Below are 56790 nucleotides of genomic sequence, written 5' to 3'. Positions count from 1 at the left end.
CGAGGGCTTCAGCGCCTCGACCAGGCGCTCGAAGGGCAGTTCCTGATGCGCCAGCGCGTCGAGCGCCGTCCCCCGCATCTGCGCGAACAGCTGGGCCAGCGTCATCCGCGACGACACGGCGCTCTGCAGCACCACGGTGTTGACGAAGAAGCCGACGACGCCGGCGACTTCGGGCCGGTTCCGGTTCGCGACCGGCAGGCCGGTGCGGATGGCCGGCTGGCCGGTGTAGCGGAACAGCAGCGCGTGGCAGGCGGCCGCCAGCGCCATGAACAGCGTGCCGCCCTGACGGCGCGCGGCGTCGCGCAGGCCGGTGGCGAGCGTCGACGGCAGTTCCAGCAGGACCGCGGCCGGGCGGCCTTCCGGTCCGCCGCGCGGATGGTCGGTGGGCAGCAGCAGCGGCTCGACGTCCTCGCCGAGGCGCTCGCGCCACCAGGCGAGCTCGCGCTGCCCGTCGGGTCCGTCCAGCCAGGCGCGCTGCCAGTTCGCGAAGTCCAGGAAACGGATCTCCGGCAGCGGCCGGTTCGCCGCGCTTCCGCGCAGCGCCGCGGCGTAGAGCGCCGGAAGCTCCGCCAGGATCAGCTCCACCGACCAGGCGTCCGAGACCGCGTGATGCAGGCAGAGCAGCAGCTCGTGCGCTTCGGGCGAATGCTTCACCAGCACCGCGCGCAGCAGCGGCCCGCGCTGGAGGTCGAAGGCCGCGGCGCAGGCGTCATGAACAGCTTGCTGGCGGCGCGCCTCGCGCGCCTCGCGTCTCTCGCGCGCCTCATGTGCCTCATGTGCCTCATGTGCCTCGTGTTCCTCGTGCGCCTCTTGCTCCTCGTACCTGTCACGTCTTTCGCCGGTTTCGACCGTCGCAAGCTCCGTCGTCGAAAGGTCCACGCACGGCAGGTGGACCGGCGCCGTCGGCAGCACCCGTTGGGACAAGGCGCCATCGTCGGCCGTCTCGAAGACGGTCCGCAGCGCCTCGTGACGCGCGATGACCTGCTCGATCGCGACGCGCAGCGCCGACGCGTCGAGCGCGCCGGTCAGCTTCAGCCCGCCGCCCACGTGATACGCGGTGCTGTCGGGATTCATGCGCCACAGGAACCACTGGCCGCGCTGCGCTGCCGTGGCCGGGCCGACGGCGTCGTGGCCGCGGACGATCTCCGCGTCGTGCGGCCGCGAGGCCGGCGTCTTCAGCGCGCCCGTCGCGCCCATCGCGCCCGTCGCGCCCATCGCGCCCGTCGCGCCCATCGCGCCCGTCGCGCCCGCCCCGCCCTGGGCGGCCGCGGCGCTCGCCGCGCCCGTCATCCGATCCACATCGGCGGCAGCGCCGGCCACGGCGCTTCTTGCCGACGCAGCGCCGCCGCCAGCCATCCGACGTTGAAGAAGCTGCAGCTGCGCGTCGGACAGCCGCGCGCGGCGCTGGGAGAGGTCGTTGGAGTCGGTCATGGGGCAACGCTCATCGATTCGGGCGCGCCGGACGTTTCGTCGTCCGGGGGCAGCTGTTCGATCTCGTCCAGCAGGCGGCGTTCGATCTCGTCGGCCTGCAGGGCGATGGTGGGGGCGCGGAAGAAGTCCGCCGGGTGGAGCTCGACGCCGTAGACCTTGCGCACCCGCGACAGCAGGCGGATCGCCAGCAGCGAATCGCCGCCGAGGTCGAACAGGCTGTCGTCGGCGCCGATCGGCGCGATGCCCAGCATCTCGGTCCAGATCGCCGACAGCCCCTCCTGCAGCACGCCCTCGGGCGCGGTGAAGGCGGTCGGGAGGACCGGGCGCGGCTGGGCGGACAGCGTCGGCGTGGACGGCGGCTCGTCGCCGAGCGCGTCCAGCGCCGCGAGCATGTCCTGGTCCAGCGGACCGAGCCGGGCTTCGAGCGCCGTGGTGGACACCGCGACCTGCGCCACGTCGGGGCCGAGCAGGATGCGCTCGAACGCGCGCACGCCGCTGGCCTCGTCGAGACCGACGCCGTCGGGCATGTCCATGTCGACCGCGATGCCGACATCGCGCCAGGCGTCCCAGTTGACGGCTACCACCGGCAACCCGGTGGCCTGGCGTTCGGCAGCGGCAAGCGCGTCCATCGCGGCATTGGCCGCGGCGTAGTCGCTGTGGCTCAGGCCGCCGATCAACGCGGCGATCGAGGAGCACAGCAGGACGAAGTCCAGAGGCTCCGCGGCGACCGCGTCCAGCAGCCGACGCGTGCCGTGGATCTTGGACGCCCAGGCGTCCTCGACGGCCTCGCGCGAGCGTTGGCCGATCAGGCCGCGCGCCGGATGCACGACGGCATGGATCACGCCATGGATGGCGCCGAATCGCGCGCGGACTTGCTCCAACGCCGCGTGCAGCGCGCGGTCGTCGAGCACGTCGGCGGTCACGGTCAGCACCTCCGCGCCGGAGGCTTCGAGCTCGATCAGTTCCTTCAGCTTCTGCTGAAGAACCGCAGGGGTGTCCGAGGCGGCGACGATCGCCGACCAGTCGGACTTCGGCGGCAGCGGCGTCCGGCCGAGCAAGGCGATCCGAGCGTTCCACTCGCGGGCGAGGTGGCGCGCCAGCGCCATGCCCACCGCGCCCAGGCCGCCGGTGATCAGGTAGGTGCCGCCACGACGCAGGCGCGCATGACGCGGCAGGTCGGCCGGCATCGGCCGGTATCGACGCCCCCAGCGCTGCTGGCCGCGCAACGCGACGAGGAAGTCCTTGCCGCGGTCGAGCTCCGCGAGCACGGCCGCCGCCGCCGCGGCTGTCACGGCGGAAGGCTTCGGCACGTCTATCACCCGGCAGTCCAGCCCCGGGTACTCTTGTCCGGCCACCTTGGCCAGGCCGAGCATCGCCGCTTTCATCGGCGACAGCGCTTCACTGCCGGACACGTCGCCGATGCCGTCGGCGATCACCGCGACGACCGGCGCCGCGGCGCGATCGGTGCTCGATGACTGGCGCTCCAGCGCCTGCAGCAGCGCGAGCAAGCTGAAGTAGGCATCGTCGCCGGTGCCAGGCTCGCCGCCCGCGCCGACGCCGAAGAGGTGAAGCGCCCGTGTCACGGGACCGTCAGTTCGGATGGCCTCGAGCACCGCCGCGAGGTCGTCCGCGCGATCCGGGCGGACGAGATAGAGATCCGGCTCGGGGTGGCTGAAGCCTTCGCCGGGCACCACGTGCACGACTTTCAGACCTTGGGCGCTCAGGCGCGGCGCGAGAGCACGCGCCAGCGCGGAATCCGATGCCGCCATCAGCAGCGCGATACCGGCATCGGACATTGCCGCGGTCTCGTGCGCATCCGCTGCTGGCATCGCCGGAAGCGACTCACGCTCCCAACCCGGCAGATAGAGCGAATCCGCGGCGACGGCGCTGCCGGTCGCAGGCGTCGCAGAGGTCGCGGCCGATGCCGTAGATGCCGCGTTGCCCTCCTCCGCCGCCTCGATCCAATGCCGACGACGCTGGAACGGATAACCCGGCAGCGGGACGCGCCGGCGACCGGCAGTCGGCTGGTATGCCGCCCAGTCGATGTCGACGCCAGCCGTCCAAAGCGTGGCCACCGCGCCGGCGAGCTGGCGCGGATCGCGCTCATGCTGTTGCGGATGCGCCTGGCAGGCGGTGATCGCCACCGCGGCCGCCCGATCCCGGTGCTGGCGCGCGAGGCCCGTGAGCGTCTCGCCCGGACCGACCTCCAGCAGCACGCGGCCCGGCGTGGCCAGCACGCTCGCGAGCCCGTCGACGAAACGCACCGTGCCGCGCAGGTGGCGGCCCCAGTAAGCCGGGTCGCACGCTTCCTCGGCCGTGACGGTCCGCCCGGTCAGGTTGGAGACGAACGGGATGGTCGGCGCCCGGCGCGGCACCGCCGCGATCGTGCGCTCCAGGTCCGCGACGATCGGTTCGGTCAGCGCCGAATGCGCCGCCGCCCGGACGTGCAGGCGGCGCGGCAGGCATTGCCGCGACAGCGCGCGCTCGGCGCGATCGACCGCCTCCAGCGGGCCGGCGAGCACGCACAGCGCCTCGCCATTGACCGCGGCCAGGTCGCATCCGTCGCCCAGGAGCGGACGCAGCTCCGCCTCGCTCATCGGCACGGCCGTCATCGCGCCGCCCTCGATCGACTGCAGCAGGCGGCCGCGCACCGCGACGATGTGCAGCGCGTCCTCCAAGGTGAACACGCCGGCGAGGCAGGCAGCGACGTACTCGCCCAGGCTGTGGCCGAGCATCAGCGACGGCGTCACGCCGAGGTGCATCCACCACTTCGCCATCGCGTACTCGACGGCGAAGAGCGCCGGCTGCATCACCGACATGCGCGACAGGCGGTCGGTGGCGGCCTGCTCGTCGCCGGCCGCGGGGAACAGCCCGTCGCGCAGGTCGAGCCCTTCGCGCTGGCGCAGCAGGTCGAGGCAGGCATCGAGCTCGGCCCGGTACACCGCGCTGCTGCGATACAGCGCCGCACCCATGTGGATGTGTTGCGCGCCGCTGCCGGGGAACAGGAACACGACCTCCGGCGTTGCCTGAGATCCGTAGGCAGTCGAGCCGGCAGTCGAAGCAGCGGCCACGCCGGCATTCGGGACCGCCGCGGGAGCGGTCAGCAATTCGGCCGCGAGGCCGTGCTCGTTGGCCACGACCGCCGATCGCCGCGCGAAGACGCGTCGCCCGTGCTGCAGCGTGTGAGCGACATCCACGAGCGGCTGCTCAGGGTGCTCTCGCAGCCAGTCCGAAAGCCGCGCTCGCTGCGCGTTGAGCGCCGTCTCATCGCGGGCCGACAGCGGCAGGACTTGCCAGCGCGTCGCCGCCTTCACGGTGCCCGTCGAGCCCGCGGCACTCGATGCGTCCGATGAGCCCGCTCGGATCGAAGCGTCCGCCCCTTCGCCTGCGTCGACCCGCGCGACCTCGGGCGCCTCCTCCAGCACCACATGCACGTTGGTCCCGCCGATGCCGAACGCGCTGACACCCGCGCGCCGCGGCGTCTCGCCGCGCGGCCACGGCCGCGTTTGCGCGTTGACGCGGAACGGGCTGCGATCGAACGCGATGCGCGGATTCGGGCGCTCGAAGTTGAGGCTCGGCGGCAGCGTGCGATGACGCAGCGCCAGCACCGTCTTGATCAGCCCCGTGACGCCGGCGGCGGCATCCAGGTGCCCCACGTTGGTCTTCACCGAGCCGATGGCGCACCAGGGCTGGTCGACCTCGCGCCGGCCATCGGCCAGGAACGCCGTCGTCAACGCCTCGATCTCGATCGGATCGCCGAGCGCCGTCCCGGTGCCATGCGCCTCGACATACCCGATGCTGCGCGCCGGCACGCCGGCCACCGCCTGCGCCGCGCGGATCACCGCGGCCTGTCCGTTCACGCTGGGCGCGGTGAACCCGACCTTGTCCGCGCCATCGTTGTTGGCCGCGCTGCCGCGGATGACGGCGTGGATGGTGTCGCCATCGCGCCAGGCGTCCTCCAGCCGCTTGAGCACGACCACCCCGGCGCCGCTGCCCAGCACCGTGCCGGCCGCCTGCGCGTCGAACGCGCGGCAATGGCCGTCGGGCGAGAAGATCGCGCCGGGCTGGTGCCGATACCCGGCCGTCTGCAGCAGGTTCAGCGACACGCCGCCCGCCAGCGCCATGTCGCACTCCTGGCCCAGCAGCGCTTGCACCGCGCCATGCACCGCCGCCAGCGAGGTCGAGCACGCCGTCTGCACCGTCACCGCCGGGCCGCGCAGGTCCAGCTTGTAGGCCACGCGGGTGCACAGCGCATCGGCCATGTTGCCGCCGAGCAGGCCCAGCAGATCGGCGATCTGGCCGCCCTGCGCCAGCCGCTCGCGCGGCAGCAGATGGCGCATCAGGTAGGTGGCCGCGCCGGTGCCGGCGTAGACGCCGACCCGGCCGGCAAGGCGCGCCGTGTCATAGCCGGCGTGCTCCAGCGCGGTCCAGGCGCATTCGAGGAACACCCGGTGCTGCGGGTCGAGCGTCTCGGCGTCGCGCGGCGTGTAGCCGAAGAACTCGGCGTCGAACAGCTCGGCGCCGTCGAAGGGAACGCCGGACTTCACGTAGAGCGGGTCGTCCAGCAGCGACTCGGGAACGCCCCGCGCGCGCAGTTCGTCGTCGGTGTAGCGGCGCACGGACTCGACGCCGTCGCGCAGGTTGCGCCAGAAGGCGTCGATGTCCGCCGCGTCAGGGAAACGCCCGGCCATGCCGACGATGGCGATCTCCAGCCCGCTGTCCAGGCCGAGCGCCTGCAGCTCCTCTTGCGCATCCATCAGTTGGTCCTTTCGGTGAGGCGCTTGCGCCGTTGGAGCAGCGCGTCGCGGCGGCGTTCGCCCTCGATGCCCGAGGCGGCGACCGTGTCCGCGGCGGTGTCGTCGGCGCCGGCGACCGCGGCGGCACTGGCGACGAAGCGGCCGGCCGAGGCCATGCCGTCGGATGCCGCGGCGCCCGCGCCGCCCGCGGCATCGACGCCTCGCCGTCCGTGACGGATGCGCCGCGCGAGCGCCTCGACATTGGGATGCTTGAAGAGATCGACCACGCTCAGGCCGGCCTGCAGCCGGTCCTCCAGCAACCGGTGCAGCCGGATCAGCAGCAGCGAATGGCCGCCGAGGTCGAAGAAGTTGTCGGTGAGACCGACACGCGGCACGCCCAGCACTTCAGCGAGCAGCGCCGCCAGTTCCTGCTCCAGGTCGCTGCCTGCATTGCCTGCATTGCCTGCATTGCCTGCATTGCCTGCATTGCCTGCATTGCCTGCATTGCCGACGTTGGCGACAGCGCTCGCGTCGCTCGCCTGGCCAGGCTCGCCGGAACGGGATTCCCCGGCCTTCGCCGCCACGCGCGTCGGCTCCGGCAGCGCCTGGCGGTCGACCTTGCCATTGACGGTGGTCGGCAGCGCGTCGAGCACGACCACCGCGCTCGGCACCATGTAGTCAGGCAGTCGGTCGGACAGCTGCTCGCGCACGGCGGCGGACTCGAGCGTCTGGCCGACGCGAGGCGAGACATAGGCCACCAGGCTGGGGCCCGCGGCACCCGGCCGCACCACGACGGCGGCCTGCCGCACGCCGGCCTGGGCCAGCAGCGCGGTCTCGATCTCGCCAGGCTCAATGCGGAAGCCGCGGATCTTGATCTGCTGGTCCGCGCGGCCGAGGTACTCCAGCTGCCCATCCGCGTTCCAGCGCACCAGGTCGCCGGTGCGGTAGAGACGGCCGCCCTGCGCGTCGAACGGGTCAGCGACGAAGCGCTCCGCCGTCAGGCCGCCGCGCGACAGGTAACCACGCGCGAGTCCGCTGCCGCCGAGGTACAGCTCGCCCACCAGGCCGGGCGGCAGGAGGTTGAGCTCGGCGTCGAGCACGTAGGCCTGCCGGTCGCCGACCGGGCGGCCGATCGGCGCATAGGCGGCGTCAGGCAACGGCGCGTCGGTGCGCGACTTCCACAGCGTCGGCGTGACCACGGTCTCGGTGGGACCGTAGCCGTTGATCAGGATGCCGGCGCGCAGGTGACGCTGCGCGAGCTCCAGCCCTTCGCGGGGCATCGCCTCGCCGCCGAACGAGTACAGGTGCACCGGTGGCGCGTCGCCCTGCGAGGCCGCGGCGTGCGCGAGCTCCTGCAGGTAGACGGCCGGGAAACCGGCGTTGGTGACGCCGTGCCGGCCGATGGCGGCCAGCGCGTCTCGCGGCGCCAGCAGGCCGTCGTCGCGCAGCAGCAGCGAGGCGCCGCAGCACAGCGCGGTGAACAGGCGCTCGTGCGCGCCGTCGAAGGAGAACGACAAGAAGTGCAGCTCGCGCGAGTGCGGGCCCATCTCGTAGAGATCGGCTGTCTCGACGCAATGCATCGCGAACGGCCCGTGCGCGACCGCGACGCCCTTGGGCACGCCGGTCGACCCCGAGGTGTAGATGACGTAAGCGAGCTGGCCCGGGTTGGTCGAAAGATCCAGATCGAGGTCGGCATCGGCGTCGATACCGCCTTCGGGCGACCGCGCCGCCTCGATGTCATCGAGCTGGACGAGCCTCGGCGCCGCGCGCGCAGCGTCGAAGGCCGGCAGGCGCGCGGACTCATCCCGTCGCGTGAGCAGCAGCTGCATGCCGCTGTTCTCCGCCATGGTCCTCAGGCGTTCGGGCGGATGAGCAGGATCCAGCGGAACGTAAGCGCCACCGGCCTTGAGCACGGCCAGCAGGCTCACGATCAGCGCTGGCGAGCGCGTCATCGCCACGCCCACCAGGACCTCGGGGCCCACGCCTTGCTCCCGCAGGCGACGTGCCAGTCGGTTGGCACGCCGGTTCAGCTCGCCGTAGGCGATCACCTCGTCGCCGAACAGCAGGGCCGGTGCGTCCGGCCGCGCGGCGGCGTGGCGCTCGAACAGGCGATGCACGGGATCCGCCGTCTTGCGTGCGTCGGTATTGACGCCCCACTGGCACAGCAGCGCCTGCTCCGGCGCATCCAGCAGCGCGATGTCCCGCACCGGAACGTCCGGCGTCGTGGCCAACGCGCGCAGGACGGCTTCGTAGTGGCGCGTCATTCGCGCCAGCGTGGCCGGCTCGAAGAGCTCGGCGGCACCGATCAGGCGCACCTGCACCGCGCCGCTGGCCAGTTCCTGCGTCTCGAGCACCAGCTCGAACTGCGCATGCTCGGGCAGCACCGGCTCGTCGGCGACGGTCCAGCCGGTCAGGCGGCTCGCCCGATCGTGATCGACCGCCAGGTGATTGAAGACCACCTGGAACAACGGCTGCGCCTCCAGACCGCGCTGCGGGTGCAGCTCGCGGACCAGGCGGTCCAGCGGCAGGTCCTGGTGGGATTGCGCGTCGATCACCGTCCGCCGCACCTGGCGCACGACGGCGTCAAGGCGGTCGCCGCCATCGATGTCGGCGCGCAGCACCAGCGTGTTGACGAAGCAGCCGATCAGCCCTTGCAGCTGCGGCAGCGGCCGGTTCGCGAAGGGCGCGCCGACGCGGATCTCGCGTTGGCCGGTGAAGCGATGCAGCAGCACCTGGAAGCCGGCCAGCAGGCTCATGAAGAGCGAGGTGCCTTCGGCGCCGCCCTGCCGGCGCAGGCCTGCGACGACGTCGGCGGGCAGCGCTACGGCGTGGGCGATCGCCCGGTGGCGCGCCTGCCGACCGCGCGGGCGGTCCGTCGGCAGCACCAGCGGAGGCGCGACGCGGCCGTCGTCGCCGCTCAGTTGCGAGCGCCAGAAGTCCAGCCGCGGTTGCAGGAGCGCCGGGTCCTGGCGCTCGCGCTGCCACACGGCGTAGTCGCCGTACTGCAGCGCAGGCGGCGGGAGTTCGCCGGCGTACAGCGCGGCGAGCTCGTCGACCAGCGTCTGCAACGACGCGCCATCCGCCGCGATGTGATGCACGACCACCGCCAGCAGATGCTCGCGCTCGGCCAGCCGCGCGTGCAGCGCGCGGATCACCGGGCCGCGCGCCAGGTCGAAGGGTTCTGCGATCAGGGGATCGACGAGACGATGAACCACACCGCTCCACTCGTCGTTCGTGTCTGCGCCAGTGGCAGTGCGAGCGCCGGTGCCAGTGCCAGTGCCAGCACCAGTGCCAGCGCCAGTGCCAGCGCCAGCGCCAGTGCTGGTGCCGGTGCCGCTGGCGATGTCAGCCATGCCGGAGGTGGAAGTGGTGGTGGTGGCGTCGACAAACCGAAGCGGCACCACCGCTGCGGAATCGATGCGCTGTTCGAGCTCGCCGTCCTGGCGGACATGGAAGGTGGCGCGCAGCGCGTCATGCCGAGCGAGCAGCGCGGCGAACGCGCGCTGAAGGCGCTCGGGATCGATGTCGCCAGTGACGCGCAGCACGCACGGCACGTGATACGCGCTGCTGCCGGGATCCAGCTGCCAGAGGAAGTAATGCTGTTGCTGCGCGGAAGACAGCGGCAGCGGGCCGCGCCGCAGTTCCGGCGACAGCGGCGCGATGGCCGCCTCGCGGGCAGCGGGCGCCGCGGACCGGACCGCCTCGGCCTGCGCATGCAGCCTCGCGTGCTCGAAGACCCGCTTCGGCGGGAAGTCGACGCCCCACTGCGCGGCGACGCGCGCGGCCAGTTGCACCGCCAGCAGCGAGTTGCCGCCCAGCGCGAAGAAGTGAGACTCCGCCGTGCAGGCGCGATCTGCCTCGAGGCCCAGCACCTCGCGCCAGAGCAGGGCGAGCGCTTGCGCCGTGTCGTCCATCGCGATCGCGGATGACACGCGCCCGCCCACCAACCCGTCGTTGGCAATCGTGCTTGTGCTTGTGCTTGTGCTCGTGCTCGATGCCTTCGCGCCGGCGGCGGCAGCGGCACTCGCGGATGCACCCTCGATCGCCACGGGCCGCCCACGCTCGAACAACGCGTAGGCATCGAGCGTCCGCTCGTTCCAGCCGGCGCGGCAGGCCGCGCGCTGCAGCTTGCCGCTGGAGGTCTTCGGCAGCCCACCCGGGTTGAGTAGCGCGATCGCGACCGGCGCCTCGCCGGCCTGCTCGCTCACCACTTCCGCCAGCAGGTCTGCGAGCGCCTGGGGCGCCACCAGCTTCTGCAACCCGCGCGACACCTCCGCCGCCACGCCGATACCCTCGACGCCCTCGGACTCCGCGCGGAAGGCCGCGACGCGGCCCTTGCGCACGGCCTCGACCGCCGCCTCGATCGCGCGCTCGATGTCCTGCGGGTACAGGTTGTGGCCGCGGACGATGATCATGTCCTTCAGCCGTCCGGTGACGTAGAGCCGCCCGTCGTGCAGCGCGCCCAGGTCGCCGGTGCGCAGCCAGCGCCGGCCGTCGCGCTCGACGAAGGTCTCGGCGCTCTCGCTCGGCTTCTGCCAGTAGCCCGAGGCGATGCTGGGTCCGCTCGCCCAGATCTCGCCGACGCGCCCCGCCGGCAGCGCCTCGCCCGACGCCGCGTCGACGATCCGCACCTCGTGGTGAGACGCCGCCTTGCCGCAGGCCACCAGCGTGGTCGATTCGCGCCCCGCGACGTCATTCGGTCCGGAGGCACCCGCCGCCGTCGGTACGGCCCCTTGCGGCACCGCGCCTTGCGCCAGCGCCATCGCGACATTCGCCCTGCCCTGCGCCAGCGCGGCGGCATCGAACGCGGTCGCGACCAGCCCTTCTCCGCGCACGCCGCCAGTCACGAACAACGTCGCCTCGGCCAGTCCATAGCAGGGATACAGCGCCGCCGGCGGGAACCCCGCCGGCTCGAAACGCTCGACGAAGTCGCGCAGCGTGTCGTGCCGCACCGGCTCCGCGCCGGAGAACGCGACGCGCCAGCTGGACAGATCCAGCGTCTCCCGCTGCGCGTCGCGCACGCGGTCGATGCACAGCCGGTACGAGAAGTCCGGCCCGCCGCTGATCGTGCCGCGGTGGCGCGAGATCGCCTGCAGCCAGCGCACCGGCCGCTCCAGCATCAACCGGGTCGGCATCAGCACCAGCTTGATGCCGCGATGCAGCGGCTGCAGCATGCCGCCGATCAGCCCCATGTCGTGGAACAGCGGCAGCCAGGTCACGAACACGTCGTCCGGCCCGACCGACAGGCCTTCCTCGATCGCGCGCTCGTTGGCCATCAGGCTGTCGTGGCTGACCATCACGCCCTTGGGCGCCGAGGTCGATCCCGACGTGTATTGCAGGAACGCGATGTCGTCCCCGCGCGGCTCGTGCGCGCGCCAGCGCGCCGCGTCCGCCTCGGTCGCGTCGTCGAAGGTCTCCACCGCGAGCACGCTCACGCCCGAGAGCTCGTCCAGCGCCGACCGGAACTGGTCCGCGACCGATTGGATCGTCAGCACGCAGCGCGCCTGCGAATCCGCGACCATGCCGCGCAGCCGCGCCAGGTGCTGCTGCCGCGTCGTCTCCGGCGGGAAGGCCGGCACCGCCGTCAGCCCCGCGTAGAGGCAGGCGAGGAAGGACACGACGTAGTGGTCGCCGTTCTCGAGCAGGATCAGCGCGCGGTCGCCCGCGTCGAAGCGCTGCTGCAGCGTCGCGGCCAGCGCGCGCACGCGCCGGTCGAGCCCGGCGTAGCTGAGGCTCACGTCCTCGTCGCCGCCGTCGCGGTCGTGGACGACGACCAGCGCGACGTCCTCGGGCCGCTGCTCGGCGAGCGCGCGCACATGGGCGACGAAATGGCGGGGCGCGGACGTCGGCGGGGTCGTGGACATGGTCGGGCGGGGTTCGGTGGTCGAGGTCATCGCAGGCATCGGGCGCATCGCGGCCGCCTCAGAAGCGGCCGAGGTTGCCGTGCGGCTCGGCCATCGCGACGATGACCTTGCGCGGACCGCGGAAGGGGCTGCGCGCATGCGCGGCCAGCATGTTGTCGAGCATCAGCACGTCGCCGGCTTCCCAGCGGAAGGACACCGTCTCCGCGTCCAGCACCGCGCGCACCTCGTCGAGCAGGCCGTCCGGGATCGGCGAACCGTCGGCGAAGAAGGTGTTGCGAGGCAGGTTCTCCACGCCGAGCAGGTCCTCGAGCGACTCGCGCACCTCGGGCGGCAGGTTGGACGCGTGGAACAGGTGGGCCTGGTTGAACCAGACCGCCTCGCCGGCGCGCGGATGCGTCTCGACGGCCTGGCAACGCTGCGTCGTGCGCAGGCTGCCGTCGGGCTGCCATTCCCAGCGGATCTCGTTGGCGCTGCAGTAGCGCTCGACGTCGGCCGGCGCGGTGGTGTTGAACACCTTCTGCCAGGGCACGTCGAAGTCGCCGTAGTTGCGCACGTACAGGATGCCGGGCTCGAAGCGCGCGCGGATCGCCGGCGGCATGCGGCGCAGCACCGCGCGGCTGTCGGCGATCGGCGTCTCGCCGCCCTCGGGCGACGCGGTGACGCAGTGGAACCAGATCTTCATCGGCCACTCCCGCGTGTAGGCCTGCTCGTTGTGCAGCGGGATGGACTGGTGCGCCGGGTACTCGGTCGAGGTGTAGACCCCGGCGCCGACCTCGGAGCGCGGCGTCGAGCCGAACTCGTAGGACAGCAGCGGATGGCCGAAGCCGGCGGCGAACGCGCGGAAGGCCGCCGCGTCCGGCACGTCGAAGCCGCGCAGCAGCACGCCGCCGACCGTGCCCACCAGCGTCTCGATCTCGCCGCGCCGGCGCGCGAGCGCGTCCATCAGCGGTTCGCCGAAGGTCTCGGGCTCGATCAGCGCGGGCAACAGCGAGCCTTCGGGCGCGCGGCGTTCCAGAGTTCCCATTCCTGCTTTCATGCAACTGCTTCCTGAAGAGGCGAGAGATCCAGCCACGCCAGCGACGCGGCGTAGCCATCGGGCGCCGGCAACCGGCACGCGGTCACCGGACTGAGGTCGAAGGCCTCGTGGCGCAGGCCGTACTGGTGGCGGCCGGCCTCGGGCCGGAGGATGGCCAGGCGCTGCAGGTGCTCGCCGATGCCCAAGCCCAGCGCCTTGAGCACCGCTTCCTTGGCGGTCCAGCCGTCGAGGAAGTCGACGCGCTCGCCGGGCCGCAAGTGGCGCTCCATCGGCGACAGCGCCGTCGGCGCCAGTTCATCGGGGTCGAGCGCGGGCGAGCGGCATTCGATGTCGACGCCGACGGGGCCGCGCGCGCTCAGCGCGATCAGCGCGAAGCTGCCGGCATGGGCCACGTTGAAGGCGAGCGGCCCGCGCCGGCGTAGCGCCGCGCACAGCCGCGGCTTGCCGTGGCGGTTGAGCGTGAAGCGCAGGTCGCGCGGGCGGCGGCGCAGCCGCTCGGCCAGCAGCCGCCGCAGCGCGGCGCGCGTGCGCACGAAGCGCACCTGGTCCGGATGACGCAGCAACCGGCGCGCGCGACGGCGCTCGTCGTCGTCCAGCAGCGCCCAGTCCTCGTCGGGCAGCGGCGCGGCGAGGTCCAGCGCGAGCTCGAAGACCTCGATGCGCGGCGCGACGACGTCAGGCAGCGGCAACGCCCGCATGGCTCGTCTCCGGCGCCAAGGGACGCAATGCGCTGGCCAGCGCGGCCAGCACCTGCGGCTCCTGGTGGCGGATGAAGAAGTGGCCGCCGTCGAACCAGTCCAGCGCGAAGCGGCCGGTGGTCTCCAGCGACCAGGCTTCCAGGTCCGCGGGCGCGATCGCGTCGGCGCGGCCGCCCCAGGCCAGGATCGGCATCGGCAGCCGCAACCCCGATGACGACGGCGATCGCGGCCGGAAGCTCGCGCAGACGCGGTAGTCGGCGGCCAGCGTGTCCAGCGTCATGCGCAGCAGCTCGGCGTTGCCGAAGACCTCGTCCGGCGTGCCGCCCTGGCGGCGCAGCTCGGCGATCAGCGTGGCGTCGTCCTGCAGACCCTCGAAACGCGACGGATCGCGCCGCGACGGCGCCGCGCTCGCGCTGACGACCAGCCACCGTGGCAGCGGCCGCGACTGCGCCTGCAGGCGGCGCGCGACGCCATGCGCCAGCAGCGCGCCCATGCTGTGGCCCAGCAGCGCGTAGCGGCCGTGGAACTCGCCCGCGTACTCGTCGCAGAGCCGCTCGACCAGGGTGTCGAAGTCGTCGACGAAGGGCTCGCCGAAGCGCGCGCCGCGGCCCGGCAGCTCCAGCGGCACCAGCTGCAGCCAGGCTGGCAGCGCGCGGCGCCAGCGCAGGTACATCGTCGCGCTCGCGCCCGCGCAGGGCAGCAACAACAGCTTCATCGCGGCGGTCCCGGCCGTGTCCGTCACGACGCGGCGGCGCCCTCGCCGGCCTGCGCGGCCATCCACTCGCGCAGCGAGCGCGGGCGCATGTCGGTCCAGGTCCGGTCGACGAATTCAGTGACCGCCTGCTTGTCGCCCTGGATGCCCTCGACGACGCGCCAGCCGCCGGGCACGGCCTTCCATTGCGGCCAGATCGAGTACTGGTCCTCGTGATTGACGAGGACGATGAAGACTTCGCCGTCGCGATCGAAACAACTGCTGGACATGGGGCTCCCCGTGCGGTGGACAGCGAGCGGCCGACGGCGGCGCGCCGGCGGGATGCCGGGCAGCCGGGCTGCTCATGCGTCCATGACGAACGAGCGCCTCGGGATGTTCAACAGCGGGGAAACGGACGTCGTTCCGGGCCGGAACGAAGGCGCGGCGCGCGCTTTCGCGCGGGGCTCAGGAGGTGGAGGACCCGCCGTCGCGGAAGGCCTTGCGCAGCGCCTCGAGGTCCAGCGGGACCTCGGGATCGGGATCGACATGGCGGGTCGGCACCAGGCTGGCCTCGGCCCACAGCCGCAGGGCCTCGTCGTAGCGCTGGCGGTGCACGGGATCGGCCCGCAGCCACGCGTCCCGCGCGGCCAGTTCGTCGTCGCTCAGCGCCGTGTCCTGCGCGCGCTGCAGCCAGTCCCAGGCGGTGCGCCAGACGGGATCGTCGTGAGAGTCGCGGGGATGGGAGGGGGGCACGGACGACAACATTCGGTAACGGGATCAGCGCGCGATGGTAACGCCGCCGTTCTCGCGCCGATGTCGGTCTTCGCCCTAGTCCCAGGCCATCAGGTGGCGCCGGCTGGTCAGCACCTCGCCGGCCTCGGCGATCAGCGCGTTGACCAGGCCCAGCGAGACCTCGAGCGCCTTGCTGATGTCGCGCTGCGTCATGCCGCGCACGATGTACATCTCGTAGGCGATGCGGGTGCGCACCGGCACCGCGTCCAGCGCGTCGCTCAGGATCGCGATGTTTTGGCGCCGCATCGCCTGCAGCTCCGGCTGGCCGTGCGTGGCGGGCACGTGCTGGCCTTCTTCCTCGAGCGCCATCAGCCCCGACTCGAAGGCCGAGCGGCGCAGGTGGTCGCGCGCCATGTTGCGCACGATCTGGCTGCAATAGGCCAGCGGCTGGTGGACCTGCAAGGCGGTTTCCGCGCCGAGCAGCTTCAGATAGGCGTCCTGCAGCACGTCCTCCGCGCCTTGCGCGTTCTGGACGATGGACAGCGCGACCCGCCGCAGCCGCGACCGGTTCTCGACGAAGACCTCGGTGAGATCACTCTGTGGCGCGACGGAAATTTCGATGGCTTCCTCTGGGCATGACATCCCAAACCCCCTGGTTGGCTTCCCCGTTTTGTCGAATAATAGGAATCATTCTCATTATGTAGCACACGGGAAGCGACCCACGGCTTTGGCCGGTGAACCTGCAAGGGTTAACAGGGTGGTCACTTTCTTCTGCCCTGCCATGCCCGCATCGACCTCCCCCGCCGCCGCGTCGCGCGTGTCGCTCGTCCTGCCGATCCTGCTGCGCATCGCCGCCGCCGTGGGCGGCGCCTATGCGTTCTGCTGGGGCTTCATCGCGCTGTGCCTGAGCGGCGCGTACGCGGCCGGGATGTCCTTCCACGATGCCGAGCACCTGTCGGCGATGCTGGGGCTGCTGCTGTACCTGGTGCTGTTCTGCTGGGCCATCGCGGCGCGCAGCCTGGCGCGGGTGTGGATCGTGCTGCTGGCCGGCGCGGGCGCGATGACCGGCGCGGCGTCGCTGATCCAGCGCGCGCTGGCCTGAAGGGAGCGGCCGATGTTCTCGAACTTGCGACTGTCGATGGCCTGGCTGCACACGTGGTTCGGCCTCGTGATGGGCTTCGTGCTGGTGGTGGTGTTCTTCTTCGGCTCGCTGTCGGTGTTCGATCGCGAGATCGACCGCTGGGCGATCCCGCAATCGCGCTTCGAGCCGCAGCCGATGCCCTCCTTCGATGCGCTGCTCAAGCCGGCGCTGGAGCGGCTGCAGCCCGACGAGGCCGCGATCGCCGCGCTGGCGGGCAAGGTGGAGGGCGAGGTGCCGCGGCACTTCGACGTCGTGCGCAGCTGGGGCGCGTACACGACGCACCGCGACCCGATCGTGCAGGTCTTCGCCGGCTACGAAGTGCCGCGCGCCAAGGACCCGGAGGAGACCGCCTGGGCGATCCAGGTGCTGGACCCGCGCGACGGCCGGCTGCTGCCGCAGAGCCACCTGCGCATCGGCAGCCAGTTCTTCTATCCGATGCACTACAGCCTGAACCTGCACTGGAAGGACCTGGGCTACTGGATCGTCGGGCTGGCGGCGCTGACGATGCTGGCGGCGCTGGTGAGCGGCGTGGTGATGCACCGCAAGCTGTTCCGCGAGTTCTTCACCTTCCGCCGCGACCGCAGCACGCAGCGCGGCGTGCTGGACCTGCACAACCTGACCGGCGTGGTGGCGCTGCCCTTCCACTTCTTCTTCGCGTTCACCGGGCTGGTGGTGTTCGCGGGCATCTATTTCCCGGTCGCGCACACGCAGCTGCATGACCTGCACGAGCTCAGCGAGAAGGTCGAGGCCCGCCAGACCGGCCTGCCGCACGAGCGCGCCGGCATCCCCGGCGGCCTGGCGTCGGTGGACGCGATGGTCGCGGAGGCGCAGCGGCGCTGGGCCGCCAAGGGCATGGCGGGGGATGTCGGCTTCCTCGGCGTGCAGCATGTCGGCGACGCCAACGCCTACGTCAGCGTCTACCGCGCCGGCACCGACCGCGTCGCGCTGACCGGCGAGGGCATCCACTTCAAGGCGAGCACCGGCGAGCTGCTGCGCGAGGACCCGCCGCGCACCGCGGTCGACGAGGTCAACGAGTTCCTGACCGGGCTGCACCTGCAGCACTTCCGGCACTGGCTGCTGCGCTGGCTGTATGTGCTGGGCGGCCTGGCGGGCTGCGTGTGCATCGCCACGGGCTTCGTCTTCTTCGTGGAGAAGCGCAAGCAGCAGCATGCGAAGAACGGCGGGCAGGGATCGCGCGTCGTCGACGCGATGGCGGTGACGACGGTCACCGGCATGCTGCTGGCGACGGTGGCGATGCTGGTGGCCAACCGGCTGTTGCCCGACACGCTGGCCGGCAAGGGCGACTGGGAACAGACGGTGTTCTGGTCGGCCTGGGCCGCGGCGATGGTGCACGCGTTCGCGCGTGGCGGCGCGGTGCTGCAGGGCCGGATGAATCCCGCGTGGCGCGAGCAATGCGTGCTGGTGGCCGGCGTCGCGGTGGCGGCGGTGGTCGCCAACGCGGCCACCACCGGCGATCACCTGATCCGCACGATCGGCGCGGGTTACTGGCCGGTGGCCGGCGTGGACCTCGCGCTGCTGGCGCTGGCGGGCGTGACGCTCGGCGCGGCGGGGATGCTGCGCCGACGGCAACGGCGCGCCGAGACGGCGGCGATGCCCGCGGGGTTGGTGGCGGCGGAGGCCGGCGATGACTGAAGCGATGCTGCTCGCGGGTGCCGCGGTCGCGGCGCTGGTCGGCTTCGGCTGGCTGGCGCTGGCGATGGAGACGCACTGGGACCAGGCGCACGCGCCGCGCGCGCTGGCGCCGAGGCGGGCGTTGCTACTGAGGATCGCCGGGAGCGTGGCGGTCGTGGGATCGCTGCTGCTGTGCCTCGGCGCGGATCACCCGTCGATGGCGGTGCTGGTGTGGTTCATGCTGCTGGCCGGCTCGGCCATCACGATCGCGATGGTGCTGTCGTGGCGGCCGCGATGGCTGCGGTGGCTGGGGGCGTGAGCGCGGGGTGCTCCCTCCCCCTCACGCCAGCTTGAAGATCGCCACCGCCGATTCCAACCCGTCGGCCTGCTGCTCCAGGCTCTGCGCCGCCGCGGCGGCCTCCTCGACGAGCGCCGCGTTCTGCTGCGTCATGCGATCCAGGTCGACGATCGACTGGTTGACCTGCCCGATCCCCGTGCTCTGCTCGAGCGACGCCGCGGTGATGTCGCCGACGATGTCCGAGACCCGCTGCGCGCTGGTCATGATGTCGCGCATCGTGTCGCCAGCGTCTCGCACCAGCCGCGATCCGGCGTCCACGCCTTCCATGCTCGCGGCGATCAGCGTCTTGATCTCGCGCGCCGCCTCGGCGCTGCGTTGCGCGAGCGCCCGCACCTCCCCGGCGACGACGGCGAAACCCCGTCCCTGCTCGCCGGCGCGCGCCGCCTCCACCGCCGCGTTCAGCGCGAGGATGTTGGTCTGGAACGCGATGCTGTCGATGGTCCCGATGATGTCGCCGATGCGGCGCGAGCTCGCGCTGATCTCCTCCATCGTCGACACCACGCGTCCCACCACCTCGCCGCCCTTGAGCGCCACCGCGGCGGCGTTGCCGGCCAACTGATTCGCCTGGCTGGCCGCGTCCGCGCTCTGGTGCACCGCCTCGGTGAGCTGGCGCATGTGCGACGAGGTCTCCTCCAGCGAGCCCGCCTGCCGCTCGGTCCGTCCCGACAGGTCCTGGTTGCCGGCCGCGATCTGGCGCGAGGCCACGCCGATCGACTCCGTCCCGCCGCGCACCTCCGCGACGAGGCCCGACAGGCCGCGCGCCATGTCGCGCACCGCCGCCAGCAGGCTGTGGTCGGTGCCGCGCGCGACCTCGATCCGCTGCGACAGGTCGCCCTCCGCCATGCGGCGCATCACCTGGCGCGCGTACTCGGGCTCGCCGCCCAGCTGGCGCCACACGCCGACGATCAACAGCCAGGAGCCCAGCGCCAGGCAGAGCACCACCACCACGCCGCACCCCACCGTCACCGACAGGCCGGCGCGAACGCCGCCCTCGGCGCGCGCCAGGGCACCGTCCAGGCCCTCCCGCGCGTCGGTGCGCGCGGCCGCGAGCGCCTGCTCGAAGGCCTTCTGCGCGCCCTGCATCCGCGCCACCGCGCCGGCCTGGTCGCCGGTGCGCAGGCCCAGGATCATCTCCACCGTCTCCACCGACGCGCCGTAATACGCGTCGAAGTCGCGCAGCAGCCGCGCGCCGGCGTCGGCGCGGCCGTCCAGCGCCTGGATCGACGCGATCACCTTGCGCATCGCGCCGGCGCGTTCGGCCGCCTGGTCCAGCTGGCGCTTCTCCCCTTCCGCGACCGCGGACTGGAAGAGCCCGCCCAGCGCCTCGAACTGGGCCGAGGCCTGGTTCGTCGCGACGAGGTAGGGATAGTCCTGCGACTCCAGCGCATGGATCACGGCGAGCGTGCGCGTCGAGAAGGACAGCACCACGGCGATCCCGATGCCGAAGATCAGCGCGGCCAGCGCGGGCAGCAGCGCGATGCGGGTCTTGAGGTTCATCTGCACACCTGTTCCGGCGGACGGCCGGCCGATCAGTTGAAGGTGGCCAGCACCTTGACGCTGCCGTCCACGGCCGACTTGTCGATGTAGCCGATGGCCTTGGGATTGGCGGCGACTTCCTTCTTCACCGCGGCCGCGTCGGCCAGCACCTTGGGCGGCTTGGCCACGCCGGTGAAGATCAGCCGCGCCCACAGCGACTTCACCTGCGCGAGGTCCTTGCCGGTGGCCGATTGATAGAAGGCGGTGCGCGTCGAGGCCGATTCCGGCAGGTCCAGCGGCGTCGCCGCCTGGCTCTTGCCGAGGTAGACGTCCACGATCTGCGCGTTGCTCAAGGCTTCGGCGCCGGGATGGCCGACCACGACGGTCTGCGCCTGGACGCCCTGGGACGCGGCGACGGCCAGCACGACCGCGGCCAACACACTGTGCTTGTTCATGATGGGGCTCAGAAGGCGAAGTCGATGCTGGCGCTGACCGTGGTGACGGGGCGCGTGATGGGACCGGGCAAGGGCCCGATGGCGGTCAGGACCGGCGCGGTGATGAAGCTCGCGCCGGCGGTGCCGCGGGTGTCCACGCGTTCGACCTGGAACTTCAGCGCCGCGCTGGAGAAGGCATCCCAGCGCACGCCGGCGGACAGCGTGCGTTGCGGCGCGGTGACCGCGTCCTTGGCCGGACGCACCTGCGCCACCTGCGCGTACGGCAGGAACGCGCCCATCCGGTAACCCGCCATCAGGTACCAGGCGTCCGCGGCGATCAGCGTGTTGAAGAGCTTGTAGCGGCGCTTCACGAACTCGCCCTGCATCACGACGTCGTTGCGGTCGACGGTGAAGCCGAAGCCGGAGAACTGGTACTTCGCATCCGACAGCGACTGGCCGGCGGGCAGCAGGGCCTGGAGCTCGCCGGGCAGGTCGGGCTTGGCCTCGACGTAGCCCAGGCGCAGCGTGTACCAGTTGCCGTCCCAGACGCCGTTGACGCCGCGCAGCGAGTCGACATCGGTGGGGCCGGCCTTGGAGCGGCCGCCGAGCACGGTGGCGGTGAACTTGTTGTCGCCGACGGGGAGGCGGTAGGACACGTCGGCGCCGCGCAGACCGCCGCTGAGCAGGTCCAGGCCGTAGACCTCGTTGGCGGGGCGCAGCGTGGTGTTGGCGTAGCCGATGCGGCGCGAGGCCGACACCAGGAAGTTGGGCACGTTCATCTGCCCGACGCGCACGGACAGGCCCTCGACGGGCGCGACCTTCACGAAGGCCCATTCGAAGCGGGTGCTCAGCTTGTCGTCGTCGCGCTCCGCGGTGAGCGTCTGCACGGTGGCCGACAGCCAGTCGTTGGCGGTGGCCGTCAGCTGCAGGCCCAGGTTGCTGTCCACGAGCAGCGAGCCGGACTTGTCCGCGCCCTTCTGCTGGAACTCGCGGCGGTACTGGCCCTGGTCGGTGTCGGCGCGGACATAACCGAGCGTGCCGAAGCCGCTGAAGGTGAGGTAGTCGCCGATCGGCGTGACGGCGTGGCTGTTCATCGCGGCGGCCGCCAGGGCGACCGACGCGGCGATTCGAGTGAGTGTCATGGGGGTCTCGGGAGTGGGGAGGCGGGCGTCTCGATGCCCAGTGCCGGCATGGTGCCGAGCCCTTCCCCGTCCCGATTAGGCGCATGCACCGCTCTTTTTGGCGCTGCGCCCGCGCGGCCCCCGCGGGCCTGAAAAGCGCGAATTACTTATCGGTGGCGAAGCCCGTGGCCCGCAGCGCCGCGAGGGCGGCGTCGTGATCCTGCTGCGCGTTGCCGCCCGAGATGCCGACGCCGCCGACGATGCGCCCGTCCACCAGGATCGGCACGCCGCCGCCGACGGCCATGACGCGCGGGTGGTGCGCCAGCGGCGCGGTGACGGGGGCGGCGACGACGTGGTTCCAGGTGAGGGTGTCCAGGCCGAAGGAGGCCGCGGTCCAGGCCTTGTCGATGGCGATGCCGGCGGTCAGGAAGGGCGCGGCGTCGCTGCGCTCGAAGGCGACGAGGTGGCCGCCGGCGTCGGTGATGGCGATGGCGACCTCGATGCCGATCTCGCGCGACGAGTCGCGGGCGGCGGCGAGCAGGGACAGCGCGGCATCGCGGGTGATGGAGGCCGTGGCGTGGACGGCGTTGGCCGTGGGGGTCGAGGTGGTCATGGGTTGGCTTCGGGAGGACGTGGAGGTCGTGTTGGCGATGGGGCGATGGGGCGGTGGGACTGGCGCGGTCAGTCGCGGCCGGCGACGATGACGGCGCGATAGGTCGCGCCCTTGAAGCGATGGCTGGCGGCGGCCTGGTACTCGGGGCTGCGATACCAGCGCCGGGCGGCGTCGAGGTCGGGGAACTTGAGGAGGACGACGCCGTCGACCGGCGCTCCCTCGAGCATTTCCTGCTCGCCATAGGTGGCGAGGAACTCCACGGGATGGCCGGCGAAGGTGCCGCCGACGGCGGCCTGGTAGCGGGCGAGTTCTTCTTCGTCGTGGACGGCTTCCTTGAGGAAGACCACGTAGGCGGCGGGCATGTCGGGATTCCTTTCAAAGGGGGACGTGCCCACTGTAGAAATTCGCCCCGGGCTTGGTAAGTCCGCTCCGGCGCAAACACTTTCAACGCCGGATCGAGAATGCGCGGCCCGCGGATCGCCTCCTCGACGCGCGGCCCGCCGGCTTGGGAACGCCTGTTGCCCGATGTCGATGCCCACCACTGCCAGCTGACTGCCCGCACATGATGGACACCGCTTCGCCCGCCCCGCCGCCCCCGGTGCTCGTGCTCGTCGTCGACGACGACGCCGTCAATCGCCTGCTGGCGTCGGAGATGGTGCGGCTGCTGGGCTACGCGGTGGCGCTGGCGAGCAGCGCGGCGGAGGCCATCGAGGCCTGCCTGGCGGAGGCCCCGGCCATCGTGCTGATGGACATGTCGATGCCCGGCGTCACCGGCGTGCAGGCCACGCGGGAGTTGCGGCGGCGGCAGGCGGCCGGGGAGATGCCGCGCTTCTCGATCGTGGCGCTGACGGCGCACTCGGGGCGGGCGGAGGAGGAGGAGTGCCGCGCGGCCGGGATGGATGCCTACCTGACCAAGCCGTTGATGCTGGCGCAGTTGAAGGCGGTGCTGTCACGGCTGGCCGAGCGGCCGGAGGCCTCGCCGCCGTAGGCCGGGACCGACGCCGCCCCCGCCTGGATGCCGACAGCGCGACGGCCTGCCGGCTGGGCGCGCTCGCCCGGGTGGGCGCGTAGGCTCTTCCCACAAGAACGGTTGTTGGGAATTTCGATGAGCCACGCGATGCGATTGACCGTCGAGTCGAGTTGCGATGCGTGCCCGTCCGGCAAATTCACGCCGGTGCTGGTACGACGCTTCGAGCGCGACGGACAGACCCACCATCAGAAACTGCTGCTGCACGGCGAGTACGCGACCGCGGAGGAAGCGTGCCGGGTGTCGACAAGGACGCTCGCGACGCTGGTGAGCACGCTGGCGCCGCAGAAGCCGGATGGGGAGGGGAACTTCGTGTCGGATTGGGTGGCGTTGGGGTGAGGGGCTCAGAGCTTGTAGCCGCCGCTCGCCTCGATGATCTGCGCGGTCACCCAGCGGCCTTCATTCGACGCCAGGAAGGCGACGACGGCGGCGACTTCGGCGGTCTCGCCGAACCGACCCAGGGCGGTGTCGCCTTCGATGGCCTTCACCATCTCGGCGTTCTCGCGAACCGCCGCATTCATGTCGGTGCTGATCCAGCCAGGTGCGACCGCATTGACGGTGATCTGCTTCGGGCCAAGCTCCGCGGCAAGCGCGTGAGTCAGGTTGTTGATCGCCGCCTTCGCCATCGAATAGATCGGGACGACATTCATCGCGCGGATGCCGGCGCCGGAGGAGATGTTGACGATGCGTCCGCCGTTGGCCAGGCGGCTCAGCGCGGCTTGCACCACGAAGAACGGCGCACGCGCGTGGACCGCGACGATGGTGTCCCAGCTCTCCGGCGTCGCGTCTGCCAGACCGCCCCAACCGGAGTTGCCGGCGTTGTTGACCAGGATATCGAGCGTGTTGCTGCCGTTTCGCTGGGTGAGTTCGAGGTCCAGGCGCTCGAACAGCGTCGGGATCGCGCGGGCGTCCAGGAGGTCGGCGTGGAGCGCGAACGCCGCGCCGCCGGCTTTCGTGATCGCAGCAACGGCCTCATCGGCCCCCGCCTTGCTTTGGCTGTAGGTGAGCGCGACCGTCGCACCCTCCGCCGCGAGGCGCTCCGCGATGGCGCGCCCGATGCCGCGTGATCCGCCGGTGACCAGCGCGGTCTTGTTTGTCAGTGACTTGGACATGGGGTTTCCTTCTCGTCTAACTCGTCTGCCTCGCGAATGGGAAATGACCGGCCGGCAACGCACGGCCGGCCTGTCGTCATCGCGATGCGAAGGGCGGTGGGTTAGCGCTGAACGGTGTCGGCGCTCGCCAGTTCGAGAAAGAGCGCGATGTGGATCGGCGGAAGGCCGTCCAACGTGCCGCCGATCGGGGATGGGCGTACCGTCGTGTCGACGATCCGTCGAGCCGCGTCCGGCGTCAGCGGCTTGCCGGCTTGCTGGTAGACCTTCTTCGCCTGCTCCTGGGTCAGGCCTTCAGGGATCGTGGGCGCGTACGGCCAGAAGTAGATCGGCGTGTTGGGCTCGATGCGCCAGCTGTTGGCGAGCGAACCGACATCGAGCACGTCGTAGCCCACGTCCTGGATGAACTGCGAGACGACGGCCTTGGCTGCCGCGTCATCCCCTGCGATCGGCAGCGTGGTGCGCTGGTCATCGCCCTTCGGCCGCGCGTTGAACTGCATGTGGTGCCAGCCGATGTTGTGGATGCCCTTGACCACTTTCGCGCCGGCCAGGTACGTCTGGATGAGCTCGCTCGAGGTGAGCTCGCCGTTGTCCAGGTCGGCCCTGCGGAAGTCGCCCATGCCGGGGTAGTAGTTGGTTTGGTCGATGACCACCTTGCCGGCAAACCTGGCCGCTGGCAGCGACTCGAACCGGGGCAGCGGGATGGACAGCGCGACGATGTCAGCGGCGGCGATGGCCTCATCGACCGTGCCGGCACGGGCCAGCGGACCGAGTTCCTTGACCAGCGCGGCCAGGGATTCCGGGCCGCGCGAATTGCTGATCACGACTTTGCGGCCCGCCGCGACGGCGAGGTGGGCCACGGCTTTGCCGGCGAGGCCGGAGCCGATGATTCCGATGGTTTGTGTCATGTGAAGGTCCCAGTTGACGGTGAAGTCGGCGGTTTCCGCCGACCGACAACGCCACTCTATTTGTGGGTCCAACATTGATAAATGGATCTCCGTGCCACAAACTGTTGTCCATGACGACATCAATCGACTTGGCCGAGATGCGGGCCTTCGTTGCCGTGGTGACCGACGGCTCGTTCACGACGGCCGCCGACCGCCTGGGCACCGACAAGGCCAGGCTCAGCCGCATCGTTTCGCGCATGGAGGAGAAGCTCGGAGCGCGGCTGCTGACCCGCTCGACGCGCCGGCTGAGCGTCACCGAGGTCGGGCGCGACTACCTGGAGCGGGCCGTCTGCATCCTGTCGGCCGCGGAGGCCGCCGAGGCCGCCGTCGCCCAACAGTCTGGAGAGCCGAAAGGGCTGCTCAAGATCACGGCGGGGTCCGAGTACGGCCCCCTCGTGGTGGACCGGTGGCTTGCAGCCTTCCTGAAGGTGTCTCCGAAGGTGACCATCGAGGCGGAGTACACGAACCGCCTGGTGGACATCATTCACGAGGGGGTCGACGTGGCCATCCGCGTCGGCGCGCTGCCCGACTCGGGCCTGTCAGCGCGCCGGTTGGGCGAGGTGGCATACGGGCTGTACGCGGCTCCTGGCTACCTGCGCGACGCTCCGGCGCTGTCGGCGGTCGGGGACTTGGCCAACCATGACCTCATCATGAAAACGCGACGCGGGCGTCCGTTCTGGACCCTCCTCAACGGTTCGGAAACCGCGGAGATCTCAGAGCCGCCGCGCGCTGCCGTGAGCAGCACGGTCGCGGCCAAGAATCTGGCGCTGGAGGGCATCGGCATCGCGCAGTTGCCACGCTTCATGGCTGCTGCGCATGTGGCGGACGGGTCGCTCCAACGGGTGTTGCCAGGGTGGGCAGAAGAGCCGGCCCCTGTTCATGCCTTGTTTGCGTCAAGCCGCTACATGGATCCGAAGGTGCGCGGCTTCGTCGACCTTTGCATCCGCGCCTTCATGAACGCCGAAGACGATGTCGAGGCCGTCATCGATTCGGCGGCCCAGGGCATGTTGACGCCGGCATAGCCACATCGGGGCCCCGCGCGCGACGGCCCACTTCTCGGTCATGGACAGCCGGGGATCGCGTTCTGGCGGATGAAGGCGAGGACCTTGGGGTCGCTCACGCCGGCGACGGCGGCGTCAAGGCCGCTCTTCGGGGCGTAGAACTTCACGCCCTCCGGCATCGCCTTGACGGCGCCATCGGCGCTGGGCGTCGTCAGGATCCAGACCCGGCCTTGCGGCGACTGGAAACCAATGGCCTTCGAGTCGCGATAGGCGTAGCTCAGCGGTGAACAGCCTTCGGTGGTCTTGTCCTTGTTGGTCTGGTACGCGGCTTGAAGGACGGACCACTCGGCCTTCTCGTCGATGCCCCCCTGGAAGGTGGTGACGTAGGAACTGCCGAAATACCAGGCGGCGACGCCGCCGCCGAGGAGCACGGCGCCCAGGAGGATCGATTGGAGACGCGTCATTTCTTAACCATCTTCGTAGTCTTCGCAAAGCTATCGATCTTCGCCAGCCCAATTCAGCCTTGCTGACGGATCCGCTCGCTCAATTCGGCAACGCTCGAAGCGTCGATAACAAACATGTCCGCCAAGATGCTTCGGGCAGTTTTGCGGCATGCAGCTGCGCAGACACTGGCCCCGGCGGAGACACTGTTGGATTCCCCATTCACCATCTCCGCATGACCCGCCAAGCCAAGAAGGACCTCGAACGCCGATACCTCGACCGAGTCCGTGACCTGCTCGCTGACTTCCCGCAAGGCGCCATCGACGAGCGCGAACAGCCGGACTTCTTGGTTAACGCCGCCGATCGCATTATCGGGATCGAGATCACCGAGCTGCACCGCGCCAAGGACAGTCAGCCCGTTCCCATGCAAGGCCGGGAGGCCATTCGCCACCAGATCGTCCAGCGCGCGAAGGTGCTATACGACGGCGAAGGTGCTCCGCCCATCGACTGCTGCGTCCACCTGAAGGACCTGTCCTATCGCCGCAAGGACATCGAACCTCTGGCCGCCAAGATTTCCGAATTGGCCAAGCGAAACGTCCCGCCCGAAGGCACGATCTCCAGTCGCGAGCAATACGACTGGGTCAACCGCGACTACTTCCCCGAGGAAGTCGACTACATCCGAGTGGCGCGTTTCGACGGCCTGACGGAGAGCTTCTTTGGCACCACTGGCTCGACTTGGGCGGAGCCGATGACGTCGGACATTGTGGGCGCCATCATCGACACCAAGGATGCCAACATTGTTGAGTACCTGCGTCAGTGCGATGAAGCTTGGCTGGTGATCGTCACCGACAGCGGGACGATGTCGACCTGGTTCAACAGCGCGGACCAGGTGGAGACGGCGACCTTCAGGACAGGCTTTGCCCGGGTCTTCATCCTGCGCAATTTCGGCAGCAAACTCATCGAGCTGACTACGGCACGCACATAGCACTCGCGCATCGACCTAGCACCAGTTCCGCTCGATCATTGGATCCTGCCGCATTCGGATCACATGCAGCCGCTTGCTCTCAGTCGATTTCGTGCCGCCGCCTGCGACCACGCACAGCGCCCTCCTTGCGCCCCCCCTTCCTGCATGTTGCTCTTGAGCTTCTCTAACACTGGTGTGCGCGCCGCAGTAACGCTCTGAAGGTCAAGACCGGAGGACTCCCCTGGACGGGACGCCGTTGCGTCCCGCGGCCTTGAGGCGGCAGCGCCTCGTCGGCGCGCAATGGACTCGCCCAAGGCCCCTGCGCCATCGGAGTACCCCAGCCCGAACGGATCGACCCGGCTGACTTGTTCCCAACCAACGAAGTCTGCGACCGTTGACTTCGCCCTCACCGCCACGACTTCGCGCCGCCCGCCCCGCGCCGAACCGTGCCCTGTACAACAGGCCATCGCAGTACCCACGCCGCTTCCCGGTGGAGCGCACACGCAGTGCCAGTCGTCCATGGAAGAACCACGGCGACCTCCACCATGCACGGCGCGACGTTCTTCCCCCTCCATCTCATGGCCTGCAGCGCGACCACGCTGCATCGGCGGCCATGAAGCTCACCCTCTGCTCGACGATCCTCGCAGTGATGCGGCCGGTCACCCGCCTGCTTCATCGCGCTTGCACTCGATCCTCCCGCTCGCTGCCGAGCTGGACCAGCCAGGCCCATGTCATGCCGGAAAGACGGCGAGTCCCTCGCGTCATCTGGTCCTATTGGCACACCCGCGAGCTGCCCCCGGTGGTCGCGGCCTGCGTCGCCAACTGGCGGCGTCACGCGCCGGACTACGACATCCGCGTGTTGCACCCTGGCGTGATCGCCGAAGCGCTCGATGGGCAGCCGATGCCCGAGTCATTCGACACCTGGGCGGCCTATCGCCAAGCGGATTGGCTTCGGGTCGCCCTGGTCGGGCGCCATGGCGGGCTGTGGATGGACGCGAGCCTGTTCCTGACGCGCTCGCCCGACTGGCTGCTGGCGCTGGCGACGCGCAAGCGCGGACTGAGCGGCTTTCACCTCCACGCGGGCAACGCCGCCGCGACTGCCGCGCCGGGGACATGGCCCTTCCTCGAGAACTGGTGCTTCGCGGCGCCGCCGGGCGATCGATTCGTCCTGGCCTGGGAAAGCGAGCTGCGACACGCGCTCGCGCTGGGCGAGGCCACCTACCTGGCAGGGCTCGGTCCGGCGCGGGACGAGCTGCTATCGGGCATCAACTCGCCGCGGTACCTGGTCATGCACGTCGCGGCACGCGTCGTGATGCGACGCGACGGCCCGTTCAACATCCACCTGCTGCCGGCGCAAGACCGCGCCTACTTCTACCAGTCCCGCACGGGCTGGCGACGGTGGCGCCTGATGCTCGCCTTGATGGGCTGGGGCCGACGGCAGGACACCCCACTGGTCAAGCTCCGCAGCGCCGAGCGAGACCGGCTCGGCCGCCAGTGCGCGCACGCCAGGCCATTGCCCGGCAGCGTCGTCGCCGACGAACTGCCGGAACTCGCGGCGTCGTCGCGGGCTTGAAGCACGGGGGACGCTCGCCACCCTGGTGATCGACGCCAGCCGCGATGAAGACCTCGCCGACGACCGCGCGCGCGTACGCATCGCCCATCCGATCGGATGCATGGCGTTGCTTCGCGTGCGTCCCGGATTCCGCCGACAGGCCCCGGGCCCGACGGGGCGCGTCCTTGCCCAGCGTGAACGGCGCCGGCCTGGACCTTCAAGACATGCGCGGATCGCATGCATCCAAGTCGGTCTCCGGCGCGTAAGACGACCTGGACGGGTCATGACCGTCCGCCTCCACCACACCGTTCCCTCAACGCCGAGGAGCCCTCCATGACCCCGTCCCCATCGACGCGTCTTCGCGCCGGGTGCATCGCCGCCAGCGTGCTGTGCGCCGGATTGGCCTTCGCCTCCAGCCATCGGGAAGCGCCATTCATCACCACCGTCCCCAAGGCGGACGCGACGGATTTCTACCTGTTCATGAGCTACGAGCCCGGCCGCACCGACTACGTCACGCTCATCGCGAACTACCTACCGCTGCAGGACCCGTATGGCGGCCCCAACTACTTCTCGCTGGATCCGAACGCGCTCTACGAGATCCATGTCGACAACAACGGCGACGCCAAGGAAGACATCACCTTCCAGTTCCGGTTCAAGCACTCGCTCAAGGCCACCGCGCTGACCATCGGCGACAAGAGCGTGCCCATCCCGCTCATCCAGTCCGGCGCCGTGGCCGACCCCAAGGCCGCCACCCTCAACCTCAACGAGACCTACACCGTCGACATCGTCCGGGGCGACCGCCGCTCCGGCACGCGGGCGTCGATCACGAACGCCACCGGCGGCTCCGCCACCTTCGACAAGCCGGTCGACAACATCGGCAAGAAGACCATCGCCGACTACGCGGCCTACGCCGCCAAGCACGTCTATGCGGTGACGATCCCGGGGTGCGCCCAGCCGGCCAAGGTCTTCGCGGGGCAACGCAAGGATCCCTTCGCCGTCAACCTGGGAACGATCTTCGACCTGGTGAACGCGCCGGTGGGCGTGATCACCGATCCGGCCCAAATCAACGCCGCGCCCAACACGCTGGACGGCAAGAACGTCACGACCCTCGCGCTGGAAGTGCACAAGAGCTGCCTGGTCGCCGGCAATGAGCCGGTCATCGGCGGCTGGACCACGGCCAGCATGCGCCAGGCGCGCATCCTCGATCCGGCCCCGAAGGCCGGGCACCAGAACAGCGACAAGGCCGGCGGCGCCTGGGTGCAGGTCTCCCGGCTCGGCATGCCGCTGGTCAACGAGGTCGTGATCGGCCTGCCCGACAAGGACCGCTTCAACGCGTCCAAGCCCAAGGACGACACGCAGTTCGCCACCTACGTGACCCATCCCACGCTGCCGGCGCTGCTCTCGACGGTGCTCGGGCTGGGCAACGCCGCGCCGACCAACCTGCCGCGCAACGACCTGGTGACGACCTTCCTCACCGGCATCAAGAACGTCAACCAGCCCGCCAACGTCGTCGCGTCCGAGGAACTGCGCCTGAACACGTCCATCGCGGCCGTCCCCTTCGCGCAGCAGAACCGGCTGGGCGTCGTGGGCAACCTGCTCGCGCATGGCAGCGACAACGCGGGATTCCCCAACGGACGCCGGCCGAAGGACGACGTCGTCGACATCTCCCTCGTGGCGGTGATGGGCGGCTTGTGCATGGCCAACGGCGACACCGACGCGCTGGGTTTCGGCGCGGCGTGCAAGCCCTCGGCGGTGCCGCTGGGCGCCACCTCGCTGAAGCTGCATGACGCGGTCGATCAGGCCGTCGTGCCGCTGCTGCCTGGATTCCCCTACCTGTACACGCCCGCCGGCGGTACCCAGTGAGGAAGGAGCCCGTCATGACCACGCCCTTCCCTGTCACGGCCGGCCGGACCGCGCCGGATCCGGCCAACCGGTGGCGGCGCCCCGCGCTGCGCCTGACGGCGATCGCCGCCGCGACGCTCGTGGCCGGCTGCTTCGGCGGCGGCGGCGACGACGCGACCGACATGCCGGGCCAGCCCGCCGGCGGCGCCATCCCGGACAGCGCGCTGGCCTCGCCCGCCGCCTACACGCAGTTCACGCTGACGACGGCCCAGTCCGGCAGCGAGACCGCGGAGCCGCTGACGGCCGACAACGTGACGGTGCCCCCCACCAGCGAGACCGACGAACCGGCGCCCGTCACGTGAGCGCCGAACGGGTCGAGGCGCTCGCCGGCCCGGCCCCGTCGTCCCTGCCGCGGGCCCTCGCGATCCTCCTCGCGATCGCGATGGCCGCCGCGGTGGCCGAGCCGTCCCGCCCTCGACACGACGACGAGGTCGTGGAACGGCTGCCGTCGCGCGCCGGATCGGCGACGGAACGGGCGCGGCTGCGCGCGGAGCAACGGGTGCTGGCCCAGCAGCCCCGGGACCTGGGCCTGGCCTTGCGCGCGGCCCGCGAGGCCATCGACCGCGGCCGCCGCTTCGGCGATCCGCGGGACCTGGGCACCGCGCAAGCCTGGCTGCGCCCGTGGTGGACGGATCCCGCGGCGCCCCCGGCGGTCCGGCTGCTCAAGGCCACGGTGCTGCAGGCGCAGCACGATTTCGATCCGGCGTTGACGGAGCTCGACCGGTTGCTGCGCGAGCGCGACCTGGCGCCCGCGTTGCGCGCGCAGGCCGAGTTCACCCGCGCCGGCGTGCTGCAGGTGCGCGGACGCTGGGACGAGGCCCGCTCCGGGTGCGAGCGGCTCGCCGCGCCGCCGCTGTCGCTGCCGCACGGCCAGGCCTGCCTGGCGGAACTCGACAGCCTGCAGGGGCGGGACCGCGCGGCGCGCGACCGGCTCGCGGCGCTGGATCGCGCGCCGCAGGCGCCGCACGCCTGGCTGGCGCTGCTGCAGGCGGAACTGGCCGAACGCCAGGGCCGTCCGGAGGCGGGCGCGCTGTATGCGAAGGCCTTGTCGCTCGACGACGGCCTGTACGCGCGCGCGGCCTATGCCGATTGGCTGCTGGACGCGGGACGTCCGGCACAGGCCGCGTCGCTGGTGCGGGCGGGCCAGGCCACGGAGACCGGCCCGTTGCTCTCCGCGTTGCCCGATGCCTTGTTGCTTCGGCTCGCCATCGCCTGGAAGCAGATGGGCGCCCCGGACGCGGTCCCGGCGAAGACCGAGATGCAGGCGCGCTTCGACGCGGCCGCGCTGCGCGGCGACACCAGTCATGCGCGGGAACGCGCGCGCTTCGCGCTGGATGTCCTCGGTGATGCCCCGCTCGCGCTGCGGCAGGCCGAGCTGAACTGGGCCCTCCAGCGCGAGCCCGCGGATGCCGTGTTGCTGGTGCGCGCCGCGCAGGCCGCCGGCCACCCGGAGTCGGCCGCGCCGGTGCGCGCCTTCGCCCGCGAGCACGGCCTGCGGGACCGCCGGATCGAGGAGCCGGGATGAGCGGGCCTGGTGCCTGGCGGGTCGCCGCGGCGATGGCCCTCGCGCTCTCGGGCCTCGCTCCCGCGGCCTGGGCGCACAAGGCGAGCGACGCCTACCTGCGGCTCTCGGTCGACGGCTGGCAGGTGACGTTGCGGGCCGACATCGCCCTTCGGGACCTGGACCGCGACCTCGTGCTGGACGCGGACGACGACGGGCTGCTGCGCTGGGGCGAGGTGCGAGGCCGCACCGCCGACATCGAGGCGCTCGTCGGCCGCGACCTGCGGCTGGAGGTGGGCGATGCCGCCGGCGCCGCCTGCATGCCCGGCGCGTTCGCGCCGCTGCAACTGGACCAGCACAGCGATGGCCGGTATGCGGTGCTGACGCGGACGTGGTCGTGCACGGCTTCGCCGGCGACCGCCTCCCTGTCGTACGGCCTCTTCGCCGCGACCGATCCGACGCATCGGGGCATCCTCGCGCGGACGATGGCGGGGTCGACGCGGACCACCGTCATCGCGCCGGGCAGCGCGGCGCTGAGCCTGCCCCTAGGACTCGGCCCCGCGTCCGGCGCGAGCTGCCCCTCGCAGGATGGCGGATCGGCCGATCCGGCCGGATCGCTGGCCCTCTTCCTGGATGGCGTGCACCACATCTGGATCGGCGTCGACCATGTGCTCTTCCTCGTCGTGCTGCTGTTGCCGGCCGTCCTGACGCGGTCGGGAGACCGTTGGTGGCCCGCCGCGGCTTGGCGGCCCGCGTTCTGGCGCGTGCTCGGCGTGGTGACCGCGTTCACCGTCGCGCACTCGATCACGCTGGGCCTGGCCGTCTTCGACGTGCTGAATCCGCCGTCCCGATGGGTGGAGAGCCTCATCGCGCTGAGCGTGCTGCTGGCCGCGCTCAACAACCTCCGGCCCGTGCTGGTGGAGACGCGATGGCGGCTCACCTTCGCCTTCGGGCTGGTGCATGGCTTCGGCTTCGCGAGCGCGTTGAAGGACCTCGGACTGGCGCACGCCGATCTCGCGCTGCCGCTGGTGCTCTTCAACCTCGGCGTGGAGGCCGGGCAGTTGACGATCGTCGCCGCGCTCGTGCCCTTGGCATGGACCGCGCGTCGCTGGCGGGGGTATCCGCGCTGGGTGCTGGACGCGTGCTCGGTCGCCGTCGCGGCCATCGCGATCGTGTGGCTCGTCGAACGCCTCTTCGACCTGCGGCTCCTGGGGCTCGGCGGATGACGACCAGAACGCTTCGCATGGCCGCCCTCCCGGCGTTGATCCTCCTGGGCGCGGCGGCGAGCGCCTCGCCCGGTCCCGAGGCGCCGGCCGGCGTCCGGCCCGCCGAGTCGTCCGACGCGGCGCCGGCGGGGGCGGCATCCGAGCCGTCGCCGCCGGTGACCCTGATGCGGGTCCAGGTCGACGGCCGGCACTACGACAACGCGGTCGGCAGCAGCGACGCCGCGTCGCAAGGAACGATCCGGGCACCGCTGCTCAAGCATCGCCCGGTGCTGAGGCCGGGCGAAGTCCTGGAGTTCGTGCCCGGCCTGATCGTCACGCAGCACAGCGGCGACGGGAAGGCCAACCAGTACTTCCTGCGCGGCTTCAACCTGGATCACGGGACGGACTTCGCCACGAGCGTGATGGGCGTGCCGGTGAACATGCCGAGCCACGCCCACGGCCAGGGGTATGCCGACCTGAACTTCCTGATCCCGGAGTTGGTCGAGCGCATCGACTACCGCAAGGGGCCGTACTTCGCGCGCAATGGCGACTTCTCCGCGGCGGGCTCCGCCGACATCGACTACCTGCGCCAACTCGACGCGCCCTTCGTGAGCCTCACCGCCGGGGAGGGCCGCTACCGGCGCGCGCTCGCGGCCGGATCCGCCCGCGTCGCCGACGGCGTGCAGGCGTTGGGTGCCGTCGAGGCGATGGGCAACGACGGCCCCTGGCGCGTGCCGGAAAGGCTCCATCGCCGCAACCTGCTGCTGAGCCTGTCAGGCGCCCACGGCGACGACCGGTGGCGCGTGGGCCTGATGGACTACCGCGCGGACTGGACGGCCACCGACCAGGTGCCGCAACGGCTCATCGAGGCCGGGACCTTTCAAGGCCGGCCCTTCGGACGCTTCGACGCGATCGATACGACCGACGGCGGCCGGACCCGGCGCACCGGTGTCTCGGTCGACTGGTCGCGGCAGGACGGCGCGCGCACGACCCGCGCGGCGGCCTATGCGGTGGCGTATCGCCTGTCGCTGTACTCCAACTTCACCTATGCGCTGGAGCGCCCGGACACCGGCGACCAGTTCGCCCAGCAGGACGATCGCCACGTCCGCGGCTTCAGCGCCAGCCATGCGGTCGAGCATTCGATCGGCGCCTGGCCGGCCCGCAGCGAGGCCGGCGTTCAAGTGCGCCAGGATCGCGCGCGCGTGGGGCTGTTCGACACCGCGGCACGGGCCGTCGTAGGCACGACGCGGGACGATCGCGTGCGGGAGACGCTGTCCAGCGTGTTCGCGCAGACCGGCATCGAGCTGACGCCCTGGGCCCGCGCGGTGATCGGCCTGCGCGCGGACCAGGCGCGCTTCCACGTGGACAGCCTGTCGCAACCGCTGAACTCGGGCGCGGCCCGTCACTCGGCGGTGTCGCCGACGGGGTCGCTGGTGCTCGGCCCGTGGGCGAGGACCGAGCTGTTCCTCAACGCCGGCCGCGGCTTGCACAGCAACGACGCGCGCGGCGTCACCACCCGTGTCGACCCGCGCTCGGGCGACGCCGTGGACGCCGTCCCCGGGCTGGTCCGTGCCCGCGGCCGCGAGGTCGGGCTGCGCAGCGAATGGCTGCCGGGCCTGCAGACGTCGCTGGCGGTGTGGCGACTGGACTTCGACTCGGAGCTCCTGTACGTCGGCGATGCCGGATCGACCGAGGCCAACCGCCCCAGCACGCGGCGCGGGGTGGAGTGGAACAACCGGTTCGTCCCGCTCCCGTGGCTGCTGATCGACGCGGACCTGGCCTGGACCCGCGCGCGCTTCGCGGATCGCGACCCGGCCGGGCGCCGCATCCCCAACGCCGTCGACCGGGTCGCCTCCGTCGGCGTGACGATGAAGGACGTCGGTCCCTGGTCCGCGAGCCTGCAGTGGCGCTACCTCGGCTCGGCGCCGCTGATCGAGGACAACAGCGCGCGCTCGCGGTCCTCGTTGACGGCCAACCTGCGCGTGAGCAGGCAGCTGAGCCCGAAGACCGAATGGACGCTGGACGTGTTCAACCTGTTCGACCGGCGTGTCAACGACATCGAGTACTTCTACGAGTCCCGCCTTCCCGGTGAAACGGCTCCGGTCGCGGATCGGCATCTGCATCCGGCGGAACCGCGGACCTGGCGCGTCACGGTCCGCCGGCGCTTCCGAGCCGGGAAATCCGCGTCGTGGCGATCGGAAAGCAATGCATCCAAGGCGGGTCGGCCTGCGTAGAGCGTCTCAGGCAGGGCCGGGCGGCCTTGTCCCACCCCACGAGGAGCTGCGATGAACACGATGTCCCCCCGCGCGAAGTCCGTCCTGACGCTGTTGGCGCCGCTGGCGCCGGTCGTGATGCTCGGCGCCTGCGCCATGTCCGGCTCCTCCGGCGCCCGGGCGCCGGCCTTCTCGCAGGCCGGCCTGCCCGCCGCGGTGCAGGTGCCGCAAGGCCACCAGATCGCCATGGAGACCGTGGGCGTCGGCCGGATCACCTATGAATGCCGGGCGAAGAAGGACGCGGCAGGGCAATTCGAATGGGTCTTCGTCGGCCCCGACGCCACGCTGAAGGACCGCCAGGGACAAACGGTCGGCAAGTATTACGGCCCGCCCGCGACCTGGGAATCGCGGGATGGCTCCAAGATCACCGCCACCCAGCTCGCCGTCGCGCCGGCCGGCGCGGACAGCATCCCGCTGCAGCTGGTGAAGGCGAATCCGGCCACGGGCACCGGGGTGATGCAGGGCGTCAGCCATGTCCAGCGCGTGGCGACCCAGGGCGGCGTGGCGCCGCGCACCGCCTGCGACGCCACGAGCCTCGGCCAGAAGCAGGTCGTGGACTACCAGGCGGACTACATCTTCTGGACGCCCGTGGCCATGCGTTGAGCGGTCGCGGCCCGTGCCGGCGCGGGGATCGGGCATCCAGGTCCACCGCGGTCATCCAATCCGGCGCGCGCTGCGTACAACGCGGCATGACACCTTCCTCCGACGCCTCAGACGCGGGTTCCGGACACACGGGGGCGGCCGCGCAGGCCGTGCATGCCCAACGGGACGACTGGCTGGCGGAGCTGATGCACCGCGTGGCGCGGTCCGACCGGGACGCCTTCGCGCAGCTCTATCGGGCCACCAGCGCGACGCTGTTCGGCTTCGTGCTCCGCATCAACCGCGACCGGGCCTTGGCGGAGGATGTCCTGCAGGAGATCTACCTGTCGGTCTGGCGCCAGGCCGCGGCCTTCGATCGCGACCAGGGCCAGGCGATGGCCTGGCTCACCGCGATCGCTCGCCATCGCGCCATCGACAGCATGCGGCGCAAGGCCGCCCAGCCCGTCACGATCAGCCGCTTTGGAGGGCTGGAAGGGTACGCCGGCGATCCGGCGTCGCATGAACCGGACCTGCTCGCGGGCCTTCCGAGCGATACGCCCGGCCCCCTTCAATTGCTCGACGACGCGAGCCGGGCCCACGCGCTGGCGCATTGCATGGACCGGTTGAGCGGCGAGCAGCGCAGCAGCCTGGCGCTGGCCTATTACCAGGGGCTGTCGCACGCCGAGGTGGCCGAGCACATGAGCCAGCCCCTGGGCACGGTGAAGAGCTGGGTCCGCCGCGGGCTGCAGAGCCTGCGCAGTTGCCTGGACCGCGCGACGGAGCGCCTGGGCGCGTTCGGAAAGGCGTCCTGATGGACTACGGACACCGCGAACGCGCCGAACGCCTGGCCGCGGACTACGCGCTGGGCACGCTCCGGGGCGGCGCGCGGCGCCGCTTCGAGCGACTGATGCCCGCCCATCCCGCGCTGGCGCTGGCGGCGGCCCGGTGGCACGCGCGGCTGCAGTTGCTCGCCGGCCAAGTGGAGGCGGTGGAGCCACCCGAGCGCGTGTGGGCCGGCATCCAGGCGCGGCTGTTCGGCAGCGCCAACGAAGCGCCGGCGGCGACCGACGGCGGCGCTGAGCGCATGAAGCGCCGCGGCGCCCAGTTGCTGTTGTGGCGGGGCATCAGCGCGGGCGCGATCGCCGCGTCGCTGGTGCTCGCCGCGATGCTGAGCCGCCCGTTGCCCGAGGCCCCGCCCGTGGTGGTCGTGCTTCGCAGCACGCCGGAGGGTCTTCAACTCATGCCGACGGGCTTCGTGGCGAGCGTGTCGGCGGATGGGCGCGCGCTGGTGCTGAAGCCGTTGGCGCCCGTCACCGTCGATGGCGCCCACGCGCTGGAGCTGTGGGCCGTCCCGAAAGTCGGCGCGCCTCGTTCGCTCGGATTGATCCGCGCTGGAGAAGCGCCGACCACGGTGAATCGCGCGGATCTGCTGCTGGACACCAGCGCGTTCGCCGTCAGCCTCGAGCCCGCCGGAGGGTCTCCGACCGGCAAGCCCACCGGACCGATCGTGTCCGCGGGAGGCGTCTGATCCGCCCCTGGTGCCACGCCGGTCCCGGTGTCCAGCCGACGAGGCCCCAGCCCGCTCACTCCACCGTCACGCTCTTCGCCAGGTTCCGCGGCTTGTCCACGTCCGTGCCCCGCGCGCACGCCGTGTGATACGCCAGCAGTTGCAGCGGCACCGTATGCAGGATCGCGCTCAGCGCGCCGTAGTGCTCCGGCATCCGGATCACATGCAGCCCCTGCTCGCTGTCGATCTTCGTGTCGCCGTCCGCGAACACGAACAGCTCCCCGCCCCGCGCCCGCACTTCCTGCATGTTGCTCTTGAGCTTCTCCAGCAGCGCGTCGTTCGGCGCCACCGTCACCACCGGCATCTGCGCCGTCACCAGCGCCAGCGGGCCGTGCTTCAACTCACCCGCCGGGTACGCCTCCGCGTGGATGTAGCTGATTTCCTTGAGCTTGAGCGCCCCTTCCAGCGCGATCGGGTAATGCAGCCCGCGGCCCAGGAACAGCGCGTTTTCCTTGCGCGCGAACTCCTCGCTCCACGCGATCACCTGCGGCTCCAGCGCCAGCACCGCCTGCACCGCCACCGGCAGGTGACGCAGCGCCTTCAGGTGCTCCGCCTCCTGTTCCTCGCTGAGGTGCCCGCGCGTCTGCGCCAGCGCCAGCGTCAGCAGGAACAGCCCCACCAGCTGCGTCGTGAACGCCTTCGTCGACGCCACGCCGATCTCCGCGCCCGCCCGCGTGATGTAGGCCAGCGCGCATTCGCGCACCATCGCGCTCGTCGGCACGTTGCACACCGTCAGCGTGTGCTGCATCCCCAGCGAGCGCGCATGCTTCAGCGCCGCCAGCGTGTCCGCCGTCTCGCCGCTCTGCGTGATCGTCACCACCAGCGTGCGCGGGTTCGGCACGCTGTCGCGGTAGCGGTACTCGCTGGCGATCTCCACGCTGGTCGGGATCTTGGCGATGCTCTCCAGCCAGTACTTCGCCGTCGAGCCCGCGTAGTAGCTGGTCCCGCACGCCAGGATCAGCACCGAGTCCACTTCCTTGAACACGCGGTACGCGCCGTCGCCGAACAGCTCCGGGCTGATGCCCGTCACGGCGTCCAGCGTGTTGGCGATCGCCACCGGCTGCTCGAAGATCTCCTTCTGCATGTAATGCCGGTACGGGCCCAGTTCCGCCGCGCCGCTGTGCGCCTGCACGGTCTTCACCTCGCGCTCGACATTGACGAAGCGGCCCGTCGCCGCGTCCTTGCTGCTGATCCAGTAACGGCCCAACTGCAGGTCGACGACATCGCCCTCCTCCAGGTAGACGATCTGGTCGGTCACGCCCGCCAGCGCCATCGCGTCCGACGCCAGGAAGTTCGCGCCCGCGCTGTCGTCCTTGCCGACGCCCAGCACCAGCGGCGAGCCCTCGCGCGCGCCGATCACGCGGTGCGGCTCGTCCTTGTGGAACACCGCGATCGCATACGCGCCGCGCAGCTGGCCCACCGCCGTCTGCACCGCCTCCAGCAGGTCGCCGTGGTAATGGAAATCGACCAGGTGCGCGATGACCTCGGTGTCGGTCTGGCTGTGGAACACGTAGCCACGGCCCTTGAGCTCGGCGCGCAGCTCGTCGTGGTTCTCGATGATCCCGTTGTGGACCAGCGCGATGCGGCCCGGCAGCTCGTGCGCCTCGGCGCCCGGGCCGTGCGAGAAGTGCGGATGCGCGTTGTGCACCGCCGGCGCGCCGTGCGTCGCCCAGCGCGTGTGCGCGATGCCGGTGCCGGCGGCCACGCCGTCCTGCGCCGCCAGCGTCTGCAGCTCCGACACCCGCGAGGTGCTGCGCGCCCGGCGCAGTTGGCCGTCCTGGTGCACCGCCACGCCGCAGGAGTCATAACCGCGGTACTCGAGGCGCTTCAGGCCCTCGATCAGGATGGGAACGATGTCTTTTTGGCTGACTGCGCCGACGATGCCGCACATGCTGGTCTCCCCGGGAGTTCCGGTCGAATTGAGAATGGCGCGATGCTAGGCAGGTCGGCAAGGTGGATGCTTTCAAACTTCACTACTTGGTGAAAGAATCAGTCATCGCATTCACCACATGGTGAATTCTTTCACCGAAGCATCAAGCATGGAATCTTCTGTCACCCTGGACGCCATCGACTTGCGGGTGTTGGACCTGCTGCAGCAGGACGCGTCGCTGTCCAACCAGGCGCTGGCGGAGCGCGCCCATGTCTCCCCCGCCACCTGCCTGCGCCGCGTGAGGCGGCTGGTCGAGACCGGCGTGATCGAGAAACAGGTCGCCATCCTGTCGCCGGAGAAGCTGGGCGCGGGCCTGTCGGCGCTGGTGGAGATCACGCTCGACCGCCAGGGCGCCGAGCACCTGGACGCGTTCGAGGCGATCGCCGTGGCGGCGCCCGAGGTCCAGCAGTGCTGGCGCGTCGCGCCGGGGCCGGACTTCGTGCTGGTGCTGCAGGTGCCGGACATGCCGGCCTATCACGCGCTGGTGCAGCGGCTGTTCACGCAGCAGGCCAACGTCCGCAACGTGAAGGCCTTCTTCAGCGTCAAGCGGGCGAAATTCGAGCCCCGCCTGGCGCTGCCGGCGCCCTGACCCTCAGCGCTTGAGGATCAGCAGGCCCTTGAGGTACTCGCCCTCGGGGAAATAGATCGTCTGCGGGTGATCGGGCGTCGCGCCGACCCGGTCCAGGATCAGCCCGTCCACGCCCGCGTCGATGCCGGCGCCGGCCACGATCTTGTGGAACAGCTCCGGCCCCACGCCGCCCGAGCACGAGAAGGTGAACAGCAGGCCGCCCGGATTGAGCAGCATCAGCCCGAGGCGGTTGATGTCCTTGTAGGCGCGCGCGGCGCGTTCGGCATGCGCGGCCGTCGGCGCGAACTTCGGCGGGTCCAGCACGATCGCGTCGAAGCGGCGACCCTGCTTGAGCAGGTCGCGCAGCGTGTGGTTGACGTCCGCGTCCAGCGCCGTGTGGCGCGCCGGATCGAAGCCGTTGAGCGCGACGTGCGCCGTCGCGCGGGCCAGCGCGGGCGCCGACGAGTCGACGCTGATCACCTCGGTCGCGCCGCCGGCCAGCGCCGCGACGGAGAAGCCGCCGGTGTAGCTGAAGCAGTTCAGCACCGACCGGCAGCCGTAGTGCTTCACCGCCTCGGCGAACTTGCGGCGGTTGTCGCGCTGGTCGAGGTAGTAGCCGGTCTTGTGGCCCTCGGCCACGTCCAGGCTGAGCTTCCACTGGTTCTCCGAGATCACGAGCTCGGTGCCGCCGTCGCCACGCAGCCAGCCGGTGACCGGGGCCATGCCCTCGAGCGTGCGCACGTTCGCGTCCGAGCGCTCGTACAGGCGCGTCAGGCCGGTCTGCGCGAGCAGGTGATCGGCGATGGTCTGCTTCCAGCGCTCGGTGCCGGCGGACTGGAACTGCGCGCTGAGCGTGTCGCCGTAGCGGTCGACGATCAGTCCGGGCAGGCCGTCGGCCTCGCCGTGGATCAGGCGCACCGCGTCCGAGTCGATCGGCATGCGCGCGCGCAGCGCGATCGCCGCGGCGATGCGGCGTTCGAAGAAGGCGGCGTCGATGCGCTCGTGCTCGTCGAAGCTCCAGGCCCGCACGCGGATCAACGACTCCGGGCTGTACGAGGCCCAGCACAGGAAGGCGCCCTCGGCGGATTCGACGCGCACCGTCTCGCCCGCGTCGGCCTTGCCCTTCTCGATGGAGCCCTGGAACACCCACGGATGGCGGCGCAGCAGCGAGCGGTCCTTGCCCTCGCGCAGTCGGATGGATTTCATAGGGGCGGGATTGTCCCCGATGACGACGGCTCAGTCGTCGCCGACACCCGCCAGCACCTGGCGCGGCACCGGCGGCCACTCGCCCGCCTGGCGACGCGCCTCGAACCAGCGGTGCATCGACGAATCCTGCACCGCGTACTCGCCCCGGGCCGACTTCCACACCAGCGCCGGCATCCGCTGGCGCAGCGATTCCAGCGCCCGCTGCGCCATCGCCACCGTGGTGGGCTGCGCCAGCAATTCGGCGTAGAAGCGCAGCGCCTCCGCGTCGTAGGGACGGAACAGGCTGCCCTGGTCCAGCATCCGCCACAGCACCACCTGCTCGATCGGCTTGAGCCCGAGGAAGTCCGATTCCATCTGCTCGGCATCCACGCGCTGCCGCGCGGCGGCGGCCTCCAGCAGCGCCGCCTCGAAGCGGCCGCGCACGCCGGACAGCGGGCTCAGCACCTCGCCCAACGCCGCCATGAACAGCTGCGGCCGATGGCCGAAGGCCTCGAAGGACCGCTGCAGCGCCGCCTGGTCCACCGGCGCCAGCGACGGACGCTGGGCCTCGATCAGCGTGGCGACGTGGGCGATGAAGTCCGCCCCCAGCGGCGGCATCCGCTGCACCTGGGAACCGAAGAACGGCGCCGCGTTCGAATGGACCAGGCGCATCAGCTTGTCGCGATCGGATCCGGACATCACCAGCATCAGGTTGACCGCGTCGCGGCGGTTGAGCTGGTCGCGCGCGGACTTCAGCGAGGTCATCGCCGCCTCGCCGCGTTCGCTGGTCAGCGCATGCTGGGCCTCGTCGATGATCAGCGCGACCGGCTTGCCGGCGGTCTCGTGCAGCGCGCGCAGCGCCTCGACCAGCGTCAGCCCGTCCAGGCGCCCGATCCGGCTGGTATCCACCTGCAGCCAGCCCGCCAGGCTGAGCTTGTCCAGGCCGGCCTTCTTCGCGGCCCGCGCCACCAGCCCGAGTTGCGGTTCGAGCGCCCGCCCGATGGCGTCCGCGATCACCAGCGCCGGATCCCGCCCGGTGTCGCCCCACAGGTCCGTGTAGACGACCACGGCGCCCGCCGCCTCGAGCGCGGGCTGCAGGTCGCTTTGCAGGAAGGTGGACTTGCCGGTGCGCCGCGGCGCGGACAGGAACAGGCCGTTGTGGGCGTCGCCGAACAGCGACTGGCCCAGCAAGGCCGACGCCAGCTGCTGGGCAAGGTCGGTTCGGGGAAAGGCGATCATCGTTTTATCGGCCAATTATCGGCAAAGCGATAATTTATCGATCTGGCCGATAAAACTCAATAATTCGTCCAGGTCAGGCGTCGCGCCGCCTCCCGGTGGCGCCGAAGGACCGCCGCGCCGTCGGCGCCGTCAGCGCCTGGCCGCCGGCCCCAGCGTCCCGAACGCCCAGCCGATGTTCAGGCTGACCATCGGGGTGCTGTGCTTCTCGCCGCCCAGCGCCTTCCACTGGCCGACGCCGACCTTGACCCGCAGCCGGTCCTTGCCGGTGCCTTCCCATTGGCCCCACAGCTCGCCCTGCGACACCGCGCCGCCGCCGACCTGCACGCCGCCGCCGCCGGCCGCGCCGACCAGCCCCTCGGCGCCGAAGCGCAGGCCGTTCCACTTGGGCGTCTGCGCGCCCAGGCCGAACATGCCGTACGAGAACGCGCCCGCCTTGCCCAGCGCCGCGCTGCCCGCGTGGGCCACGCCGTACCAGGGGCCGCCGAAGTCGCGCGTCATGCCCAGCCCCAGCCCGGTCACGCCGGCGCGGCTGCCATCCTTGAAGACGAATTCCTTGAAGTGCGGGACGCTCAGGTACCAGGTCTGCGCGCGCACCGTGCCCGCCTCCAGCGGCGGGCTGCTCAGGATGCGCGAGGCCTTCTCCAGCGGCAGCGCCACCGAGCCCCGCACCTGCAGCGAGTCGTAGTTGCCCCACGGCGCCTTCATGTAGCCCGCGTCCAGCCGCAGCGTCGGGCCCCACGGCGTGATCCAGCGCAGCGTCGGGCCGACCCGCACCAGCCAGCCGCCGCCGGTGTCCATGTCGCCGCCGCCGCCCAGGCCGAACGACAACTGGCCGCCGATGCGCAGCCGCTCGCTGCCGATGCCCCAGTCCTGGCCGGCGTTGGCCAGGATCTCCATGTAGCCGTCGTGACCGCCCGACGCGGCGCCCGAGGCCTCCAGGCCCCACCACGACGCGCCGTTGCCGAAGTACTGCCGCAGGTCGCCGCCGGCCTTGCCCTTGCGGCCCGTCAGCGGCACGCCGCCGCGCGTGCGGCTGCCGCTGCGTGGCTTCTCGACACCGGCGCTCAGCGCGATCTCATCGAAGCCCATGCCGGTGCGGTCGCCGGTGCGACCCGGCGAGCCCGACTCGCTCGGCGAGAAGCTCAGGAACCGGTCCATCCGCCCGATCGTGAACGCGACGCCGGTGTCGCGGATGTTCCCGTTGCCGTTGGGGAAGGTCACGTGCGACACGCCCACGCCGGCGTACCAGTTGCCGAACTCGCGCCGCAGCGACAGCTCCGGCCGCAGCATCAGGCCGCCGCCGGGACGCACCTGGTCGGAGCTGACACCGCCGCCCGCGCCCGCGTACAGGCTCGCGGCCAGGTGCCAGTCCTGCGCGATGCGGAAGCGCCGCTGCACGTTGAAGCCGACGGTGAACAGGCCGCCGTACGCCCCCTTGGCCGCGCCGTACGCGGCCGGGCCCAGGCCCCAGTCCTCGTTGATCGCGACCATGTAGCTCGCGCTCAGGAAGGCGGTCTTCTCGCCGGTGGGCATCGTGATCGGCGACCAGTTCAGCTCGAAGGCCGCGGGACGGCTGTCGGTCGCGGTGACGACCTTCGCGCCGGCCGCGCCGGCGGGATCGGCCGACGGCGCCGGGGCGCTCGATTGCGCATGCGCCTGCAGCTGCGCGGCGAGCAGCGCCGAGCACAGCAGCAGCGGACGGGTCGGGAAGGCGGGGAAGGTCGGAGCGGGCGGAACGAAGCGGGGCATCGGGGGCAGTCGGTTATTTCTTGCGGGCACGCGGGTGCGCCGCGTCGTAGACCTTGGCCAGGTGCTGGAAGTCCAGCCGCGTGTAGACCTGGGTGGTGCTGATGTTGGCGTGGCCCAGCAGTTCCTGGACCGCGCGCAGGTCGCCGCTGCTTTGCAGCAGGTGCGACGCGAACGAGTGGCGCAGCATGTGCGGATGGACATGCGTGGGCATGCCCGCCGCCAGCGCGCGCTGCTTCAGGCGCTTGCGGACCTGGTCGGCGCTCAGCCGGTGGCCGCGCGGACCGACCAGCAGCGCCGGTTCGTCCGCCGCGGCCCACTGGCCGCGCACGGCGAGCCAGTCGCCCAGCGCCGTCATCGACGCCGAGCCCAGCGGCACGGCGCGCCGCTTGGCGCCCTTGCCCAGGACCTGCGCCTCGGCCGCCTCCGGCACGATCCAGCCGGCCGAGACGGCGTGATGGCGCACGTCCAGGCCCACCAGCTCCGACACCCGCAGCCCGCTGCCGTACAGCAGCTCCACCACGCAGCGCTCCAGCGCCTCGGCGACCGGATCGGCCGCGCCCTGGTGGTGATCGGCCAGGCGCACCGCGTCGTCGACGCCGAGCGCCTTGGGCAGCGGCCGGCCCTGCTTGGGCGCGTGCAGGTCGGCGATCGGATTGGCGTCGACCAGGCCCTGCTGGCCCAGCCAGCGGTACCAGCCGCGCCAGGCCGACAGGATCAGCGCCAGCGTGCGGGGCTTGAGGGACTCGGTGTGCAGCTTGGCGAGGAAACGCCGCGCCTGTGGCGCCGACAGGCGCATCAGCGCCAGGTCCTCCGCCGCGGCGAAAGCGGCCAGCCGCCGCAGCGCGTCCGAGTACAGGGTCAGCGTGCGCTCCGCCAGGCGGCGCTGCACACGCAGGAACTCCAGGTAGCGGTGCTGCTCGTCAGTCAGGCTGGACGGCGACATGGGCGTGGGCATGCGGATCGGCGTCCAGCAGGCGCGACAGCGCGGCGCTCGCGATCTCGCCGACGCGGGCCAGGAACTCGGTCCCCATCTCCGCCGTGTAGCGCGTCGGATCCGGCGAGCCCAGCACCAGCAGCCCGAACGGCTGCGCCGGCGCGCCCGCGGTCAGCGGCACCAGCGCCAGCGAGGCCACGTCGTCCTCCAGCCAGCGCGCCGCCTCGAAGCCCGAATTGATGCCGCAGTACGGCTGGTTCAGGCTGCCGACGAAGGTCTTCACGTCGGCGCTGACCTCGGCCGCGAACGGCGCCAGCGCATGGCCGGCGTCGACGTTCCACAGCCGCAGGTTGGCCTGCGGGATCAGGAACTGGTGGCGCAGCTCGCGCAGCAGCACCTCGGGCAGCTGGCTGTCGTCGCGCGTCAGCATCAGCGCCAGCGTCCAGCGGTGCAGCCGGTCGGCGATCGCGACGTTCTCCTGCCCGTTGCGGATCATCTCGATGATCTTGTGCTCCAGGCCGCGGATCTTGTCGCGCAGCAGTTCCGCCTGGCGCTCCTGCAGCGACACCGCGCGCTGGCCGTGCGGATGCGAGATCCGGACATTGGCCAGCAGCTCGGCGTGGCGTTCGAAGAACGCCGGGTCATTCGCCAGGTAGTCGGCGATGTCTTGTTCGGTGATGCCTTCGATGCCGCTCACAGTTCGATTTCTCCTTCAAAGACCGTCTGCGCCGGCCCTGTCATGTAGACCGGGGCCGACAGCCCCGGGCCGCCCGGCGTCATGCCGGCCCATTCGATGCGCAGGTCGCCGCCGCGCGTGTGCACCTCGACCGCCTCGTCCAGCCAGCCCAGCCGGATCCCCGCGACCACCGCCGCGCACGCGCCGGTGCCGCAGGCCAGCGTCTCGCCGGCGCCGCGCTCGAAGACGCGCAGCTTCACCTCGCGGCGGCTGATCACCTGCAGGAAACCGGCGTTGACGCGACGCGGGAATGCCTCGTGGTTCTCCACCAGCGGCCCGACGATGCCCACCGGCGCGTGGTCGACGTCGTCGACGCGCTGCACCGCGTGCGGGTTGCCCATCGACAGCACGGCGACCTCCGCCGTCATGCCGTCGCCCAGCTCGAGCGGCCACGTCACGTAGTTGTCGTTCATCGGCCGCGGCGTCGCGCCCTTCGGATCGAACGGGATGCTCGGCAGGTCGAAGACCGGGGCGCCCATGTCCACGGTGACGCGGCCGTCCTCGCGCAGGCGCAGCTCCAGCAGCGCGTTGACCGTCTGGACGCGGATGGTCCGCTTGTCGGTCAGGCCCTTGTCGACGACGAAGCGCACGAAGCAGCGCGCGCCGTTGCCGCACTGCTCCACCTCGGAGCCGTCGGCGTTGAAGATGCGGTAGCCGAAGTCGACGCCGGGCGTCCTGGCCGCCTCGATCACCAGCACCTGGTCGCAGCCCACGCCGAAGCGGCGGTCGGCCACGCGCCGCAGCTGCTCGCTGCTCAGCGGCATCGGCTCTCGCGTGGCGTCCAGCACGACGAAGTCGTTGCCGGCGCCCTGCATCTTGGTGAAGCGCAGTTTCATGGGGGCGGATTATCGGGAATACAGCGACGGCTCGCCGGGCGGGCGGGTCTTGAATCGCTTGTGGACCCAGAAGTACTGGGCCGGATTCTCCCGGATGCGCGCTTCGAGCCAGCGATGGAAGTGGTTCGCATCGGCCTCCACGTCGCCGCTCGGGTACCCCGCCAGCGGCTCGTGCGCGTGGATCACGATGCCCTCGCCCTTGGGCAGCATCGTCACGATCACCGGCTGCACCACCATCTTCATGGTCTCGGCGATCTTGGCCGGCGCCAGCAGCGTGTTGGCCGGCACGCCGAAGAACGGGATGAAGGCCGAGTCCTTCGGGCCGAAGTCCATGTCGGGCAGGTTCAGGAAGGAATAGCCGTCGCGGATCGCCCGCAGCACGCTGCGCACGCCTTCCTGGCGGTCGACCAGCTTGGTCGTGCCGAAGCGCGAGCGCGCCCGGCGCAGCGCGTCGTCGAAGACCGCGTTGCTCTGGCGCTGGTAGATGCTGGCGCCGGGACGCGCCTGGTTGAGCATCAGCGCCGGCCCGATCCAGTCCAGGCCCACGAAGTGCGGCATCAGCCACATCACCGGGCGGTCGACCTGCTCGGAGAGCTTGATGTTGCCCTCGATGCGCATCAGCCGCAGCAGCCGGCGATCGGAGGCGAACCAGAGCAGGCCGCGCTCGAGCAGGCTGCGGCCCAGCCAGCCGAAGTGTTCCTTCACGAGCGCTTCACGCTCGGCCAGCGGCATGTCGGGGAAGCAGAGCTCGACGTTGCGCCGCGCCACGCGCCGGCGCGATCCGGCCACGCGATGCAGCAGCGCGCCCAGCCCCCAGCCCAGGGCGGCCAGCCAGCGCAGCGGCAGCCAGTGGAGCAGCCACAACAGGGCAATCAGCGCATAAGTCCCAAGTTTTCCCATCGACCGTCCGACGCCCTGTGCGGGCTCTTTCCTATAATCCGCCCCCAATCGCCGAGTTAATCTGGACAACTTGCGGGGCGATTCACAAATTCCGCTAAAGCGTTCGCCGCCTGACTCCCAGGTCTCGGCAACGCCCGAAGACTGCATCACAGGAGTTTAAATTGGCGAGCGATTTCCTCTTCACCTCGGAATCCGTGTCCGAAGGCCATCCCGACAAGGTGGCCGACCAGATCTCCGACGCCATCCTCGACGCGATCCTGGCCCAGGACCCGCGCTCCCGCGTCGCCGCCGAGACGCTGTGCAACACCGGCCTGGTGGTGCTGGCCGGCGAGATCACGACCAACGCCCACGTCGACTACATCCAGGTCGCGCGCGACACGATCAAGCGCATCGGCTACGACAACACCGAATACGGCATCGACTACAAGGGCTGCGCGGTGCTCGTGGCCTATGACAAGCAGAGCAACGACATCGCGCAGGGCGTGGACCAGGCCTCCGACGACCACCTCAACACCGGGGCCGGCGACCAGGGCCTGATGTTCGGCTACGCCTGCGACGAGACGCCCGAGCTGATGCCCGCGCCGATCTACTACGCGCACCGCCTGGTCGAGCGCCAGGCCCAACTGCGCAAGGACGGCCGGCTGCCCTTCCTGCGTCCGGACGCCAAGAGCCAGGTCACGATGCGCTACGTCGACGGCAAGCCGCACAGCATCGACACCGTCGTGCTGTCGACGCAGCACGCGCCGGAGATGTCGCTGGGCGACAAGATGAAGCCCGAGTTCTACGAGGCCGTCATCGAGGAGATCATCAAGCCGGTGCTGCCCAAGGAGTGGCTGGTGGACACGAAGTACCTGGTCAACCCGACCGGCCGCTTCGTCATCGGCGGCCCGCAGGGCGACTGCGGCCTGACCGGCCGCAAGATCATCGTCGACACCTACGGCGGCGCCTGCCCGCACGGCGGCGGCGCGTTCTCGGGCAAGGACCCGACGAAGGTCGACCGCTCGGCCGCCTACGCGGCGCGCTACGTGGCCAAGAACATCGTGGCCGCGGGCCTGGCCAAGCAGTGCCAGATCCAGGTCGCCTACGCGATCGGCGTGGCCCGTCCGATGAACGTCACCGTCTACACCGAAGGCACCGGCGTCATCTCCGACGACAAGATCGCCGCGCTGGTCAACGAGCACTTCGACCTGCGTCCCAAGGGCATCATCCAGATGCTGGACCTGCTGCGCCCGATCTACGGCAAGACGGCGGCCTACGGCCACTTCGGCCGCGAGGAGCCGGAGTTCAGCTGGGAGCGGACTGACAAAGCGAAGGCGCTGCGCGCAGCAGCGGGGCTGTAAGCCCCGACTCGCACCGTGAGTCTGTAATTCCCCTCACCCCGGACCGGTCATTTGCCGCACCCGCGGCGACTTGATCCCCCGACTCAGGGCCGCCTCGCGCGGCCCTGAGCATTTCCGGCGCGCGGTCCGCGCGGCAGAATCGCCGGATGCATGCCCCGCCCGCCACGCCGTCCCCGCTGACCATCCTGATCGTCGACGACCAGAGCGCCACCCGCGTCGCGCTGACCGCCGAGCTGGACCGCACCGGCCACCGCGTGCTGGAGGCCGACAGCGCCGAGTGGGCGCTGGAGCTGTTCCGCCGCTACCGGCCCGACCTGGTGCTGCTGGACGTGGAGATGCCGGGCCACGACGGCTACTGGACCGCCCGCGAGATGCGCGCCGCCGAGCCCGGCGGCTGGACGCCGATCATCTTCCTGTCGCAGTTCAACCAGGACGAGGACGTCTGGAAGGGCATCGAGGCCGGCGGCGACGACTACCTCGTCAAGCCGGTCTCCGCGATGATCCTGCACGCCAAGCTGCGCGCGATGCAGCGCCTGGCGCAGATGCGCGCGCGGCTGGTGCAGATGTCGGAGGACCTGCGCGCGGCCAACGCGCAGCTCGAGGAGCTGTCCAGCGTCGACGCGCTGACCGGCCTGATGAACCGGCGCGCGCTGGACGCGCGGCTGCAGCAGGAACTGGACCTGGCGCGCCGCGAGGGCAAGCCGCTGACGCTGATGCTGTGCGACGTCGACCACTTCAAGCGCTACAACGACGCCGCCGGCCACGTCGCCGGCGACGCCTGCCTGCGCCGCGTCGGCCAACTGCTCAAGGAAACCTGCCGCCGCCCCAGCGACTGCGCCGGCCGCTACGGCGGCGAGGAATTCGCGCTGATCCTGCCCAACACGCCGCGCTCCGGCGCGATGACCTACGCCCGCGCGCTGATGCGCACCGTGGAGCTGGCGGCCATCCCCCATCCGGATTCGCCCACCGGGGCGACGATCACCCTCTCGGGCGGCATCACCACCTGCCTGCCCGACGACAGCACCAGCGCCGAGGGGCTGATCATCCGCGCCGACGACGCGCTCTACAACGCCAAGTCCACCGGCCGGAACCGTTTCTTCAGCTACGAGATGCAGATGGACACCCGGGAGCAGCGCCGCCAGGCCGGCCCGGCCGCCGCCCCGCCGCCGTCCCCCACTTGAGGCATACCCGGGCTGCCGGGCCGCGGACCCGCCCCGCATAATCGGCGTCGGCACGCCTCGCTGCCGCCTGTCGACGCCGCCGGCCATGGATCCCTCCGCCTCGCTGCCGCCGCTCCGCATCCTCGTCGTGGACGACCAGGCGAGCACGCGCGGCTTCCTGTGCAGCCAGCTCCAGGCGATCGGCCACCACACGCTGGAGGCCGACGGCGGCGACAGCGCGCTGGCGCGCTTCGACGGCGACCGCCCGGACCTGGTGCTGCTGGATGTCGAGATGCCGGGCCACGACGGCTACTGGGTCGCCAGCCAGATGCGCGCGCACGAGAACGGCGGCTGGACGCCGATCATCTTCCTGTCCAGCCGCGACCGCGACCAGGACCTCTGGCAGGGCATCGAGTCCGGCGGCGACGACTACCTGGTCAAGCCCGTCTCCAACACCGTGCTGCAGGCCAAGCTGCGCGCGATGCAGCGGCTGCGACGGATGCAGGCGCGGCTGCTGGAGGTCTCGGACGAGCTGCGCAACAGCAACGAGCGGCTGGAGAAGCTCTCCGGCGAGGACCCGCTGACGCGGCTGATGAACCGCCGTGCCTTCGACGCCCGGCTCGGCCAGGAGATCGCCTGCGCCCGGCGCGACCAGCAGCCGCTGACGCTGGTGCTGTGCGACATCGACCACTTCAAGCGCTACAACGACAGCTACGGCCACCTCGCCGGCGACGCCTGCCTGCAGCGCGTGGCACTGCTGCTGCAGCAGACCTGCCGGCGCCCGCGCGACTGCGCCGCGCGCTACGGCGGCGAGGAGTTCGCGCTGATCCTGCCGGGCACGCCGCGCTCCGGCGCGATGACCTTCGCCCGGGCGGTGATGCGCACGCTGCGCAACTGCAACATGCTGCACCCCGACTCGGTCGAGTCCTACGTCACCCTCTCCGGCGGCATCACCACCTGCGTGCCCGATGCCGACACCTCGGTCGAGGGCCTGCTGCGGCGCTCCGACGACGCGCTCTACACGGCCAAGTCCCGCGGCCGCAACCGCTTCTTCAGCTTCGAGATGCAGATGGACACCGTCGAGCAGGCGCCCAGCGGCTTCGCGCCGTTGTGAGCCGGATGGCGGGCCAGCGTGCCCGCCTCGCCCTGCTCGCTCCAACCCGCTCCAACCCGCTCCAACCCGCTACACGCCCCGCCCTGCTGACACGTCCAGGACGGATCGGCGTTACCGTTTCCGCCTTTCGACCCTCGCCCTTCCTCATGCCCGTGATCGACCACGACGCGCTGCGGCGTCATGCCATCGCCCGCACCTTCTTCAAGCCAACCACGCTGCTGCGCGCGATCCAGCGCCTGGGCTTCGTGCAGGCCGACCCGATCCGCGCGCCGGCGCGGGCGCAGGACCTGATCCTGATGCACCGGGTCAAGGACTACCGCGCCGGGCAGCTCGAGTCGCGCTACGCGCGGCTGGCGGTCGAGGAGGACTGCCTCGTCAACTACGGCTTCCTGGCGCGCGAGACGCTGGCGCTGCTGCACCCGCGGGTGGCGCGTCGCGCCTGGGACGACGCGATGCATGCCCGCGCGGCCGAGGTGCTCGAATTCGTCCGCGCGCGCGGCCGCACCCATCCGCAGGACGTGCTGAAGGCCTTCACCCACGGCCGCGTCGAGGGCTACTGGGGCGGCGAGCTCAACGCCAGCACCCACCTGCTGGACGGCATGCACTACCGCGGCCTGCTGCGCGTGGCGCGGCGCGACTCGGGCACGCGGGTCTACGAGGCGATCGACCACGCGCCGCAGGACGACAGCCCCGAGGCCCGCCACGCGCGCGCGGCCGCGCTGCTGGACATGATCGTGGCGCTGTACGCGCCGCTGCCCTCGCCCAGCCTGGGCTACCTGACGACGCTGCTGGGCTACGGCGCGCCGCACCTGAAGGCCGAGGCCCGCGCGGTGCTCAAGCACGCGAAGACGCGCTGGGCGCATGCGAAGGTCGACGGCGAGGTCTGGTACTGGCCCGCCGACGAGAACCCGGCCTCGCGCGCCCACCGCGTCGAGCCGGACCGGCTGCGCTTCCTCGCGCCGTTCGATCCGCTGGTCTGGGACCGCCGCCGCTTCGAGCGGCTGTGGGGCTGGGCCTACCGCTTCGAGGCCTACACGCCGGCGGCCAAGCGCACGATGGGCCATTACGCGCTGCCGATGCTCTGGGGCGAGCGCGTCATCGGCTGGGCCAACCTGCGAGTCGAGGGCGGAACGCTCGTGCCCGAGCTCGGCTTCATCGACAAGCGGCCGCGCGACGCCGCCTTCCGGGCGGCCCTCGACGAGGCCTACGCCGACATGGCGGCCTTCCTCGGCCTCACTGCCTGAGGGCATGAAGAAAGCCCGGCGGGCGGGGCCGGCCGGGCTGCTGCTCGCCGCGCCGGGACGCGACGCCGGAGTCCTCGTCGATCAGGCGCCGATCAGGCGTTGACGAGCGCCATCGACACCTCCGGATAACGCTCCCCGGCGACCGGATGCGCTTCCAGCAGGTCGCGCAGTTCCTCGCGCAGCACGTCGTTGAGGCGGATCCGCGCGGCCATCGCGTTCTCCTCCAGCCGCGCGGTCGAGCGCGTGCCCGGGATCGGCACCACGTCCGGACCGCGGTCCAGCAGCCAGGCCAGCGCGAGCTGGGCCGGCGCCAGGCCGTGGTCGCGCGCCAGGGCGACGATCGCGTCGGCCAGCGCCAGGTTCTGCGCCAGGTGGCCGTCCTGGAAGCGCGGGTTGACGCGCCGCCAGTCGTCGGCCGCCAACTGGCCGGCGCTGCGGATCGCGCCGGTCAGGAAGCCGCGGCCCAGCGGGCTGTACGGCACCAGCGCGATGCCCAGCTCGCGGCAGGTCGGCAGCACCTCGGCCTCGACGTCGCGGGTCCACAGCGAGTACTCCGACTGCACCGCCGCGATCGGATGCACCTTGTGGGCGCGGCGGATCGTCTCGGCCGAGGCCTCGGACAGGCCGAGGTGGCGCACCTTGCCCGCGCGCACCAGCTCGGCCATCGCGCCGACCGTCTCCTCGATCGGCACCGACCTGTCGACGCGGTGCAGGTAGTACAGGTCGATGTGGTTGACGCCGAGCCGGCGCAGGCTGGCGTCGCAGGACGCGTGGACATGGGCCGGGCGGCCGTCGACGCCGGCGGACAGGCCTTGCGCGTTGCGGACGATGCCGAACTTCGTGGCCAGCACGACCTCGCGGCGGCGGTTGGCCAGCAGGCCCGACAGCAGGCGCTCGTTGGCGCCGTTGCCGTAGATGTCGGACGTGTCGAGGAAGTTCATCCCGAGGTCCAGCGCGCGGTGCAGGACGGCCATCGACGTGGCCTCGTCGGCGGGGCCGTAGAAGTCGGACATCCCCATGCAGCCGAGCCCGAGCGCGGAGACCTCCGGCCCGTGCGCGCCCAGGCGGCGGCGCGGCAGCTGCGGCAGGTTGTTGAGCGGTTCCCTGGACATGATGGTCATGGCGCTACTCCTTGAAGCGAGGTGGACGCGGCCTTCGGCATGAACGCCGCGATGTCCGTCAGCTTAGGAATCCGCCCCCCGGTCCAACCAGCGCAAACCTCGCCCGTCCTTGCCCAATCGTCCGGAACCCGGCGCCACGCGCGGGCAGGCGCTGGCGGCGCGCGCGAGGCACTTGCACAATCCGCCGCATGGTCGCTCCCATCCCGATTTCCCAGGCCGACGGGTTCCCCGGCGCGCTGCAGGCCCTGCGCGCGCAGATGGTGGACCTGACCCTGCGCCACGTCGACGGCGACGGCTCGCGCGTCACCGCCATCCCCTGCCTCCAGCTGATCAAGGCCAGCTGCAGCACGCCCAAGACCGCGCCCGCGCTGTACGAGCCGGGCCTGGCCATCGTGCTGCAGGGGCGCAAGAAGGTGGAGCTGGGCACGCAGACGCTGTACTACGACCCGCTGCATTTCCTGCTCGTGTCGATGCCGATGCTGCCCAAGGGTGGCGTGATCGAGGCCACGCCCGACAAGCCCTACCTGTGCGTGCGCATCGACTGCGACACCGCGACGCTGGCCGAGCTGATGCTGGAGGTCGGGCCGGCCTGCGGCGACGCGCCGGCGCCCGCGCACGCGGGGCTGAACGTGGCGCCGGTATCCGAGGCGCTGCTCGGCGCGGCGCTGCGGCTGATGCAGCTGCTGGACAACCCGCAGGACCAGCGCGTGCTGGCGCCGCTGCTGCAGCGCGAGATCTTCTACCGCGTGCTGACCGGGCCGCTGGGGCCGCGGCTGCGCGCGCTGGCGCAGCAGGACAGCGCGACGCGCCGCCTCGCCCGCGCGATCGACGAGCTCAACCGCCGCTTCCACGAGCCGATCAGCATCGACGAGCTGGCCGAGGTCGCGCACATGAGCGCGTCCACGCTGCACCAGCGCTTCAAGCAGCTGACCAGCATGTCGCCGATGCAGTACCAGAAGCAGCTGCGGCTGCAGCACGCGCGCCGGCTGATGCTGGGCAGCGGGCTGGACGCCGCGGCGGCCGCGCACCAGGTCGGCTACGAGAGCGCCTCGCAGTTCAGCCGCGAGTACCGCCGGCTCTTCGGCACGCCGCCGCGAGCCGACATCGAGCAGCTCATGCGCGCCGGGTGAGGGTGAGCGCATGAGCGATTCGACGTCAACGCAGGTCACGACCCCGACCATGCAGGCCACCGTGGCCACACCGGCGGCGGTCGCGCCGACGGCCGCCTCCGCCACCGCCACGCTGGCGGACCTGCTGCGGCGCCACGCCCCGCGCGAGGGCCTCTGGGCCACCGCGCTGCCCCGGGTGCTGGCGATCCGGCTGGACGCGCCCGGCGGCGAGATGGCGCACGCGGTGCAGCCGGCGTCGCTGTGCGTGATCGCGCAGGGGGCGAAGGAAGTGCGCCTCGGGGAAGAGCGCTACGTGTACGACGCGGCGCGCTTCATGGTGTTCACGACCGACCTGCCGGTCAGCGCCCGGGTGACCGACGCGTCGCCCGAGCGGCCCTACCTGTGCCTGAGGCTGGACTTCGACCCCGAGGAGGTCGCCGAGCTGGTGGCGCAATCCGGCCCGCCGCCGCGGGGAACGCCCCGGAGCGGGAACGGCGGCAACGGCAACGGCAACGGCGCCAGTGCCAGTGCCAGTGCCAGCGACGGCAGCGCCGGCGTTGGTCAAGGCGGCGACAAGGGCGACAAGGGCGACAAGGGCGCCGACGAACCGGGTCGCGGCCTGTTCGTCAGCGACGTGACACCGGACATGCTGGACGCGGCGGTGCGGCTGATGCGGCTGCTGGACCATCCGGAAGACCATGCCGCGCTGGCGCCGATGGCGATGCGCGAGCTGGTCTACCGCGTGCTGCGCTCCGAGCAGGGCGAGCGCCTGGCGCAGGTCGCCCGCGCCGACAGCCAGACGCAGCGCGTGCATCGGGCGATCCGCTGGCTCAAGGCGCACTACGCGCAGCCGCTGCGCATCGAGGCGCTGGCGAAGGAGGCGCACATGAGCGCCTCGTCGCTGCACCACCACTTCCGCGCGCTGACTTCGATGAGCCCGCTGCAGTACCAGAAGCAGCTGCGGCTGCAGGAAGCGCGCCGGCTGCTGGTGGCCGAGGGCCTGGAGGTCGCGCGCGCCGGCCACGCGGTCGGCTACGAGAGCCCGTCGCAGTTCAGCCGCGAGTACAGCCGGCTCTACGGCACGCCGCCGTCGCGCGACGCGGCCCGCTGGCGCGACGCGCCGGCTTCCCGGCTCGGCCTCTGACGGGACGGGACGGGCCGACGGCGCGAGGCCACCACCGGCTCGACCGTCGCGGCTCGCGGCTTCCGGCTTCCGGCTTCCGGCTTCCGGCCTGTGACGAGCTACTTGCCGAAACAGCCGCCCACCATCATCGGCGCGTCCTTGAGCCGGTCGTCGGTCGGATTGAGCGCGGCGATCCGGTTCTCGTAGACCCGCATGCACTTGCGGCCCTGGCGGACCACCTTCGAGCCGGATCCGCTGGTCGACTCGCTGGTCACGACCGGCAGGGTGCCGGCGGCGTCGGCGATCGCGGATTCGACGGTGCGCCGCTCGCTGTGGGAGCGTGGATCGTTGCGGACCTGGTCGGCCATCTGGAAGCGCGGATCGCCCGGTCCGGTGGCGGCGCCCTTGGGCAGCGCCAGGTTCAGCGTCGAACGCCCGTTGCCGAGCGGCGCGGATGCGGCGGAGGCCGGC

Annotated in this window: 50 protein-coding genes (1 of these 50 only partly in view); 23 read left to right on the top strand and 27 right to left on the bottom strand. The window is 71.2% G+C overall.

The features are described from left to right. From N5D62_RS07725 to N5D62_RS07685, 9 genes are all read right to left on the bottom strand, one after another. Positions 1-1431: the beginning of an amino acid adenylation domain-containing protein gene (locus N5D62_RS07725; RefSeq protein WP_279757095.1), read on the bottom strand. 2454 nt of this gene lie to the left of the window's left edge; only the first 1431 of its 3885 coding nucleotides appear in the window; the start codon lies at positions 1429-1431; its stop codon lies beyond the left edge, outside the window. Then, on the bottom strand, positions 1428-6188 hold the full coding sequence (locus tag N5D62_RS07720) for a type I polyketide synthase (RefSeq protein WP_279757094.1): 4761 nt from the start codon (positions 6186-6188) through the stop codon (positions 1428-1430). Before N5D62_RS07720 ends, N5D62_RS07725 begins: the two co-directional genes overlap by 4 nt. Further along, positions 6188-12031: a non-ribosomal peptide synthetase gene (locus tag N5D62_RS07715; protein WP_279757093.1), complete on the bottom strand. Its 5844-nt coding sequence runs from the start codon at positions 12029-12031 to the stop codon at positions 6188-6190. Before N5D62_RS07715 ends, N5D62_RS07720 begins: the two co-directional genes overlap by 1 nt. Positions 12032-12089: 58 nt before the next feature. Further along, positions 12090-13055 carry a TauD/TfdA family dioxygenase gene (locus N5D62_RS07710; RefSeq protein ID WP_279757092.1) on the bottom strand — a complete coding sequence of 322 codons (966 nt, stop codon included), beginning with the start codon at positions 13053-13055 and terminating at the stop codon, positions 12090-12092. An 8-nt stretch (positions 13056-13063) separates the two neighbouring features. After that, positions 13064-13765 (bottom strand): 4'-phosphopantetheinyl transferase superfamily protein, encoded by a 702-nt coding sequence (locus N5D62_RS07705; RefSeq protein WP_279757091.1) that lies wholly within the window; start codon positions 13763-13765, stop codon positions 13064-13066. Beyond that, the gene (locus N5D62_RS07700; protein WP_279757090.1) at positions 13743-14480 is read right to left on the bottom strand and encodes an alpha/beta fold hydrolase; all 738 of its coding nucleotides are present in this window, start codon (positions 14478-14480) and stop codon (positions 13743-13745) included. The genes N5D62_RS07705 and N5D62_RS07700 overlap by 23 nt, the downstream gene beginning before the upstream one ends. 23 nt (positions 14481-14503) lie before the next feature. Continuing rightward, a complete protein-coding gene (locus tag N5D62_RS07695; RefSeq protein ID WP_279757088.1) occupies positions 14504-14746 on the bottom strand; it encodes an MbtH family NRPS accessory protein in 243 nt (80 codons plus the stop codon). 175 nt (positions 14747-14921) lie between these two features. Continuing rightward, positions 14922-15209: a DUF4880 domain-containing protein gene (locus N5D62_RS07690; RefSeq protein ID WP_279757087.1), complete on the bottom strand. Its 288-nt coding sequence runs from the start codon at positions 15207-15209 to the stop codon at positions 14922-14924. Between the two features lie 75 nt (positions 15210-15284). Next, positions 15285-15830: a sigma-70 family RNA polymerase sigma factor gene (locus N5D62_RS07685; RefSeq protein WP_279757086.1), complete on the bottom strand. Its 546-nt coding sequence runs from the start codon at positions 15828-15830 to the stop codon at positions 15285-15287. A 139-nt stretch (positions 15831-15969) separates the two neighbouring features. Between N5D62_RS07685 and N5D62_RS07680 the strand changes: the two genes are divergently transcribed. Genes N5D62_RS07680 through N5D62_RS07670 form a run of 3 tightly spaced genes read left to right on the top strand, consistent with a single transcriptional unit; the run spans position 15970 to position 18280 of the window. After that, entirely contained in the window at positions 15970-16290 is a 321-nt protein-coding gene (locus tag N5D62_RS07680; RefSeq protein WP_279757085.1) for an iron uptake protein, read from the top strand. 12 nt (positions 16291-16302) lie between these two features. Then, entirely contained in the window at positions 16303-17982 is a 1680-nt protein-coding gene (locus N5D62_RS07675) for a PepSY-associated TM helix domain-containing protein (protein ID WP_279757084.1), read from the top strand. Continuing rightward, positions 17975-18280 (top strand): DUF3325 domain-containing protein, encoded by a 306-nt coding sequence (locus N5D62_RS07670; RefSeq protein ID WP_279757083.1) that lies wholly within the window; start codon positions 17975-17977, stop codon positions 18278-18280. The genes N5D62_RS07675 and N5D62_RS07670 overlap by 8 nt, the downstream gene beginning before the upstream one ends. A gap of 21 nt (positions 18281-18301) precedes the next feature. On the opposite strand, the gene N5D62_RS07665 is transcribed toward N5D62_RS07670, so the two are convergent. The 5 genes from N5D62_RS07665 to N5D62_RS07645 form a co-directional block, all read right to left on the bottom strand. Continuing rightward, positions 18302-19816: a methyl-accepting chemotaxis protein gene (locus tag N5D62_RS07665; RefSeq protein WP_279757082.1), complete on the bottom strand. Its 1515-nt coding sequence runs from the start codon at positions 19814-19816 to the stop codon at positions 18302-18304. Between the two features lie 32 nt (positions 19817-19848). Continuing rightward, a complete protein-coding gene (locus tag N5D62_RS07660; RefSeq protein ID WP_279757081.1) occupies positions 19849-20250 on the bottom strand; it encodes a hypothetical protein in 402 nt (133 codons plus the stop codon). Between the two features lie 8 nt (positions 20251-20258). Then, positions 20259-21371, bottom strand: coding sequence for a porin (locus N5D62_RS07655; RefSeq protein WP_279757080.1), 1113 nt, complete (start codon positions 21369-21371; stop codon positions 20259-20261). Between the two features lie 142 nt (positions 21372-21513). Then, entirely contained in the window at positions 21514-21963 is a 450-nt protein-coding gene (locus N5D62_RS07650) for a heme-binding protein (protein ID WP_279757079.1), read from the bottom strand. Between the two features lie 68 nt (positions 21964-22031). Then, positions 22032-22325 carry a DUF1330 domain-containing protein gene (locus N5D62_RS07645; protein ID WP_279757078.1) on the bottom strand — a complete coding sequence of 98 codons (294 nt, stop codon included), beginning with the start codon at positions 22323-22325 and terminating at the stop codon, positions 22032-22034. A gap of 200 nt (positions 22326-22525) precedes the next feature. On the opposite strand from N5D62_RS07645, the gene N5D62_RS07640 reads away from it, so the two are divergent. Further along, the gene (locus N5D62_RS07640) at positions 22526-22951 is read left to right on the top strand and encodes a response regulator (RefSeq protein ID WP_279757077.1); all 426 of its coding nucleotides are present in this window, start codon (positions 22526-22528) and stop codon (positions 22949-22951) included. Between the two features lie 117 nt (positions 22952-23068). Beyond that, a complete protein-coding gene (locus tag N5D62_RS07635) occupies positions 23069-23329 on the top strand; it encodes a hypothetical protein (RefSeq protein WP_279757076.1) in 261 nt (86 codons plus the stop codon). A 5-nt stretch (positions 23330-23334) separates the two neighbouring features. Here the strand turns inward: N5D62_RS07635 and N5D62_RS07630 are convergent, their stop codons facing one another. Both N5D62_RS07630 and N5D62_RS07625 read right to left on the bottom strand, forming a co-directional pair. Further along, positions 23335-24102 (bottom strand): SDR family oxidoreductase, encoded by a 768-nt coding sequence (locus tag N5D62_RS07630; RefSeq protein ID WP_279757075.1) that lies wholly within the window; start codon positions 24100-24102, stop codon positions 23335-23337. A 101-nt stretch (positions 24103-24203) separates the two neighbouring features. Further along, positions 24204-25007 carry an NADPH-dependent F420 reductase gene (locus tag N5D62_RS07625; protein ID WP_279757074.1) on the bottom strand — a complete coding sequence of 268 codons (804 nt, stop codon included), beginning with the start codon at positions 25005-25007 and terminating at the stop codon, positions 24204-24206. A 110-nt stretch (positions 25008-25117) separates the two neighbouring features. Between N5D62_RS07625 and N5D62_RS07620 the strand changes: the two genes are divergently transcribed. Beyond that, positions 25118-26068: a LysR family transcriptional regulator gene (locus N5D62_RS07620; RefSeq protein WP_279757073.1), complete on the top strand. Its 951-nt coding sequence runs from the start codon at positions 25118-25120 to the stop codon at positions 26066-26068. Between the two features lie 38 nt (positions 26069-26106). Here the strand turns inward: N5D62_RS07620 and N5D62_RS07615 are convergent, their stop codons facing one another. Beyond that, the gene (locus N5D62_RS07615) at positions 26107-26511 is read right to left on the bottom strand and encodes a hypothetical protein (protein WP_279757072.1); all 405 of its coding nucleotides are present in this window, start codon (positions 26509-26511) and stop codon (positions 26107-26109) included. Positions 26512-26723: 212 nt separating this feature from the next. Between N5D62_RS07615 and N5D62_RS07610 the strand changes: the two genes are divergently transcribed. The 10 genes from N5D62_RS07610 to N5D62_RS07565 all read left to right on the top strand — a co-directional run bounded on the left by N5D62_RS07610 (position 26724) and on the right by N5D62_RS07565 (position 37992). Continuing rightward, positions 26724-27473, top strand: a complete 750-nt coding sequence (locus N5D62_RS07610) for a hypothetical protein (protein ID WP_279757071.1) — start codon at positions 26724-26726, stop codon at positions 27471-27473. A gap of 592 nt (positions 27474-28065) precedes the next feature. Then, positions 28066-29025 carry a capsular polysaccharide synthesis protein gene (locus tag N5D62_RS07605; RefSeq protein WP_279757070.1) on the top strand — a complete coding sequence of 320 codons (960 nt, stop codon included), beginning with the start codon at positions 28066-28068 and terminating at the stop codon, positions 29023-29025. 312 nt (positions 29026-29337) lie between these two features. Beyond that, positions 29338-30867: a DUF4331 domain-containing protein gene (locus N5D62_RS07600; RefSeq protein ID WP_279757068.1), complete on the top strand. Its 1530-nt coding sequence runs from the start codon at positions 29338-29340 to the stop codon at positions 30865-30867. A 14-nt stretch (positions 30868-30881) separates the two neighbouring features. Then, entirely contained in the window at positions 30882-31208 is a 327-nt protein-coding gene (locus N5D62_RS07595; RefSeq protein ID WP_279757067.1) for a hypothetical protein, read from the top strand. Then, entirely contained in the window at positions 31205-32431 is a 1227-nt protein-coding gene (locus N5D62_RS07590) for a hypothetical protein (protein WP_279757066.1), read from the top strand. Before N5D62_RS07595 ends, N5D62_RS07590 begins: the two co-directional genes overlap by 4 nt. Next, positions 32428-33633 carry a HupE/UreJ family protein gene (locus N5D62_RS07585; protein WP_279757065.1) on the top strand — a complete coding sequence of 402 codons (1206 nt, stop codon included), beginning with the start codon at positions 32428-32430 and terminating at the stop codon, positions 33631-33633. The genes N5D62_RS07590 and N5D62_RS07585 overlap by 4 nt, the downstream gene beginning before the upstream one ends. Positions 33634-33650: 17 nt before the next feature. Further along, positions 33651-35846, top strand: a complete 2196-nt coding sequence (locus N5D62_RS07580; RefSeq protein WP_279757064.1) for a TonB-dependent receptor — start codon at positions 33651-33653, stop codon at positions 35844-35846. A gap of 117 nt (positions 35847-35963) precedes the next feature. After that, a complete protein-coding gene (locus N5D62_RS07575; protein WP_279757175.1) occupies positions 35964-36488 on the top strand; it encodes a DUF3455 domain-containing protein in 525 nt (174 codons plus the stop codon). A gap of 149 nt (positions 36489-36637) precedes the next feature. Further along, positions 36638-37276, top strand: coding sequence for a sigma-70 family RNA polymerase sigma factor (locus N5D62_RS07570; RefSeq protein ID WP_279757063.1), 639 nt, complete (start codon positions 36638-36640; stop codon positions 37274-37276). Then, positions 37276-37992, top strand: coding sequence for an anti-sigma factor (locus N5D62_RS07565; RefSeq protein WP_279757062.1), 717 nt, complete (start codon positions 37276-37278; stop codon positions 37990-37992). Before N5D62_RS07570 ends, N5D62_RS07565 begins: the two co-directional genes overlap by 1 nt. 55 nt (positions 37993-38047) lie before the next feature. On the opposite strand, the gene glmS is transcribed toward N5D62_RS07565, so the two are convergent. Further along, positions 38048-39922 (bottom strand): glutamine--fructose-6-phosphate transaminase (isomerizing), encoded by a 1875-nt coding sequence (gene glmS / locus N5D62_RS07560; RefSeq protein ID WP_279757061.1) that lies wholly within the window; start codon positions 39920-39922, stop codon positions 38048-38050. 148 nt (positions 39923-40070) lie between these two features. Between glmS and N5D62_RS07555 the strand changes: the two genes are divergently transcribed. After that, positions 40071-40550 (top strand): Lrp/AsnC family transcriptional regulator, encoded by a 480-nt coding sequence (locus N5D62_RS07555; protein WP_279757060.1) that lies wholly within the window; start codon positions 40071-40073, stop codon positions 40548-40550. Positions 40551-40553: 3 nt separating this feature from the next. Here N5D62_RS07555 and N5D62_RS07550 read toward each other — a convergent pair whose 3' ends face one another. The 7 genes from N5D62_RS07550 to N5D62_RS07520 all read right to left on the bottom strand — a co-directional run bounded on the left by N5D62_RS07550 (position 40554) and on the right by N5D62_RS07520 (position 48108). After that, the gene (locus N5D62_RS07550; protein WP_279757059.1) at positions 40554-41735 is read right to left on the bottom strand and encodes a class I SAM-dependent methyltransferase; all 1182 of its coding nucleotides are present in this window, start codon (positions 41733-41735) and stop codon (positions 40554-40556) included. 30 nt (positions 41736-41765) lie between these two features. Beyond that, entirely contained in the window at positions 41766-42953 is a 1188-nt protein-coding gene (locus N5D62_RS07545) for an AAA family ATPase (RefSeq protein ID WP_279757058.1), read from the bottom strand. Positions 42954-43082: 129 nt separating this feature from the next. Beyond that, entirely contained in the window at positions 43083-44702 is a 1620-nt protein-coding gene (locus N5D62_RS07540) for a hypothetical protein (RefSeq protein ID WP_279757056.1), read from the bottom strand. 13 nt (positions 44703-44715) lie between these two features. Continuing rightward, entirely contained in the window at positions 44716-45657 is a 942-nt protein-coding gene (locus N5D62_RS07535) for a tyrosine recombinase XerC (RefSeq protein WP_279757055.1), read from the bottom strand. Next, a complete protein-coding gene (locus N5D62_RS07530) occupies positions 45623-46333 on the bottom strand; it encodes a DUF484 family protein (RefSeq protein WP_279757054.1) in 711 nt (236 codons plus the stop codon). Before N5D62_RS07530 ends, N5D62_RS07535 begins: the two co-directional genes overlap by 35 nt. After that, entirely contained in the window at positions 46330-47208 is an 879-nt protein-coding gene (dapF, locus tag N5D62_RS07525; protein ID WP_279757053.1) for a diaminopimelate epimerase, read from the bottom strand. The genes N5D62_RS07530 and dapF overlap by 4 nt, the downstream gene beginning before the upstream one ends. Positions 47209-47217: 9 nt before the next feature. After that, positions 47218-48108 (bottom strand): lipid A biosynthesis acyltransferase, encoded by an 891-nt coding sequence (locus N5D62_RS07520; protein WP_279757052.1) that lies wholly within the window; start codon positions 48106-48108, stop codon positions 47218-47220. 161 nt (positions 48109-48269) lie between these two features. Between N5D62_RS07520 and metK the strand changes: the two genes are divergently transcribed. The 4 genes from metK (at position 48270) to N5D62_RS07500 (ending at position 52966) form a co-directional block, all read left to right on the top strand. Beyond that, the gene (gene metK, locus N5D62_RS07515; protein WP_279757051.1) at positions 48270-49448 is read left to right on the top strand and encodes a methionine adenosyltransferase; all 1179 of its coding nucleotides are present in this window, start codon (positions 48270-48272) and stop codon (positions 49446-49448) included. A 146-nt stretch (positions 49449-49594) separates the two neighbouring features. Next, positions 49595-50629 (top strand): diguanylate cyclase, encoded by a 1035-nt coding sequence (locus N5D62_RS07510; protein ID WP_279757050.1) that lies wholly within the window; start codon positions 49595-49597, stop codon positions 50627-50629. Positions 50630-50714: 85 nt separating this feature from the next. Beyond that, positions 50715-51722: a diguanylate cyclase gene (locus N5D62_RS07505; RefSeq protein WP_279757049.1), complete on the top strand. Its 1008-nt coding sequence runs from the start codon at positions 50715-50717 to the stop codon at positions 51720-51722. Between the two features lie 146 nt (positions 51723-51868). After that, the gene (locus N5D62_RS07500) at positions 51869-52966 is read left to right on the top strand and encodes a crosslink repair DNA glycosylase YcaQ family protein (protein ID WP_279757048.1); all 1098 of its coding nucleotides are present in this window, start codon (positions 51869-51871) and stop codon (positions 52964-52966) included. 92 nt (positions 52967-53058) lie between these two features. Here N5D62_RS07500 and N5D62_RS07495 read toward each other — a convergent pair whose 3' ends face one another. Beyond that, positions 53059-54087, bottom strand: coding sequence for an aldo/keto reductase (locus N5D62_RS07495; RefSeq protein ID WP_279757047.1), 1029 nt, complete (start codon positions 54085-54087; stop codon positions 53059-53061). A 188-nt stretch (positions 54088-54275) separates the two neighbouring features. Here N5D62_RS07495 and N5D62_RS07490 point away from each other — a divergent pair, with 188 nt between their 5' ends. Together N5D62_RS07490 and N5D62_RS07485 are read left to right on the top strand one after the other, a co-directional pair. Beyond that, positions 54276-55217 carry an AraC family transcriptional regulator gene (locus N5D62_RS07490; protein WP_279757046.1) on the top strand — a complete coding sequence of 314 codons (942 nt, stop codon included), beginning with the start codon at positions 54276-54278 and terminating at the stop codon, positions 55215-55217. Positions 55218-55266: 49 nt separating this feature from the next. Beyond that, positions 55267-56340: an AraC family transcriptional regulator gene (locus tag N5D62_RS07485; protein WP_279757045.1), complete on the top strand. Its 1074-nt coding sequence runs from the start codon at positions 55267-55269 to the stop codon at positions 56338-56340. A 98-nt stretch (positions 56341-56438) separates the two neighbouring features. Here the strand turns inward: N5D62_RS07485 and N5D62_RS07480 are convergent. Next, positions 56439-56790 (bottom strand): hypothetical protein (locus N5D62_RS07480; RefSeq protein WP_279757044.1); only part of this gene is annotated, 352 nt, incomplete at its 5' end.

It is taken from the genome of Mitsuaria sp. GD03876 (assembly GCF_029840635.1).
In the GTDB taxonomy this organism is placed as follows: domain Bacteria; phylum Pseudomonadota; class Gammaproteobacteria; order Burkholderiales; family Burkholderiaceae_C; genus Roseateles.
This window is presented reverse-complemented; position numbering and strand designations above follow the sequence as displayed.

Excerpts from the sequence above, each read along its gene's own strand:
- N5D62_RS07675 (WP_279757084.1), top strand. The coding sequence starts at position 16,303 with ATGTTCTCGAACTTGCGACTGTCGATGGCCTGGCTGCACACGTGGTTC.
- N5D62_RS07645 (WP_279757078.1), bottom strand. The coding sequence starts at position 22,325 with ATGCCCGCCGCCTACGTGGTCTTCCTCAAGGAAGCCGTCCACGACGAA.
- N5D62_RS07565 (WP_279757062.1), top strand. The coding sequence starts at position 37,276 with ATGGACTACGGACACCGCGAACGCGCCGAACGCCTGGCCGCGGACTAC.
- N5D62_RS07520 (WP_279757052.1), bottom strand. The coding sequence starts at position 48,108 with ATGGGAAAACTTGGGACTTATGCGCTGATTGCCCTGTTGTGGCTGCTC.
- N5D62_RS07705 (WP_279757091.1), bottom strand. The coding sequence starts at position 13,765 with ATGCGGGCGTTGCCGCTGCCTGACGTCGTCGCGCCGCGCATCGAGGTC.
- N5D62_RS07650 (WP_279757079.1), bottom strand. The coding sequence starts at position 21,963 with ATGACCACCTCGACCCCCACGGCCAACGCCGTCCACGCCACGGCCTCC.
- N5D62_RS07660 (WP_279757081.1), bottom strand. The coding sequence starts at position 20,250 with ATGAACAAGCACAGTGTGTTGGCCGCGGTCGTGCTGGCCGTCGCCGCG.
- N5D62_RS07655 (WP_279757080.1), bottom strand. The coding sequence starts at position 21,371 with ATGACACTCACTCGAATCGCCGCGTCGGTCGCCCTGGCGGCCGCCGCG.
- N5D62_RS07620 (WP_279757073.1), top strand. The coding sequence starts at position 25,118 with ATGACGACATCAATCGACTTGGCCGAGATGCGGGCCTTCGTTGCCGTG.
- N5D62_RS07625 (WP_279757074.1), bottom strand. The coding sequence starts at position 25,007 with ATGACACAAACCATCGGAATCATCGGCTCCGGCCTCGCCGGCAAAGCC.
- N5D62_RS07535 (WP_279757055.1), bottom strand. The coding sequence starts at position 45,657 with ATGCCCACGCCCATGTCGCCGTCCAGCCTGACTGACGAGCAGCACCGC.
- N5D62_RS07630 (WP_279757075.1), bottom strand. The coding sequence starts at position 24,102 with ATGTCCAAGTCACTGACAAACAAGACCGCGCTGGTCACCGGCGGATCA.
- N5D62_RS07540 (WP_279757056.1), bottom strand. The coding sequence starts at position 44,702 with ATGCCCCGCTTCGTTCCGCCCGCTCCGACCTTCCCCGCCTTCCCGACC.
- N5D62_RS07710 (WP_279757092.1), bottom strand. The coding sequence starts at position 13,055 with ATGGGAACTCTGGAACGCCGCGCGCCCGAAGGCTCGCTGTTGCCCGCG.
- N5D62_RS07640 (WP_279757077.1), top strand. The coding sequence starts at position 22,526 with ATGATGGACACCGCTTCGCCCGCCCCGCCGCCCCCGGTGCTCGTGCTC.
- N5D62_RS07605 (WP_279757070.1), top strand. The coding sequence starts at position 28,066 with ATGAAGCTCACCCTCTGCTCGACGATCCTCGCAGTGATGCGGCCGGTC.
- N5D62_RS07695 (WP_279757088.1), bottom strand. The coding sequence starts at position 14,746 with ATGTCCAGCAGTTGTTTCGATCGCGACGGCGAAGTCTTCATCGTCCTC.
- glmS (WP_279757061.1), bottom strand. The coding sequence starts at position 39,922 with ATGTGCGGCATCGTCGGCGCAGTCAGCCAAAAAGACATCGTTCCCATC.
- N5D62_RS07680 (WP_279757085.1), top strand. The coding sequence starts at position 15,970 with ATGCCCGCATCGACCTCCCCCGCCGCCGCGTCGCGCGTGTCGCTCGTC.
- N5D62_RS07635 (WP_279757076.1), top strand. The coding sequence starts at position 23,069 with ATGAGCCACGCGATGCGATTGACCGTCGAGTCGAGTTGCGATGCGTGC.
- N5D62_RS07670 (WP_279757083.1), top strand. The coding sequence starts at position 17,975 with ATGACTGAAGCGATGCTGCTCGCGGGTGCCGCGGTCGCGGCGCTGGTC.
- N5D62_RS07500 (WP_279757048.1), top strand. The coding sequence starts at position 51,869 with ATGCCCGTGATCGACCACGACGCGCTGCGGCGTCATGCCATCGCCCGC.
- N5D62_RS07510 (WP_279757050.1), top strand. The coding sequence starts at position 49,595 with ATGCATGCCCCGCCCGCCACGCCGTCCCCGCTGACCATCCTGATCGTC.
- N5D62_RS07720 (WP_279757094.1), bottom strand. The coding sequence starts at position 6,188 with ATGGATGCGCAAGAGGAGCTGCAGGCGCTCGGCCTGGACAGCGGGCTG.
- N5D62_RS07505 (WP_279757049.1), top strand. The coding sequence starts at position 50,715 with ATGGATCCCTCCGCCTCGCTGCCGCCGCTCCGCATCCTCGTCGTGGAC.
- N5D62_RS07555 (WP_279757060.1), top strand. The coding sequence starts at position 40,071 with ATGGAATCTTCTGTCACCCTGGACGCCATCGACTTGCGGGTGTTGGAC.
- dapF (WP_279757053.1), bottom strand. The coding sequence starts at position 47,208 with ATGAAACTGCGCTTCACCAAGATGCAGGGCGCCGGCAACGACTTCGTC.
- N5D62_RS07550 (WP_279757059.1), bottom strand. The coding sequence starts at position 41,735 with ATGAAATCCATCCGACTGCGCGAGGGCAAGGACCGCTCGCTGCTGCGC.
- N5D62_RS07700 (WP_279757090.1), bottom strand. The coding sequence starts at position 14,480 with ATGAAGCTGTTGTTGCTGCCCTGCGCGGGCGCGAGCGCGACGATGTAC.
- N5D62_RS07585 (WP_279757065.1), top strand. The coding sequence starts at position 32,428 with ATGAGCGGGCCTGGTGCCTGGCGGGTCGCCGCGGCGATGGCCCTCGCG.
- N5D62_RS07715 (WP_279757093.1), bottom strand. The coding sequence starts at position 12,031 with ATGTCCACGACCCCGCCGACGTCCGCGCCCCGCCATTTCGTCGCCCAT.
- N5D62_RS07665 (WP_279757082.1), bottom strand. The coding sequence starts at position 19,816 with ATGAACCTCAAGACCCGCATCGCGCTGCTGCCCGCGCTGGCCGCGCTG.
- N5D62_RS07495 (WP_279757047.1), bottom strand. The coding sequence starts at position 54,087 with ATGACCATCATGTCCAGGGAACCGCTCAACAACCTGCCGCAGCTGCCG.
- N5D62_RS07545 (WP_279757058.1), bottom strand. The coding sequence starts at position 42,953 with ATGATCGCCTTTCCCCGAACCGACCTTGCCCAGCAGCTGGCGTCGGCC.
- N5D62_RS07580 (WP_279757064.1), top strand. The coding sequence starts at position 33,651 with ATGGCCGCCCTCCCGGCGTTGATCCTCCTGGGCGCGGCGGCGAGCGCC.
- N5D62_RS07575 (WP_279757175.1), top strand. The coding sequence starts at position 35,964 with ATGCTCGGCGCCTGCGCCATGTCCGGCTCCTCCGGCGCCCGGGCGCCG.
- N5D62_RS07610 (WP_279757071.1), top strand. The coding sequence starts at position 26,724 with ATGACCCGCCAAGCCAAGAAGGACCTCGAACGCCGATACCTCGACCGA.
- N5D62_RS07600 (WP_279757068.1), top strand. The coding sequence starts at position 29,338 with ATGACCCCGTCCCCATCGACGCGTCTTCGCGCCGGGTGCATCGCCGCC.
- N5D62_RS07615 (WP_279757072.1), bottom strand. The coding sequence starts at position 26,511 with ATGACGCGTCTCCAATCGATCCTCCTGGGCGCCGTGCTCCTCGGCGGC.
- N5D62_RS07595 (WP_279757067.1), top strand. The coding sequence starts at position 30,882 with ATGACCACGCCCTTCCCTGTCACGGCCGGCCGGACCGCGCCGGATCCG.
- N5D62_RS07485 (WP_279757045.1), top strand. The coding sequence starts at position 55,267 with ATGCAGGCCACCGTGGCCACACCGGCGGCGGTCGCGCCGACGGCCGCC.
- N5D62_RS07490 (WP_279757046.1), top strand. The coding sequence starts at position 54,276 with ATGGTCGCTCCCATCCCGATTTCCCAGGCCGACGGGTTCCCCGGCGCG.
- N5D62_RS07685 (WP_279757086.1), bottom strand. The coding sequence starts at position 15,830 with ATGTCATGCCCAGAGGAAGCCATCGAAATTTCCGTCGCGCCACAGAGT.